Source organism: Pseudomonas siliginis, from assembly GCF_024072275.1.
Lineage (GTDB): Bacteria > Pseudomonadota > Gammaproteobacteria > Pseudomonadales > Pseudomonadaceae > Aquipseudomonas > Aquipseudomonas siliginis.
In genome coordinates this window covers 5,318,969-5,376,639 of the sequence record NZ_CP099598.1, presented here as the reverse complement: position 1 = coordinate 5,376,639, position 57,671 = coordinate 5,318,969, and the positions used below count along the sequence as shown (strand labels likewise).

Sequence of the window (57,671 nt, the reverse complement as noted above, 5' to 3'; positions counted from 1 at the left end):
CGACAGCGCCGGTTGCGAGATCGACAAGCGCTCAGCCGCACGGCCGACATGGCCTTCTTCGTAGACCGCGACGAAATAACGCAGTTGTTTGAAATCCATAAGTAGCGCTTATCGAAATGGCTGGGAAATCGAAATGGCCTGAAGCCGTTTGCGCGCCTAGTCTAATCGCATTCACAAGGCTTGCAGGGCCAGAAAGCGTGACGAATTCCATTTGCTTCGTTCGTGATTACATAGGCAGTTCAAAAAACCTCCAGCGAGGTTTTTCCGCATGAATCTGTTCAGTTTGCGGCGCCAGACGCCGAGTCTGGATGACCTCTGCTTCGAGGCGGGGCCATCCGCTATGACCGACCATCTCAATGCCCAACGCCTGATGCCCAGCGTCGATCGGCCGCAACAAGTGTTCGTTCGCGGCCAGGGTTCATGGCTATGGGACAGCAACGATCGCGCCTACCTCGACTTTTCCCAGGCCGGCGGCGCCAACAGCCTTGGCCACAGCCCCACGGCGCTGGTCAAGGCCATCGCCAATCAGGCCCAGGCGCTGATCAATCCAGGCTTCAATCTGCGTAATCGCGGCATGCTCAGCCTCGCCGAACGTTTGTGTGCCAGCACGTCCAGCGATCAGGCGTACCTGCTCAACAGTAGCAGCGAGGCTTGTGAGGCGGCGATCAAACTGGCGCGCAAATGGGGGCAGCTGCATCGCGGCGGCGCCTCGCGGATCATCATGGCTGAGCAGGGTTGTCATGGCCGCAGTCTGGCGACGATTGATCGAGTGCCATTCAACGACCTGCCGGCGCTGCATGCGGCGGTGGACGCGCAGACCGTGGCGATCATGCTGGAGCCGATCCAGAGCGATGCCGGGGTCATTCCCGCGACCGAGCATTACCTCAAAGGGGTCGAACGACTGTGCCGTGAACTGGGCATTCTGCTGATTCTCGACGAAGTGCAGACTGGCATCGGCCGCTGCGGCAGCTTGCTCGCCGAACAGTCCTACGGCATTCGCGGCGATATCGTCGTGCTCGGCAAAGGCCTTGGCGGCGGCTTGCCATTGGCGGCTTTGCTGGCGCGGGGCACGGCCTGCTGTTTCGGCGTTGGCGAATTGTGCGGCACTCATCACGGTAATGCACTAATGACGGCGGCCGGTCTGGTAGTGCTCGACAGCATCCATGACCGCAGCTTTCTCCAGCAGGTTAACGACAGCGGCCAGCATTTGCGCGAAGGCCTTGCGCGACTGGCGCACCGCTACGGCCACGGCGAGTTGCGCGGCCAAGGCCTGTTTTACGGGTTGACGCTGTCCGAGGAATGCGCCGACGCCGTCGTCCATGCCGCACTTCACGAAGGCCTGATATTGAACGCCGCGCAGCCTGACTGCCTGCGCTTCACCCCGGCCCTCACTGTCAGCAAAGCCAACATCGACGAAATGCTCCTGCGCCTGGGCCGCGCCTTCTCGCGAGTGCGCACCGCCCAAGTGCAATGTCGCAAGGGCATTGCCGTGTGAGCTGAGCAGCCCCAACCGATTACTCGAACCGTCTCGCGGTATAACGCACGCCCCACGCCTGATTCTTTTGGCGTGGGGCGTTTTTTTTGTGGCCGGGTTTTACAGACGTGATTTAGAGCTTGAGGGATCGTACCGTGGATGGTCTTTTAGAGAATGCCAGCAAGGGATGCGGCTACGGCCTGATCGGTATCACCGAAAAAGCCGTTTTGCGATCTGTACCACTAGGTGGTATGTTTTTGGAAGGGATACCTATGCCATTGAGGCTGTTCAAGACCAAACGCTTCGCCCTCCAGGCCAGTAGGGCGTGGATCACAGATGAAGAGTTGCAAGAGGCGTTTCACCAGATGCTTCAGGGACAGGCGGACAATCTTGGCGGAGGCGTGTGGAAGAAGCGCTTGAAGGCGAACCGTCACCGTTCGATTGTTTTGGCAAAAGGTGGACGTCACTGGATCTACCAAGTGCTTTTCGCCAAGCAGGATCAAAGCAATATCACGCCAACAGAATTGAAGGATTTACGTAAATTGGCAAAGGTCTATGCGCAACTGACCGAAGCGCAGATCAGCGACTTGTTGGCGATGAAGGAGTTTGTGGAGATATGTCATGAGTAAGAAATTCAAAAGTGAAGTTTTTGAATCGATACACGAATCAGCCGGGGCGTTGCTTGCTGTCGGCGCAATAAACAAGGCAACGATGCGAGAATTCGATGACTCCTGTCTGGCATCGGTTCCCTTGGCGATCCCGGCTGAGGAGATCAAGGCGCTACGCGAGCGTAACAAGGTCAGCCAACCGGTATTTGCACGCTATCTCAACACAAGTGCATCCACGGTGAAGCAGTGGGAATCGGGTGACAAACATCCCAGCGGTATGGCGCTCAAACTACTGAGCATCGTACAAAAACATGGGTTGAAAATTCTCGCTTGAGCCTGACGCAGCTATTGCACTGAACCCTGACGAACGGCGCGTGTCGATTAGCTTGTATGGCTCAAGTGAGCCAACCCCCATTCAGGAGCTGCCCCATGGATTTCATTCGTATCATCATCGCTATTCTGTTGCCGCCACTGGGCGTGTTTCTGCAGGTCGGGTTTGGCGGGGCGTTCTGGCTGAACATTCTGCTGACGCTGTGCGGCTACATTCCAGGGATCGTGCATGCGGTTTATATCATCGCCAAGCGTTGAGTACAGCGGCGTCTGATCAATAGCTATCGCGGGCAAGCCCGCTCCCACAGTGTTATGAGTGATCACAATTTTTGTGTACACCAAATAACCTGTGGGAGCGGGCTTGCCCGCGATTGGAGCTACGCAGTCTCAAAGTGAGGGCTCAGTCAGTTAGCCCCATCACTCGCCGATAAAACGTCCACTCCTGCTCCAGCGCATGTGCCTGGTTGGCCGCGCGGCGAAAGCCGTGGCGTTCATCGGGGTAGTAATGCGCTTCGACCGGGATGCCGTTGTGCTCCAGCGCCGCGACCATGTCGCGGGTCTGTTGCGGCACGACCACCGCGTCCAGTTCACCCTGAAAGAAAATCACCGGCACGCGAATGTTATCGGCGTGCAGCAATGGCGTGCGGGCGGCATAGCGTTCGGCATCTCGCTCGGGATCGCCGATCAGCCAGTCCAGATAATCGCCCTCGAACTTGTGCGTGGCCCGTGCCAGCGCGACCGGATCGCTGACGCCGTAGAGGCTGGCGCCTGCGCGGAAAACCTGCCTGAACGCCAGTGCACACAGCGTTGTGTAGCCACCCGCACTGCCGCCGCGAATGAACGCGCGGTCGCCATCGATCAAACCTTGGCCAGCGAGATAGCTGACCACCGCGCAGGCATCCTCGACATCCACCTCGCCCCAGCGCAGATGCAGCGCTTGGCGATATTCGCGACCATAGCCACTGCTGCCGCGATAGTTGAGGTCGGCGACAGCAAAGCCGCGCTGCGTCCAGTACTGGATGCGCGGGTCGAGTATCGGATAGCACGCCGACGTCGGGCCGCCGTGGATAAACACCACCAGCGGAGGTTTCGCTTCACCGCTCATGGCCGGGTAAAAGAAACCGTGCGCCTCGCCGGAGCCGCTCGGATAACGCAAGGTCTGCGGACGGCTGATGCGTTCGGCAGGCAATGGAGCCACGCCGCCAGCGAGGATTTTCACGGCATGCGACACACGATCAATGGCGATCACTGCCGACGGGCTGGTCGGCGATGCAGCGATGCAATAGATGAATTGTTGATCCATCGCCAAGTGGCGGAAGCGGCTGTAGTCACTGCTGAAATCTTCATTTCCAAGGGCCAGGCGACCGAAACCATCCTCGCTCCAGCTGGCTAAAAATTGATCACCGACAGACAGCCACGTGCAGCCGCCTAGCTGCCACGGCGCGGGAGCGTGATCGGCCGCGGCACTCGGTAGCGCGTGCAAGCCATCGGACGTTTCGCCCCACGGCTGCCAGTAGCCGCCACGGTCCGTCAGGCAACAGAGCCGCCCATCAGCGTCGAATCGCGGCTGCTGGATCGACTCCTCGATCTGCTCACCGGCAACACAGCGAGGCGCAGAAAAATCGCCTTGCGCGACCATCAAGCGCGTCGAGGTCCACGGCTGATGCGGGCGACTCCACTCGATCCACGCCAGCCGCTGGCCATCGGGGCTGAGCGTTGGTGACGCATAAAAATCCGCACCCTCGGCCAGCACCTGTCGCGTACCGGTCGCCAGATCAATTGCCACCAGGCGATGCCGATCCTGCTGCTCTTCAACCGCCAATACCCGGCCAGCGGCGAATTGCAGATCGCCGTAGCGGCAGTCAGTCGACGTCAGCGCGACCGGCTCGCCACCCAGCGCTTGCCGATACAACTGCTGATCCGCTTCATTGACGAAAACCACCCCGTCAGGCGTCAGACAAAACGCACCACCGCCATATTCGTACACGCGGCTACGCACGCTGAAGCCGTCCGGCGTAAGACGTTTCGCTACGCCATCGCGCCAATGCCAGATCCGGCATGCGGCATCCTCGGGGCGGTATTCATTCCAGAACACGCCATGGGCGCCGAGCTGCAGTTCGGCGAAGTCGGTTCCGGCGGCGACGGCTTGGGCTGCGCTGAAAGGCTCAGCCCTTGGCGATGAGGCGTGAGTTTCGTTCATTGCGAAAGGCCAATTGTTCGATGGTTTGAGTGGCGGTCTCGGCTTCTTCGCGGGCCTTGAGGATCACGCCGTGATGTTCGGACTTGCTGCACACCGGGTCGGCGTTACTGGCGTCGCCGGTGAGCATGAACGCCTGGCAGCGGCAGCCGCCGAAGTCTTTTTCTTTCTCGTCGCAAGAGCGGCACGGCTCGGGCATCCAGTCGTAGCCGCGAAAACGGTTGAAGCCGAACGAGTCATACCAGATGTGTTGCATGCTGTGATCGCGCACGTTGGGAAACTGCACCGGCATCTGGCGGGCACCATGGCAGGGCAGGGCGGTGCCGTCCGGGGTGACGGTCAGGAAGATGCTGCCCCAGCCGTTCATGCAGGCTTTCGGGCGTTCTTCGTAATAGTCCGGAGTGACGAAAATCAGCTTGCACGGATGCCCTTCGGCCTCCAGCCTGGCCCGGTATTCGTTGGTGATGCGTTCGGCGCGCACCAGTTGCTCCTTGGTCGGCAGCAGGCCAACACGGTTGAGCTGCGCCCAGCCGTAGAACTGGCAAGTGGCGAGTTCGACGAAGTCGGCCTCCAGCGCAATGCACAGTTCGATAATGCGGTCGATCTTGTCGATGTTGTGCCGATGGGTGACGAAGTTCAGCACCATCGGATAGCCGTGGGCCTTGACTGCGCGAGCCATTTCCAGCTTTTGCGCAAAGGCCTTTTTCGAACCGGCGAGCAGGTTGTTCACTTGCTCGTCGCTGGCCTGAAAACTGATCTGGATGTGATCGAGCCCGGCCTTTTTGAAGTCGCTGATTTTCTGCTCGGTCAGGCCAATGCCGGAGGTGATCAGGTTGGTGTAGAAACCCAGCTGCCGCGCTTCATGGATCAGTTCGGCCAAGTCCTGACGCACCAACGGTTCGCCCCCGGAAAAGCCCAATTGCGCCGCGCCCATCTCCCGCGCTTCGCGGAACACCTTGATCCATTGCTCGGTGGTCAGCTCTTTGCCCTGCTCGGCGAAATCCAGTGGGTTCGAGCAATACGGGCATTGCAACGGGCAACGGTAGGTCAGCTCGGCGAGCAGCCACAGCGGCAGGCCGACTTCAGGTTTTGGCGGGACTTGCACGGACGAATCAGGCAAGTTCGATCCAGTGCTGCGCACGGGCAACCTCCATGAATTGCTCGATGTCGTCACCAAGCTCGGGCACGCCGGGGAACTGCTCTTCGAGTCTGGCAATGATCGCCGCGACATCGCGCTCACCGTCAATCAAGCCGCCGATCAGCGCGGCTGTTTCGTTGAGCTTGATCATGCCTTCCGGGTACAGCAACACGTGGCCTTTTTGCGCCGGCTCGTATTGGAAGCGATAGCCCGGGCGCCAGCTCGGCACTTTGCTGCGGTCGAAACTCATAAGATGATTCCTTTATGCCAGACCCGTTGTTCGGTCACGCTGTGATACGGCGGACGGTTCAGTTCGTAGGCCATGCTCATGGCATCGAGCATGCTCCAAAGAATGTCCAGTTTGAACTGGAGAATTTCCAGCATGCGCTCCTGGCCTTCGCGGGTCTTGTAATGCTCAAGGGTGATTGCCAGCCCATGCTCGACGTCACGCCGCGCCTGACCGAGGCGGGTGCGGAAATATTCATAACCGGCCGGGTCGATCCATGGGTAATGCTGCGGCCAACTGTCCAGACGCGACTGGTGGATCTGCGGCGCGAACAGTTCGGTCAGCGAGCTGCTGGCGGCCTCCTGCCAACTGGCGCGACGGGCGAAGTTGACGTAGGCATCGACGGCGAAACGCACGCCGGGCAGCACCAGTTCCTGGGAGCGCAATTGGTCCGGATCGAGGCCAACAGCCTGGCCCAGACGCAGCCAGGCTTCGATGCCGCCATCTTCCCCGGGTGCGCCGTCGTGGTCGAGCAAGCGCTGAATCCACTCGCGGCGGATTTCCCGATCCGGGCAATTGGCGAGGATCGCTGCGTCCTTCAGGGGAATGTTCACCTGATAGTAGAAGCGGTTGGCGACCCAGCCCTGAATCTGCTCGCGGGTCGCACGGCCTTCGTACATCGCCACGTGGTAAGGGTGGTAGATGTGGTAGTAGGCGCCCTTGGCGCGCAGGGCCGCTTCGAATTCGGCGGGGGACAGCGGGGTGTCGGTCATTGCGGTTCTCCGGGGAACAACCGTTGGATTCTGTGGTGTCTGTCAGGACGTCATCGCTGGCAAGCCAGCTCCCACAGGTTTTGTGTACGCCACAGAGCCAATGTGGGAGCGAGCTTGCTCGCGAAGTGGCCGGTCGCTACAACACGATACTCATGCCGTCGAACGCCACTTCAACATTACGCCGCGCCAGCTCGGCACGCTCCGGCGAATCCTCGTCGAGGATCGGGTTGGTGTTGTTGATGTGGATAAGCACCTTGCGTTGCTCGGGCAACTGCTCCAGCACTTCGAGCATGCCGCCGGCGCCGTTCTGTGCCAGATGGCCCATCTCGCGACCGGTGCGGGTGCCGACGCCACGGCGCTGCATTTCATCGTCATCCCACAGCGTGCCGTCGACCAGCAGGCAATCGCTGCCCGCCATGATTTCCAGCAACGGCGCATCGACCTTGCCCAGTCCCGGCGCGTAGAACAGCTTGCCGCCAGTGTTGAGGTCTTCAACGATCAAACCGATGTTGTCGCCCGGATGCGGATCGAAACGGTGCGGCGAATACGGCGGCGCGGCGCTGCGCAACGGCAACGGGGTGAAACGCAGATTCGGGCAGGCGGCTACGGTGAAGCTCTGGTCGAGCTCGATACGGTTCCAGTCCAGCCCGCCGTTCCAGTGGGTGAGCATCTTGAACAGGGGAAAACCGGTGCTCAGGTCTTCGTGAACCATGTCCGTGCACCACACCTGATGCGGGCAGCCTTCGCGCAGACTGAGCAGGCCGGTGGTGTGGTCGATCTGGCTGTCCATCAGGATGATCGCGCTGATGCCGGTGTCGCGCAGCGCCCGGCCCGGTTGCATCGGGGCGAAGCTTTGCAGTTGCGCGCGGATGTCCGGCGAGGCATTGCACAGCACCCAGTTCACGCCGTCATCGGAAATGGCGATGGACGATTGGGTGCGGGCCTTGGCATTCAGGCTGCCGTCGCGAAAGCCTGCGCAGTTGACGCAGTTGCAGTTCCACTGCGGAAAACCGCCACCGGCGGCCGAACCCAGAATCTGGACGAACATGAACGCTCCATCATTTCAACGCGGAAAATAAAACGCCTCGGCGAGCCGAGGCGTTGCACTGCGATTCTGCGTAGGCAGAACTCAGCGGCTGGCGAAGTACATGGTGACTTCGAAGCCGATACGCAGGTCGGTGTAAGCAGGTTTGGTCCAGGCCATGAGATGTCTCCTTCTGAGGGTTGGGATAGCGCTATCCATAGTTATAGTCCACGGCAGCGCGGTGATGTTCCAATTAGTTAGGCGGCTATGTTACTCAAAATTTCAACGCCGTGACCCGTGAATCTTTGAGAAAGCTCCTTGCAGCCTCGGTAATGATCAGTTTGCCGCTTGCCACGGTGTGCCCGGCATCGATTCATTGGCCAGGCAATGCCAGCCACCCTCGGCATTGATCAGGCGCTGCGCAGCGGCCAGCAAAGCCTGGCGATCGAGTTGCCGGATCGCCGTGACCAACTGCTCCCGGTAATCCGACGAATGGCCGACAGGCTTGCCTTGCCAGAGGAGTTCGGCGGCATCCTTGGTGGACAGTGTGGTGTCGTCGAATTGATCGGCGAGGCTTTGACGCTGTTGCTCGAGGCTTGCTTCATCGAGCGTTTCGATCAACGCGGGAATGCTGTTGAAGAACTCCTGAATGTATTCGAGCAACTTGCCCGCCGGGTTCGTCGGCGATTGCACGCCAAAGACAATCGCGGTCATGCCGTGCAACTGGCGCAGCGCGCTGAACACGGCGTACCCCAATTGCAGCTCGACGCGCAGGCGCTGATAGAAAGGCGTCTGGCACAACTGAGCCAGAAGGCGCCACGCTGCTTCATCAGCGAAGTTGCGGCTGGCTGTCGGGCAGATCAGCAGCAAGGCGTGTTCGCTGGAGGCCGTGTTGATCTGGCTCCAGTGGTACTGGCCTTGGGTGATCGGTGTCACCGGTAGTTGATTGTCCGGTGTGCCGGGAATGCGGCTCAGCGCCAGGCCCAAGGCTGATTGGGTTTGTTGATTAAGGCCTAGAGCGAGGCCGTCCCAGCGCGAAGTTGTCCACAGCTGATTGGCGTCATCGCTGGTTTCAATCGTGGGCAGGGATTTCTCTGGCAACGCTTCGAGTAGTTGGCGGATCGGCATCGACGGTATCTGCACCTCGTCGCGCGGCGAATCGGCGCCGATCATCGTCAGACATTTCAGCGCATGCTCGAGGACGCTGGGCATCGGTTCCTGTAATCCGCTCATTTTCAGCAGGCATTGGTTACCTGCGGCGCTGAAAGACAAGTCCACCCCGGCTTCGGACGCATCCTGTCGGGTCTGGCGCAGACTGCGCTGCAATCTTGCGCGCAGATCGGCGCTGGCCGCGGTCGCGACCTGCCAGCGCAGGTAAATCGCGCCCTCATCGCTGTTGTCCGGCAGGGCCTGGCTGAACTGCATCGGCGATCGCTCGCGACGACTGCGCGAGCGATCCTGGGCGAAGGTGCGCAGGCCACGGTGGGCGCTGGTCTGGCCGCGAATCAGTCCGGCGTTGGCCAGCGGTTCACTGGCGCGCAGGAAAGGGTTGGCGGCGGGCAGGTGCCAATGATCGCTGAAGTTATCCACAACAGCGATTTCGCGGAGGATGTGCTCAAGTGCGGCAGCGCCGGATTCGGACAGGCCGAATGCTTGCTGCTCAATGTCTAAGCGCGCCAGTTGCAACGCGCCGCTGACGTGCTGCTGGCGCTGAAGCAGGGCGGCGTATTCCTCGCGCAACGGCGTCCAGTCCTGCTGGGCGAAGAAGCTCAGCCAGTCCAGCAGGTGTTCGCGAATGGTATCCAGGCGGTCGCCGCCAGCATTGAATTGAAGATGCAGCAGCGCTTGGCCGGCGAACTGGTAGAGCGGCGTGGCTTTCAGGCTGTCAGCCAGATTCTGTTGATGCAGGTATGCGAGCAATCCACCAGGTTTTGCGCTATTCAACCAATGACAGAGAAAAGCCATCGCCTCGGCGGATGACTCGGGCAACGCGTCGAAAGCGAATAACAGGTTCGCGTGAGCGCCGACCTGTTGATAACTGTTCACTGCCAACGGTGGCGGTGCGGCCTGGGCAACTTTATCCCCAATCGGCAACACCGCTGCGAATTGCTGCGCCAGCTCCCGAAGCTCATCGATACTTTGTGGCCCGACCAGACTCAGGCTCATTTGCCCGGTTCGATAAAAGCGCTGATGGAGATCTTTCAGCGCCGACTGAAACCCAGGCGATTCGACCTGCAAGCTGTCCCGATTACCCGCATGAAACCCACGCAGCGGGTGCTCCGCTGGTAAACCTTCATACAAGGCAAACTGCTGTTGCGCTGTCGGATCCTGCGACCAGGCGACAAACTCCGCCTGCAGCACTTCCCGTTCACGCAGTTGATCGTCCCGATTCATCCGTGGCCGGGCGAGCATGTCTGACAGACGCTCGAGCCCCCCGCTGAAGGACGACACAGGCAACTCGAAGAAAAAATCCGTGGTGCGCTCACGGGTGCTGGCATTCACTTGGCCGCCGTGACGTTGCACGTAGGCCATCAGCCCTTCGTCTGTGGGAAAACGCTCGGTGCCGAGAAACAGCAAATGCTCGAGAAAATGCGCCAGCCCCGGCCATGCCAATGGCACGTCATGGCTGCCGGCCGCCACGCGCAACGCGGCAGCGCTGCGCTTGAGACCGGGCACGTGGCGCAGGGTCACGCGCAGGCCGTTGGCCAGGGTTTCAGAGTGGGGGCGGGGATGAGTCGGCGCGGGCATGGGCACTTCCAGAACAGTGAAGTGCCCATGCTAGCGGATTAGCGGCGGTTGAGCGCGCCGTAAAGCTCCGGGCGGCGATCGCTGAGATAGCGATTGGCCTGGCGTGAATCGTTCATCAGTTGTCGGTCCAGTTCGCCGACGATCAACGCCTCGTCCAGACCTGCCAGAGCGATGCGGCTGCCGTCCGGCGCGGCAATGCTGCTTTGCCCGCAATACTGGATATCGCCTTCATGTCCGCAGTAATTGGCGTAAGCCACGTAGCACTGGTTTTCGAAGGCGCGGGCACGCACGGTGACATCGGCAACGAAATCGAACGGAATCATGTTGGCCGTCGGCACCACGATCAGCTCGGCGCCGGCCAAGGCCAGGCGCCGCGCGTTTTCCGGAAACTCCAGGTCGTAGCAGATCAGGAAGCCGAGCTTCCAGCCGTTCAGCTCAACCACCGGCAACTCCGCTTCGCCGGAGCTGAACATCGACCGATCGAGGTCGCCGAACAGATGCGACTTTCGATAGTTGCACAGGCGCTCGCCGTGGGCGTCGATCAGTTGCACGGCGTTGTAGATCTGCCCGTCGGCGGTGCGCTCCGGGTAGCCGTAGACGATCGCCAGACCCGCAGCCTTGGCAATCCGGCCGATCTGCTGCGCCCATTCACCGTTATAGACCTCGGCCAGCGTGCTGACCGCTTCGGCGCCGATGTTGTAGCCGGTCATGAACATCTCCGGCAGCACCAGCAGATCGGCGCCTTTGGCCTCCATCGCTACTTGATGCAGGCGATGCAGGTTGGCGGCGGGGTCCAGTGGCAGCGGTGGACATTGGTAAACGGCTACGCGCATCGGGGAATCCTCTTACTCGGGCAGGGCGATAGGGCCGATGTCTTTGAACACATCACCCGGGCCGGGGTTCTCTTTATGTGTGGATCCGCCGAAATGTTTCATGATGCCCCACACCGCGTTGAGCGAAGTCTGCACTGCGCCTTCGACCCACGCCGGTGTCCATGACACGTCGTCGCCGGCGATGAAAATCCCGCGCTGCTCGGCCGGCATGTCGTCCTGCATGAAGTGCGCGTACATGCGCTGGTTGTAGCGGTAATGGCCGGGCAGGGCGCCTTTGAAGGCACCGAGGAAATACGGATCGGCTTCCCACGACACGGTGATCGGGTCGCCGATGATCCGCGCGGCAATGTCTACTTTCGGGTAGATCTTTTTCAGCGCGTTCAACGCCAGCTCAACACGTTTTTCCACCGGATGCGGGAGCATTTTCAACGCGTCGCTCATCCACGAGTACGACAGGCAGATCACCCCCGGCTTGTCGTCGCCGTTGTCGAACAGATAGGTGCCACGGGTCAGGCGATCGGTGAGGGTCATGCTCATCACGTCGCGGCCGGTCTCCGGATCCTTGTCTTTCCAGAATGGCCGGTCGACCATCACGAAGGTTTTCGACGACTGCATGTAGCGCGTGCGGTCGAGGGCCATCCACATCTTCTGCGAGAACAGGGTTTCATCGCATTCGATCTGAGTGGTCAGCAGCCAGCTCTGGCAGGTTGTCAGGACGGCGGCGTATTCGCGGGTGTCACCGTTGTTGTCGGTAACGGCGAAACGGCCCTCCGGTGCGTGAGCAATTTTCTTCACGCCGGAACGCGGCGCGCCACGGTGCAGGGATTTCAGGCTGGTGCCGGCCGGCCAGTGCACACAGCGCTCCGGCACATGGCGCCAAATGCCCTGTGGCACCTGCTCGACGCCACCGACCACCAGGTGTTGGTGATCGTCGCAATTGGTCATCACCACGCGGAAGATTTCCAGCATCGAATTGGGGAAGTCCGAATCCCAGCCGCCGGTGCCGAAACCGACCTGCCCGAACACTTCGCGATGCTGGAACGACAATTTGGCAAAGGCTTTCGAGGTGGCGACGAAGTCATAAAAGGTCCGGTCGTCCCACAGCGGCACCAGCTTGTTCCACAGCTCTTTCAGGCGCGGCACATCGCGATCGCGAATGGCTTGCTGGATATCGGAGAACTGCGAACCGGCTTCCAGCGCATCTGCCCAGGCGTCAGCGACTTCCTGGAACAATGCAGGAAGATCCTTCAGGCTTTCGGCGTAATAGGTTTCGCCTTCCAGATCGATCACGGTACTGCCCGAAGCACCGGTCAGCGGGTTGGGGAAAGGCTTGGTTTCGAGGCCGAGCTTGTCCACGTAGTGATAGAACGCCGTGGAGGACACTGGAAAGCGCATGCCGCCAAGCTCGGCGACGATGGCGTCGGTACCGTTGAAGGCTTGCGAGCGCAGACGACCGCCGAGTTTCGACGCCTCGTACACCACTGGCTTCAAACCGAGTTTCATCAGTTCATACGCAGCCACCAGACCGGCAATGCCCGCCCCGACAATCGCCACCTCAGCGCCATGGTGCTGCTCAGGAATGCTCCCCAGCCCGGCGGGATGCTCGATCCAGTCGTCAAACGCGAACGGAAAGTCCGGACCGAAAATGGTGACAGGTTTTTTTCCGTCTGCAGGATGGCGGTTGTTCTTGTTCATGGCTGACCTTGTTGGCGACCCGACGCAGGGTTCGCGTCTGAGTATAGGAAAAGATGTCAGCCATTCTAGGGAGCGTGGAGCGCGTTAATAAGGCGCAATGTGTCGTCGTTTTGCCTGATTGTTGTGCAGACTGACGATTGCAGGCTGCATACCGACCAAAATGTGGGAGCGAGCCTGCTCGCGAAGAGGCTCTGAAATTCACCCGAGAAGCTCGATCAAAATCTTAAACCGGCTGCCCCCGATCAATCTTGCTGCTCAGAATGATCGACGTCGTGGTCTTCTCCACCCCATCGACGCTGCCAATCTGATCCAGCAACTGATCGAGCTGCTCCGGCGAGTCGGTGCGCAACCACGCCACATAATCAAACTCGCCACTCACTGCGCACAACTGCTGCACCTGCGCCATCGCACTCAAGCGCCGCAGCACGTCCTTGCCGGAACGCGGCTGCACCTTGATCCCGACGTACGCCTGCAAGCCACCATCGACCACACGCTGACCAAGACGCACGCCATAACCGGTGATCACTCTGGCCTTTTCCAGCCGGGCCAGGCGCGACGTCACCGTCGTGCGAGCAATGCCTAGCTGACGGGCGAGCATGGCCACGCTTTCGCGGGCGTTGATTTGCAGCGCGGCGATTAGCTGGCGGTCGATTTCGTCGAGCATGGGTTGGCGGGTGTCTGGCAAGGGGGACTCCGGTGGCATGGGACAATCAGGTTAAGGATGGTACAGGGACAATCGCGTTGGGGCTTTCTGCGTTCTCTCAAACGGATTTTCTTGCGCAGTTCCAGAACGTTGCGCCCGCCAAGACGAAACCCAACCACTCGCCCACAAAAAAGCCGCGCATCAAGCGCGGCTTTTCAATTTGGTGGGCCCACACGGACTCGAACCGTGGACCAAAGGATTATGAGTCCTCTGCTCTAACCAACTGAGCTATAGGCCCTCAGTAGGCCGCGGATTATAGCGACGGTTTCGCGGCTGTGCTATCCGAAAAATCCGATACGGTTACATGCAGAAACGTCGCGGCGAATTCGTCCGGGGGCAGCGGCAGGCTGACGATGTAGCCCTGGATCTGTTCACAACCTTCTGCGGCGAGGAATTGTTGTTGCGCCTGGGTTTCCACGCCTTCGGCAATCACGGTGAATTGCATGCTGCGACCGAGCGCGATGATGGCGCGTACGATCGCTGCGTCGTGGGGGTCGTCAGGCAGTCCGCGGACGAAGGACTGGTCGATCTTGAGGATGTCCAGCGGCAGGCGTTTGAGATAGCTGAGCGAGGAGTAGCCGGTGCCGAAGTCATCGATCGCCAGTTGCACGCCGAGGTGTTTGAGCTGGTGCAGCACTGCCAGCGCCTCTTCGGCCTGACTCATGATGAAATTCTCGGTAATTTCCAGTTGCAGTAAATCCGGCCTGAGGCGGTTGTCCTTGAGCAGTTGCTCGATGCGCACCAACAGGTTCGGCTGACGCAGCTGCGCGCCAGCGAGGTTCACCGAGAGCGGCCCCAGCGGTTGGTAGATTCGGCTCCACTCGAACATTTGCCGGCAAGCGGTCTCCAGCACCCAGTCACCGATCTGCAGGATCATGCCGTTCTCTTCGGCCAGCGGAATGAAATGCTCGGGCGGCACGTCGCCGAAGGTTGGGTGGCGCCAGCGAATCAGCGCCTCTGCACCGACCAGACTGTGGTCGACCAGGCTGATTTTCGGTTGGTAACAGAGAAACAGCTCATCGCGCTCGATGGCGCGGCGCAGTTCGTGTTCCAGCGCTACGCGCTCGCTGGCCTGGGCGGTGAGGTCGCGGGTGTAGCTTTCGACGCGGTTACGCCCCTTGGCTTTGGAGCGGTACATCGCCGCGTCGGCGTTTTTCACCAGTGTGGCGACATCGCAGCCGTCGCGGGGATAAAGGCTGGTGCCGATGCTCGCGCTGATAAAAAACTCGTGTTCGCCGGCCTGGAACGGCGCACCGAAGCAGTTGAGCAGTTTCGTCGCGATGTTGTCGGCGTCACTGGCTTGCTGCAAGCCTGGCAACAGGATGATGAATTCGTCACCGCCCAATCGCGCGACCGTGTCGATATCGCGCAATTGTTCTTTCAAGCGCACGGCAATGCCCTTGAGCAACAGGTCGCCGACCGGGTGGCCGAGGCTGTCGTTGATGTGTTTGAAGCGGTCGAGATCGAGAAACAGCACCGCGCCCTGGCCGCCATTTTCCTGCTGGCTGGTCAGGGCCATTTGCAGGCGACTCTCGAACAAGGTGCGGTTGGGCAAACCGGTGAGGGGGTCGTGGTGAGCCTGGTAATCGAGCTTGGCCTGGGCATGCTTGAGGCTGGAAATATCGGCGAACACCGCGACGAAGTGAGTGATGAACTTGTCGCGATTGCGCACGGCGCTGATGGTCAGCCAGCTCGGGTACAGCTCGCCGTTCTTGCGCCGGTTGGAAATCTCGCCTTGCCAGTGGCCTTCGTCAGTCAATTGGTGCCACATCGCCGCGTAGAAAGCGCTGTCATGCAGCCCTGACGCCAGCAAGCGTGGCGTGTGGCCCAGCGCTTCACTTTCGCTGTAACCGGTGATTTCGGTGAATGCGCGATTGACGGCGCTGATGTGTTGTTGAGTATCGGTGATCAACACGCCCTCGGCGGTGCTCTCGAAAACGGTCGCGGCCTGCTGCAGTTTTTCCTGCATGAGATGGCGTTCGGTGATGTCGCGGGCGATGGTCAGCATGCAATCCTCGTCGCCGATCGGCAGCGGTCGACTGGACACTTCGCACAGGCGAATCTGCCCGTCGCTGCGACGGATGTGGCAAGTGAAGTCGCGTACAAGCCCGTCGCGCTTTAGCAGATCGAGCATCTGCTTGCGTTCGTTGAGGTTGACCCAGATACCCAGGTCCAGTGTCGACCGATCCACCGACATGGCGCTGTTGAAACCGGTGATGCGGCTGAAACCTTCGTTAACCTCCAGCAGCAGGCCGTCGCTCTGGCGCGACAGCAACAGGCCGTCGGGCGACGCATGGAAAGCCTTGGCGAATTTTTCTTCAGAGGTTTGCAGTTGCTGTTGGGTTTCCTTGAGCTGGCTGATGTCGCGTACTACAACCACCAGCGCCGGTGTGGTATCGAGGTCGAAGGGCTCGGCGGAAATCAGCCCGGTGAACAGTTGGCCGTTGTTGCGGCGAAAGGGCATTTCCAGATTACGGATGCTGCCGGCCTGCAAACGCTGCAAGAGGCCCGGCCCCACCCCGGGGATGCCCCAGATATTGAGGTTGGTGGCGGTCTGGCCGATCACCTCCTCGGCCCTGAGGCCGATCTGCTCTTCGAAGGCCTCGTTAACCTCCAGCAGGCAGCCGTCGGACAGGCGCGCAATCACCAGAATGTCCGGGCATTGCTCAAACACCGAAGCGAACTTCTGCTCGGACAGCCGCAGCGCTTCTTCGGTGCGTTTGATTTCGCTGATATCGATCATCAACCCGCGCATCACCGGTTCGTGGCCATGCTCGATCAGGCTGACAATGTCGCGCACCCACAGGCAGCGGCCGTCGGCGGTGATCACGCGATAGTCGACGATGTGATCGCGGCCCTGGCGCAGCGCTTCCCTGCAATAGTTTTGCGTGCGGGTCAGGTCGGCGGGGTGAATGATGTTGTGCCAGAAACCCGGAATCAGCCAGTGAGACTGTGGATACCCGAGCAGGTCTTCAGCATGGGGCGAAACATAGCTGTAGGTGAAGTCGCTCATCCGCGCTTCCCAAGCGATCGCCGACAAGCTCTCCACCAGACCGCGGTAGTGATATTCGCTGCTGCGCAATTCCTGTTCGAGGTCGATGCGCCGGGAGATTTCCGAGCTCAGGCGGCGGTTGATGCGAATCACCACGGCCAGCACCGTCATCAACAACAACAGACCGGGCAGGCCATACATCAGCAGATCTGACCAGAATGTGCGGTGGTCGAGCACATTACCGACCCAATGTTCCTGAATGCTGCTGATTTCCGCCGGTGTCATGTCGGCCAGGACTTTATCGAGAATGCCCACCAACATCTTGTTGTCGCGGGGCACGGCCATCGCCAGTTGATAGCGATACGGGGTTTCGCCGCTGACGTAGAGGCCGTCGAGTTTGAGCTGGCGCAGGCTCCACACGCTGGAAGCCAGATCGCCGACCACCGCGTCCACTTCATCGGTCGCCAGGGCTTGCAGCGCCGAACTGACATTGGGCATGGCCACCAGATTCAGATCGGGATGGTGAGTGCGCAGCAGTTCGTGGGGAGCGTAGTTTTCCACTACGGCGATTTTCAGACCGTACAGGTCGTCGAGTTTGCGCGGCTGGGCCCCGCCGACATGGGCCAGAATGACGATCGGGAAGTCGAGATACGGCCGGGTAAATGACAGGTAATTCTGGCGTTCCGGCGTGGACATGATTCCCGGCAGCAAATCGATCTTGCCTTTTTTCACCTGCTCCAGCACCACTGTCCAGCTTGCGGGCTCGATGGGCGTCAGCTTGATTGCCAGACGTTCACGGATCACCTCGATATAGTCGGCAGCCAGGCCCTGATAGCGGTTCTGATCGTCACGGAACTCGAAGGGCGGCCACGATGCATCAACACCCAGGCGCAAGTCAGGGTGAGCCGCCAGCCAGCTGCGTTCTTCATCGGTGAGAGTCAGCGCGTCAGCCGTGGCGGTGCAGATCATCAATGACAGCAGAAAAAGCACGGGCGCCAGTCTGGGCATAACGCTCTCGTCAGGGCTTGGGATGATTGTTTCGAGTGTAGACGGGGTAAGCGACGGGGAGGGCGGAGCGGGGAATTTAATCTGCCATAAAACAAAACCCCCGGCCTGGGCCGGGGGTTCTGGTATCACTCGTCGAGGAAGGAGCGCAGATGCTCGCTTCGCGTCGGGTGGCGCAGCTTGCGCAGCGCCTTGGCTTCGATCTGACGGATCCGCTCACGCGTTACGTCAAACTGTTTGCCCACCTCTTCGAGCGTGTGGTCGGTGTTCATGTCGATACCGAAACGCATGCGTAGTACCTTGGCTTCACGGGCAGTGAGGCCGGACAGCACTTCGCGAGTCGCTTCCTTCAGGCTTTCCACTGTGGCGACATCGATTGGCGACTGCATGGTCGAGTCTTCGATGAAGTCGCCCAGATGGGAGTCTTCGTCATCACCGATCGGGGTTTCCATGGAGATCGGCTCTTTGGCGATCTTCAGTACCTTGCGGATCTTGTCCTCAGGCATTTCCATGCGTTCGCCCAGCTCTTCCGGAGTCGGTTCGCGACCCATTTCCTGCAACATCTGCCGGGAAATACGGTTGAGCTTGTTGATCGTCTCGATCATGTGCACCGGGATACGGATGGTGCGCGCCTGGTCGGCGATCGAGCGAGTGATCGCCTGACGGATCCACCAGGTGGCATAAGTCGAGAACTTGTAACCGCGACGGTATTCGAACTTGTCCACCGCCTTCATCAGGCCGATGTTGCCTTCCTGGATCAGATCGAGGAATTGCAGGCCGCGGTTGGTGTACTTCTTGGCGATCGAGATCACCAGACGCAGGTTGGCTTCAACCATCTCTTTTTTCGCGCGGCGGGCCTTGGCCTCACCGATCGACATGCGACGGTTGATGTCCTTGATTTCTGCGATGGTCAGGCCGGTCTCGGTTTCCAGCGCAATCAGCTTCTGCTGGCAACGGATGATGTCCGGCTGCACGCGACCGATGGCTTCGGCGTACTTGCTCTTGCCTTTGGCCAGGGCGTCGGACCAGCTTTCGTCGACTTCGTTGCCCGGGAACTGACGCAGGAAATCGGCGCGCGGCATACGTGCATCACGTACGCACAGCTGCATGATCGCGCGCTCTTGCTGACGCAGGCGATCCAGGGCACTGCGTACACGCTCGACCAGGGCTTCGAATTGCTTCGGCACCAGTTTGATCGGCATGAACAGCTCGGCCAGGGCCAGCAACTCGGCAACGGCTGCCTTGTTGTGACGACCGTGCTTTTTCAGGGCCTTGCGGGTGATTTCCATCTGGTCGGCGACGGCACCGAAGCGCTGCGCAGCGATGACCGGATCCGGACCGCTTTCGGCTTCTTCTTCATCGTCGGAAGATTCGGCATCATCGTCGTCGGTATCGTCGTCGGCCTTGACGGCTTTCGGGTCAACCGGCGGCGGCACTTCTGCCGCAGGCGGCGCGATGCCGTCGTCCGGGTCGATATAACCGCTCAGGACGTCGGACAGGCGACCACCTTCGGTGGTGACGCGGGTGTACTCGGAGAGAATGTGGTCAACCGTGCCTGGGAAGTGCGCAATCGCGCTCATAACTTCACGAATGCCTTCTTCGATCCGCTTGGCGATTTCGATTTCGCCTTCACGGGTCAGAAGCTCGACCGTACCCATTTCACGCATGTACATGCGCACCGGGTCAGTGGTGCGACCGATATCGGTCTCCACCGCCGCCAACGCAGCGGCTGCTTCTTCCGCAGCGGCCTCGTCGGTATCGGCGTCGGCCAACATAAGGGCGTCCGCATCCGGAGCACTCTCGTGTACGGGGATCCCCATGTCGTTAATCATGCGGATGATGTCTTCCACCTGCTCCGGATCTGAAATATCCTCGGGCAGGTGGTCGTTGACCTCGGCGTAAGTCAGATACTTCTGCTCACGACCCAGTTTGATCAACTCAATAATACGAGACTGCTGTTGCGCTTTTCCGGACATAACACCCTATCCACTGAAGGTCTTGGCGGGCAAAAAACAAGCCGAGGATTATACCTGAGCTATGACCTCACGCGCCAGTTGAGGTCGGGTTTGATGCGGAAACATTGCGACTTAAAAGGTCGCGCAGTTGATTTTTCTCTTCGACGCTCAGTTCGCTTTGCCGCGCTTTCCTGAGTAACTGTTCGAGATTTCGCTCGCGTTGGCGGGCGGACAAGCTAGTAATGGTGTCGAAAAACTGTTGTTCAAGGTTATCTCCGTCAATCAGCCATTCCTTTTCTGCCAGCGCCTTGAGTAAGCGACCCTGTTCAGTACCGTGCCATCGCGCGATCAGCTGAAATGAGTTTAGCTTGGGATTCTTCTGTACGGCTTCGAGCAGCGCCACAAGCAGCTGGGCGTTGGTCTGATTTTCATCGGCAATGTGCCCGGCGTCTTCGACGCGCTTGGCCAGTTGCGGATGATGGAGCAATGTTCGCAGTGCCGTCAGGGTTGGCGATTCAACGCCAATCGGCGTACGCGGGCGCTGCTGTTCGCGATCGCCACCACGCTTGCCGTTCTTGTCCCACGGTTTCTTGTCCCACTTCTTGCCGCCGGCGCCGGGTTTCTTCGGCGTCCATTCCTGCTGCGGCACATACATGTCCTGCGCCTGCGGCTGATGGTAGTCGCTGTAGTCCGGCATGGCGTCATAATCGAAGCCCGGATCGTAGGCGGGCGGTGCTTCCTGCGGCGCACTCTGAACCAATTGGCTGACGGTTTCGCTGCTCAGGCCAGTGATTTCGGTCAGGCGCTGACGCATGAGAATACGCAGGTTTGCGCCCGGCACCTTGTCGATCAATGGTGCGGCGAGGGTGGCCATGTGCGCCTTGCCCTCAAGAGAGCGCGGGTCGGATTCTTCGGTCAGTTGCTGGAAAAAATAATCGGCCAGCGGCTGCGCGTGCTGATTGATGCGCGCCTTGAATGCGTCGGTGCCTTCCGCGCGAACCAGGGTGTCCGGGTCTTCGCCTTCGGGCAAAAACAGGAACCGCGCGCGACGACCGTCCTGCAGGCACGGCAGGGTCGCTTCCAGTGCACGCCAGGCTGCGTTGCGGCCGGCCTGGTCGCCGTCGAAGCAGAACAACACGTTCGGGACGACGCGGAACAAGCGCTTGAGGTGTTCTTCGCTGGTCGCGGTACCCAGCGTGGCGACGGCATTGCGCAAGCCTTGCTGGGCGAGGGCGATGACGTCCATGTAACCCTCGACGACGATGATTTCGTCGAGGTTGCGATTATTTTTGCGTGCTTCATAAAGGCCGTAGAGTTCCTGGCCTTTATGGAATACCGGTGTTTCCGGTGAGTTCAGGTACTTGGGCTTGTCGTCGCCCAGTACGCGGCCGCCGAAGGCGATGATTCGTCCGCGGGTGTCGCGGATCGGGAACATCACGCGATCGCGGAAGCGATCGTAACGCTTGCCGGTTTCGGCGTTCTCGATCAGCAGGCCGGCTTCGATCATGGCTTTCTGTTGCAGGGTGTCGCTGCTCAGATGCTTGAGCAGGTTGTCCCAGCCCGGCGGCGCAAAACCGAGGCCGAAATCCCGAGCGATCTCGCCCGTCAGCCCGCGCCCCTTGAGGTAATCCACCGCAGCCTTGCGCGACGGATGACTCTTGAGTGCCTGCCGGTAAAAATCAGCGGCGGCGGTCAGCAGCGGGTACAGCGGCGAATCGGTCGGCTGGCGCGGCTTGCGCTCGCGACCGCTTTCTTCGCGGGGGATTTCCATGCCGGCGGCTTTTGCCAGATCTTCGACAGCCTGGGGGAAATCCAGATTGTCGTGATCCATGAGAAAGCCGAGGGCGTTGCCGCCGGCGCCGCAACCGAAGCAGTAATAGAACTGTTTGTCGGGGCTGACGCTGAATGACGGGGTTTTCTCTTTATGGAACGGGCAGCAGGCGGTGTAGTTCTTACCGGCCTTCTTCAATTGCACGCGCGAGCTGACCACGTCGACGATGTCGGTGCGGTTCAGCAGGTCGTCAATGAAGCTCTGGGGAATCAGCCCGGCCATGGCGTTCTCGTCGTCTGCGCTGCAATAAATCCGTTGCGACAGGCCGTCGGACGCGGGCCATTGCTGGAAACGCACAAAAAGTGCGGCTCGACCGGTGTCGTCTGCGGAATCGCTGTCGGGAAGTGTATCTGCCGAAAATCCACTGACGTTAGTACCTATCAGTCTTCGACTATGTGAAAGTGTTGCGCTGAATCCGCTGACGGCCGATTATCGACCTCGGATAGCTCAATAAAGCGGGCACGCATGCAGGTGCCTTGGGCTGATCGTCGTAAGAGGAATCAGTGGGTGTGCTCGTCAGTAGCCTTGAAAGGCTCGTCAGAAAAGACGTGCACCGCTGGCAAAAGAGCCAGGCCTGACGCGGTGAAGCAGATTTGTCTCGGTCGCATCGGCGGCGTCGACGGTGAAGCATCAAGCGTTTTACGCAAATGCCATTAGCCCGGCTGAGGGCCGGGCTTAGGCAAGAAGCTTGCTACGAACGTCTGTGGATTAGTACAGACGAACGGCGCGGCGCTGTTCGCGCTGAACTTTCTTGGCGTGACGCTTAACAGCGGCTGCTGCCTTGCGCTTACGCTCAGAAGTTGGCTTCTCGTAAAATTCGCGGCTACGAACTTCAGCCAGTACACCGGCTTTTTCGCAGGAGCGCTTGAAACGACGCAGAGCTACGTCGAAGGGTTCGTTCTCTTTTACTTTGACGGCTGGCATCCAGAGCTACCTTCATTCATTACCGGGGTCAACATCCTCGCGGCAAAAGAGCACTTGAAGACGTCGGTTTTTAAGGGTTGCGGATGTTAACCCCTCATCGCTCGGAATGCAAAGCCTCTGATCGAAAACCGCTGGTCGGGGCATCACGTGGCGACTATTATGCGCGCCTTCGAATTCAGCCTAAACAAGGCGCAAACCCATGCTAGTACTGGGATTAGAAACCTCCTGCGACGAAACCGGCGTCGCATTGTATGACAGTGAACGCGGTCTGCTGGCCGACGCGCTGTTCAGTCAGATCGACCTGCACCGTGTCTATGGCGGTGTGGTGCCGGAGCTGGCCTCGCGTGACCACGTCAAACGCATGCTGCCCTTGATCCGTCAGGTGTTGGCCGAGGCCGACTGTGTGCCGACCGAGATCGATGCAATCGCCTATACCGCAGGTCCTGGCCTGGTCGGCGCGTTGCTGGTCGGTGCTTCCTGCGCGCAGGCGCTGGCGTTTGCCTGGGGCATTCCGGCTCTCGGTGTGCACCACATGGAAGGCCACTTGCTGGCGCCGATGCTGGAACCGAAACCGCCGGAATTTCCGTTCGTCGCTTTGTTGGTTTCCGGTGGTCATACCCAGTTGGTTCAGGTCGACGGCATTGGCCAATACAGCCTGCTCGGCGAGACGCTCGACGATGCGGCCGGCGAAGCTTTCGACAAAACCGCGAAGATGATGGGCCTCAATTACCCCGGCGGGCCGGAAATCGCCAAGCTGGCCGAGAAGGGCGTCGCAGGACGTTTCACCTTTCCGCGTCCGATGTGTGATCGCCCGGGTCTGGACTTCAGTTTCAGCGGCTTGAAAACCTTCGCCCTCAATACCTGGCAGCAATGCGTCAGCGCCGGGGACGACGGCGAGCAAGCCCGTTGCGACATCGCGCTGGCGTTCCAGCAGGCCGTGGTGGAGACTTTGACCATCAAGTGCAAGCGCGCCCTGAAACAGGCAGGCATGAAGCGACTGGTGATTGCCGGCGGCGTCAGCGCCAACAAGGCGTTGCGGGTTTCGCTGGAAAAGATGCTCGGCGATATGAAGGGTGATGTGTTCTATGCGCGCCCGGAGTTCTGCACCGACAATGGCGCGATGATCGCATTTGCCGGTTGCCAGCGCCTGAAGGCCGGTCAGCAGGAAAGTCTGGCAATCACCGTGCAGGCACGCTGGCCAATGGAGCAGTTGTCGGCGCTGTAATGAGCGACGCTCATGGACGGCAGTCAGAAATGCCGTTCGCGCCCGGCAAACAGGTCGCGTAGATTGCCGCGATGGCGCCAGACAATCAGCAAGGTCAGCGCGCTCATTGGCAGCAAGGCTTCCGGCTCCTGCCAGGCCAGCAACGGCAGGGTCAGTGGCGTGGCAATCAGCGCCGCCAGCGAGCTGGTGCGGGTCAGGTAAAACGTCAGTAGCCAGGCACATACTGCCAGCAGCGCGGCGGGTGGATACAGGCCGAGCAGCATGCCGGCGGCAGTGGCAACGCCTTTGCCGCCACGAAAGCGAAAGTACAAAGGGAACAGGTGACCGATCACGGCGCACACACCAATCCAGGCCTGATCCTGCATTGAAAGGCCCGCGCCCGAGGCGATCAGCACCGGCAGCAGGCCTTTGCACAGATCACCGAGCAGGGTCAGGATCGCCAGTTTGCGACCGGCCAGGCGCAGCATGTTGGTGGCGCCGGCATTACCCGAGCCACTCATTCGCGGATCCGGATTTCCGGTCAGGCGGCTGAGCAAAATGGCAAAGGACAGCGAGCCGAGCAGGTAGGCGAGAATCGCCAGTAACCAAAACATGCTAACTATTCCGGGCGAGGACGCCCTGATTCTAACGGCGCATCGCGCCCTTGTCGTGCAGCGGAGAGAAGTGCTTGGACAGAGTGTTTATCGAGGGCCTGGAAGTCGACACCGTGATCGGTGCCTACGACTGGGAGCGCGGCATCCGTCAGTGCCTGCGTCTTGATCTGAGCTTCGCCTGGGACAATCGCCCGGCCGCCGCCGGTGACGACCTGACCCTGGCGCTCGATTACGCCAGTGTTTCCACGCGCATTCAGGCCTTCGCCGAGCAGGCGCAGTTCCAGCTGGTCGAAACCTTCGCCGAGCGTCTGGTTGAAGTGCTCATGGCCGAATTCAAGATCACTTGGGTGCGACTGAAACTGACCAAGCCGGGCGCCGTTCCAGCGGCCAAGGGTGGTGTGGGTGTGGAGATCGAGCGCGGATGTCGCTGACTCAGGTCTACCTCGGGCTCGGTAGCAATATCGAGCGTGAAACCCATTTGCGCGCCGGTCTCGATGCGCTGGCCACGTTCCTGGTGGATATCCGTTGTTCGGCGGTGTTCGAGAGCCAACCGGTGGGCATCAAGAGCGGGCCGTTCTTCAATTTTGTGGTCTCGGCCTACACGGACCTGCCATTGATAGAGCTTGATCGCCGTTTGAAATTCATCGAGGCGGACAACGGTCGTTATGCCCCGGATCGCAAAGGTCTGCCGCTGGATATCGACGTGCTGCTGTATGGCGATCTGGTGGGTAATTTCGATGGATTGATGCTGCCGCGTGCTGAAATCCTGAAAAATGCCTTTGTGCTGTGGCCGCTGTCGTTGATTGCGCCGGATCGGGTGCATCCGGGGGTGGGCAAGAGCTTTGCGACGTTGTGGGCCGAGGCGCAGATTGATCAGGTGTTGGCACCGGTTGCGTTCGAATGGCGGGGGGAGCAGCTCACGCCTTCGGATTTGCGGTGATATCAAATGCGCTTTCGCGAGCAGGCTCGCTCCCACATTGGATCGAGGTCTCATGTGGGAGCGAGCCTGCTCGCGAAGTTTTTTATCAGGCTGTCGCCGCCTCTTTGTAGGCTTTCAACGCCTTCAGTCGTTCCCGCTTCAGCGCTTCGCCCAGTTCCGGCCCCTTGAATCCCTGCTCCAGCAAAGGCTGCACCGCCACCGCTCGCGCAGCTTTCGCCGCTCCGCGCAAATAATCCGCCTGTGGATAACTGCGCTGCTCCAGGCCCTTGCGGCCACGGGCGTCCATCTCGCACGCGGCGATAAATTCCTCGAAGCGCTGTGGCCGGCGATAGATATCGAAACTTTGCAGCAACTCCAACAGCGTCGAGGCTTTCAACTCGAGCGCCCGATGCCCATGGGTGTGATACTGGCCGACCAGCAGCGCCAGTTCCTGACAGTCCTTGGGGACCTTGAAGCGCTCGTTGACCGCTTTGATCAGCTTCAGCCCGGTGTGCTCATGGGCGATATGCCTGGGCCATTCTTCTTCCGGCGTCAGGCCTTTACCAAGGTCATGCAGCAGGCAGGCCCAGCGCACCGTCAGTGGTTGTTTGTGCAGGGCTGATTGCTCCAGCACGCTCAGGGTGTGCAGGCCTGTGTCGATTTCCGGGTGGTGGGTCTCTGGCTGTGGCACGCCGAACAAGGCGTCGACTTCCGGCATTAGCTCTTTGAGTGCGCCACAGTCGCGCAAGACCTGGATGAACACCTGCGGGTGGTCTTCCATCAGTGCCCGGGAAATCTCCTTCCAGCTACGTTCGGCAGTCAGCGCCTGCAATTCGCCGGACTCACTGAGCTGGCGCATCAAGTCCATGGTCTCATCGGCGACCGTAAAGCCCAATCCTGCGTAGCGCGCAGCAAAACGGGCAACACGCAGGACACGGAGCGGATCTTCGGCGAATGCCGGGGATACATGGCGCAGGATTCGTGCTTCGAGATCGCGCTGACCATGGTACGGATCGGTCAGGTTGAGCTGATCGTCCTCGGCCATGGCATTGATCGTCAGGTCGCGGCGAATCAGGTCTTCTTCAAGCGTCACTTCGGGACTTGCGTAGAAGGTGAAGCCGCCGTAACCCCGGCCACTCTTGCGTTCCGTACGGGCGAGGGCATATTCCTCACCGGTTTTGGGGTGCAGAAACACCGGAAAGTCGGCGCCAACCGGGCGGTATCCCTTGGCGAGCATTTCCTCCGTGGTGGCGCCCACCACGACCCTGTCGATGTCAGCGACCGGCAACCCCAACAGGCGATCACGTACTGCGCCGCCAACCTTGTAAACCTGCATAAAAAACCTCCGTCAGTCCGACAGGATAACCCTTGCGTCAGACTTTCGGAGGCCGGAACCGGATCAAAGATGAATCACGGCCAGATCGAGCCGGCCGTAATCGCCTTCGCTGTGTTCACTGCGTGGCGGCACGTGATGGGTTTTCATGATCTGGTCGCCTTGCAGGGTTTCCAGATGAATGTCGAAGCCCCAGAGCCGGTGCAGGTGCTTGAGGACTTCTTCGGTGGAGTCGCCCAAGGGTTTGCGGTCGTGCTGCTGATGGCGCAGGGTCAGCGAGCGATCACCGCGCCGATCGATGCTGTAAATCTGCACGTTCGGCTCACGATTGCCGAGGTTGTATTGCGCTGCCAGGGTTTCACGGATGATGCGGTAGCCGCCCTCATCATGAATGGCCGGCACCAGCAAGTCGTCTTTCTGGTCGTCATCGAGAATGCTGAACAGCTTTAGATCACGGATCACCTTGGGCGACAGGTACTGCAGGATGAAGCTCTCATCCTTGAAACTGCTCATGGCGAACTTGATGGTCGACAGCCAGTCGGAACCGGCGATGTCCGGGAACCAGCGGCGATCCTCTTCGGTAGGCTCTTCGCACATGCGCCGAATGTCGCGGTACATGGCGAAACCCAATGCATAGGGGTTGATGCCGCTGTAGTACGGACTGTCAAAGCCAGGCTGAAACACCACGCTGGTGTGCGAGGTGAGGAACTCCATCATGAAACCGTCGGTCACCAGGCCTTCGTCATACAGGTCATTCATCAGCGTGTAATGCCAGAACGTTGCCCAGCCTTCGTTCATGACTTGGGTCTGGCGCTGCGGATAGAAGTACTGGGCGATCTTGCGCACGATGCGCACGATCTCGCGCTGCCAGGGTTCCAGCAGCGGCGCGTGTTTCTCGATGAAATAGAGGATGTTTTCCTGCGGTTCGGCCGGGAAGCGGGCGTTGTCCTTGTCGCTGTATTTGTCCGCGCCTTTGGGAATGGTGCGCCACAGATCATTGATCTGCTTCTGCATGTGCTCTTCGCGATCCTTCTGCCGCCGGCGCTCTTCTTCGGCGGAAATCGGATACGGGCGCTTGTAGCGGTCGACACCGTAATTCATCAGGGCATGGCAGGAATCGAGCAGGTCTTCCACGGCATCGATGCCGTGGCGCTCTTCGCACTGCATGATGTACTGCTTGGCGAACACCAGGTAATCGATGATTGAACTGGCATCGGTCCAGGTGCGGAACAGGTAGTTGCCCTTGAAAAAACTGTTGTGGCCATAGCAGGCGTGAGCCACCACCAGCGCCTGCATGCAGATGGTGTTTTCTTCCATCAGATAGGCGATGCACGGGTCGGAGTTGATGACGATCTCGTAGGCGAGGCCCATCTGTCCGCGACTGTAGGATTTTTCGGTACTGAGGAAGTGTTTGCCGTAGGACCAGTGGTGGTAACCCAACGGCATGCCCACCGAGGCATAGGCGTCCATCATCTGCTCGGCGGTAATCACTTCGATCTGGTTGGGATAGGTATCCAGCGCGTAACGGGCCGCGATCCGGGCGATTTCGCGGTCGTAGGTCTGGATCAGCTCGAATGTCCATTCGGAGCCGGTGGATATGGGTTGGCGCTTCTGCTCTTTGGCGGTCATGTCACTAACCTGCGCTGGAAGAGTTCACGGAAGACCGGATAGATATCTCCGGCCGAGACCAGTTGCTGCTGGGCAAACGTGTCAGAGAAGGCTTCGGCGATGCGTTCGTACTCGTACCACAGAGCCTGATGTTCGCGCGGGGTGATCTCCACGTAAGTGTAGTACTGCACAAACGGCATGATCTGATTGATCAGGATGTCGCGGCAGATCGGCGAATCGTCGTTCCAGTTGTCGCCGTCGGAGGCCTGAGCGGCGTAGATGTTCCACTCGTTGCTCGGATAGCGCTCGGCCATGATTTCCTGCATCAGCTTCAGGGCGCTGGAAACAATGGTGCCGCCGGTCTCACGAGAATAGAAAAACTCCTCTTCGTCCACTTCCCGGGCGCTGGTGTGGTGACGGATGAACACCACGTCGATCTTGTCGTAGTTACGCTTGAGAAACAGGTACAGCAGGATGAAAAAGCGCTTGGCGATGTCCTTGGTGGCCTGCGTCATAGAACCGGACACGTCCATCAGGCAGAACATCACTGCTTTGGAACTGGGATTGGGTTGCTTGACCAACAGGTTGTATTTCAAGTCGAAGGTGTCGAGGAACGGCACGCGGTGAATGCGCGCGCTGAGTTTCTCGATTTCAGCTTCGAGTTCCTGAATATCGCCGAAGTTGTCCGGTTCTTCGCGCTTGAGCCGCGCCAGTTCTTCTTTGGCTTCGCGAAGCTTTGCGCGGCTGCTGCCGGACAGAGCAATACGACGTGCATGTGCTGAGCGCAGGGTGCGGATGATATTGATGCGTGAAGGGTTACCTTCGTTGCTGATCCCGGCGCGTACGGTTTTGAATGTGTCGGTGCCGGTCAGGTTGCGTTTGACCAGGTTCGGCAGTTCCAGGTCTTCGAACATGAATTCGAGAAATTCTTCCTGAGTGATCTGGAAGACGAACTCGTCCATTCCTTCGCCTGAATTGCCGGCCTTGCCCGGGCCGCGCCCACCGCCGCCGCCCGGTGGACGGGCGATATGTTCACCGGCCGTGAACTCTTTGTTACCGGGATGCACCACGGTCTGTTTGCCGCCGCGTCCGTGATGGAGCACCGGTTCGTCGATGTCGCGACCGGGAATGCTGATCTGTTCACCGTGCTCCATATCGGTGATGGAACGGCGACTGACTGCCTCTTCGACAGCCTTTTTGATGTGGTCACGGTAACGCCGCAGAAAACGCTGGCGGTTCACCGTGCTCTTGTTTTTGCCATTGAGGCGTCGGTCGATCACATAGCTCATAAGGCCCCTCCGGGGAGCTTCAAGTTTTGAGCTGCAAGCTGCAAGTAGAGGCCGATTCACCCGGATGGGGATTCACGCGCGTTCTCCTTGCAGCTTGTGGCTTATAGCTTGCAGCTGCCTCACTGCGACTTGCGGACCCGCAGGTACCATTCGGACAGCAGGCGTACCTGTTTATCGGTGTAGCCACGTTCAACCATTCGCGTAACGAAGTCGTTGTGTTTTTGCTGATCCTCCTTGCTGGCCTTGGCGTTGAAGCTGATGACGGGCAGCAGGTCTTCGGTGTTGGAGAACATTTTCTTCTCGATGACCACCCGCAGTTTTTCGTAGCTGAGCCAGGTCGGGTTCTTGCCGTTGTTGTTGGCCCGGGCGCGCAGGACAAAGTTGACGATCTCGTTGCGGAAATCCTTCGGATTGCTGATTCCGGCCGGTTTTTCGATTTTTTCCAGCTCTTCGTTCAGGGCCACGCGGTTGAGGATCTCGCCGGTTTCCGGGTCGCGATACTCCTGATCCTGAATCCAGAAATCCGCGTACAGCACGTAGCGATCGAAGATGTTCTGGCCGTATTCGCTGTAGGACTCCAGATAAGCGGTCTGGATTTCCTTGCCGATAAACTCGATGTAGCGCGGCGCCAGGTACTCCTTCAGATAGCGCAGGTAACGTTCGCGGGTTTCGGCCTGGAACTGTTCCTGTTCGATCTGTTGTTCCAGCACATAGAGCAGGTGCACCGGGTTGGCGGCGATTTCATGCGGATCGAAGTTGAACACCTTGGAGAGGATCTTGAAGGCGAAGCGGGTCGACAGGCCGTTCATGCCTTCGTCGACACCGGCCGAATCGCGGTACTCCTGAATCGACTTGGCCTTCGGATCGGTGTCTTTCAGGTTTTCGCCGTCGTAGACGCGCATCTTCGAATAGATGTTGGAGTTTTCCGGCTCCTTGAGGCGCGACAGCACAGTGAACTGCGCGAGCATTTTCAGGGTGTCCGGTGCGCAGTGCGCCTTGGACAGGGAACTGTTGAAAAGCAGTTTGTCGTAGATCTTCACTTCGTCGCTGACGCGCAGGCAGTACGGCACTTTGACGATGTAGATCCGGTCGATGAACGCCTCGTTGTTCTTGTTGTTGCGGAAGGTGTGCCACTCCGATTCATTGGAGTGAGCCAGCAGGATGCCGGTAAACGGAATCGCGCCGAGGCCTTCGGTACTGTTGTAGTTGCCCTCCTGGGTAGCAGTCAGCAATGGGTGCAGCACCTTGATCGGCGCCTTGAACATTTCGACGAATTCCATCAAGCCCTGGTTGGCCCGGCACAGCGCACCGGAGTAGCTATAGGCGTCAGCGTCGTTCTGTGGGAATTCTTCGAGTTTGCGGATATCGACCTTGCCGACCAGCGCCGAGATGTCCTGGTTGTTCTCGTCACCGGGTTCGGTCTTGGCCACGGCAATCTGATTGAGGATCGATGGGTACAGCTTGACCACGCGGAACTGGCTGATGTCGCCGCCGAATTCGGCCAGGCGCTTGGTCGCCCAGGGCGACATGATGGTGTTCAGGTAGCGCCGTGGAATGCCGAAATCTTCCTCGAGGATCGCGCCATCTTCGGTGGCGTTGAACAGACCCAGAGGCGACTCGAAGACCGGCGAGCCCTTGATGGCATAAAAGGGCACTTTCTCCATCAGCTGTTTCAGCTTCTCGGCCAGGGACGATTTACCGCCACCGACGGGGCCGAGCAGATAAAGAATCTGTTTCTTCTCTTCCAGGCCTTGGGCGGCGTGGCGGAAATACGAGACGATCTGGTCGATGCATTCTTCCATCCCGTGGAAGTCTTCAAAGGCCGGATAGCGGCGGATCACCTTGTTGGAGAAGATGCGCGACAGCCTCGAATTGGTCGAAGTGTCGAGCAGTTCCGGTTCGCCGATCGCCATCAACAGACGTTCGGCGGCGGAAACGTAGGCGCTGCGATCGTTTTTGCACAGCTCCAGGTACTCCTGCAGAGAGAGTTCTTCCTGGCGTGTGGATTCGAAGCGTTGTTGGAAGTGGCTAAAGATACTCATGACGTCACCTCGCTCGATACGTGGAGCCGACGCCGGATCACTCAGTCGATGCTGGCAGCAGTCGCTGTGGCAGCTGCTGTTTACCCCCCAGAATTCTCCCACGGTCGACAAACCGCGAAAGCTACTCCCGATGACCCGCGCGCCGGTGTACCGGCTCTCCCCTGTTTTGGATGGCCTGCGCTTAAGGATAGTTGGGAATTCGAGAGGTAAAGGCGAGATACGTAATTAGTTGTGGCAGACCGTTCGTCTGCCGCGCGCAGGCCCACGGCAGCCGGGGCCTGCGCTGCGCAAAAAAATTATTCGGCGGTGCCTTGCGCGGTTTCCGACGGATAAGTCGTACGCCACAGCTCAAAGCCGCCGTCCATGCTGTAAACGTCGGAGAAGCCTTGGCTGACCAGATAGGCGGCTGCGCCCTGGCTGGAATTGCCGTGGTAGCAGACCACGACGGTCGGTGCATCGAGGTCGGCGCCTTGAATGAAAGCGTGCAGGGAATGGTTGTCGAGATGTTTGGAGCCGCTGATGTGCAGCGCGGCAAAGGTCGCCGGATCGCGTACGTCGACTACGACTGCGCCCTGTTCACGCAGGGCCTGCGCCTGTTCCGGGGGGATTCGTTTGAATTCGGTCATGACAAAGTACCTGTTGCTCTACTGAAGGCGCAGTCTAACGCGAGGCGTTGACGGGCGAATCGTTAGGGGTGAGTGGGGCGACTGATGGCGCAAGTCCGCCGTGCTCGTCGCATTTGCATGACAGGCGTTCGCCGCTGTCGACGTTCATAAGCGTCAGACTGCCGCCCCATACGCATCCGGTGTCCAGCGCGGAAATGCCCGGCTCGTGGATATTGCCCTCGAGCGCCGCCCAGTGACCGAAGATGATGCGCAGGCCTTTGGTCTTGCGCTCCTTGTGCTGAAACCACGGCTTGTAGCCGGGTGGGGCGCTGTCGAGGCCTTCCTTGCTTTTGAGGTCGAGCTTGCCCTCGGCGGTGCAAAAGCGCATGCGTGTGAAGTAATTGGTGATCACTCGCAGACGATCAATGCCTTTGAGGTCGTTGTCCCATTTTGCCGGCTCGTTGCCGTACATACCGTCAAGGTAGGCGGGGAATACGTTGTCGTCACGCAGGGCGGTCTCGACTTCGGCGGCGCACTTCAACGCACGGCGCAGCGACCACTGCGGCGGGATGCCGGCATGGACCATCGCAACATCGCGTGTTTCATCGTAATGCATCAGCTTCTGCTGGCGCAGCCATTCCATCAGCTGCGGCCCATCGGGGGCCTCGATGATTTCGCGCAGTGTGTCGCTTTTCTTCAAACGCTCGATCTTCTTCGCGGCGGCCAGCAGGTGCAGGTCGTGATTGCCGAGCACGCAGACCAGCGACTCACGCATGCCAAAGAGAAAACGCAGGGTTTCCAGCGACTGCGGGCCACGGTTGACCAGATCGCCGACCAGCCACAGCCGGTCAAGCGCCGGGTCGAAGGCAACTTGTTTGAGCAGGCACTTGAGCGGTTCGAGGCAGCCTTGCAGGTCACCGACGGCATACGTCGTCATCAGTGCAGGGCTCCGGGCACGGCGAGGCGAAACGGTTCAATGATTGCATCGAAATGTTTGCCGTCGTCGGCGAGCATTTGATAAGTGCCCTGCATGGTGCCGACCTTGGTGGTCATCACTGTGCCGCTGGTGTAGACATGGCTCTTGCCTACATCGATCGACGGTTGCTGGCCGACGACGCCTTCACCGCGCACGTGTTCGACATGGCCGTCACCATCGGTGATCACCCAGTGCCGGGACAGAAGCTTGGCCGCAACCTTGCCGTTGTTCTGTACGGTGATGGTGTACGCGAAGGCGAAACGGTCGTGTTCGGGTTGCGATTGGTCTGGCAGATAGCGGGTGACGACGCTGACATCGACCTGATAACGGGAATCGGACATGCAAGAAGGCCTTAACGAAGCGGAACGCGGGGCGTAGCTGATGGGGAATCAGTCTAGGCAAGTATCGGGCAGTAAACCAGAGTGGTGTGCTGCCCGATAGCGTTCATCGCGGGTCAGTCGGCAGCGGGAGCTGCCGGGACCTGTATCGCGAGCTGGTCGGCCAGGCGCACGAATGCAGCCAGATCCAGCTGCTCGGGACGCAGGCTGCCATCGACGCCGGCGGCTTCGATTTCGGCATTGCTGAGCAATTGCTTGAGGGTGTTGCGCAAGGTTTTGCGGCGCTGATTGAAGGCTTCGCGTACCACGCGCTCCAGCAACTTGTGATCCTTGGCCGGGTGCGGCAGTACCGCGTGGGGCACCAGACGAACGATCGCCGAGTCGACTTTCGGCGGCGGGTTGAATGCGCCCGGGCCGACGTTGAACAGATGTTCCACGCGGCAATGGTACTGGACCATGATCGACAGACGACCCCAGTCACCGCCACCCGGGCCTGCGGCCAGGCGCTCGACCACTTCTTTCTGCAGCATGAAGTGCATGTCGCGAATGATGCCGGCGTTGTTCAACAGGTGAAAAATCAACGGCGTGGAGATGTTGTACGGCAGGTTGCCGACCACCCGCAGGCTGTTTGGCGCGGCGTTCAGTGTATTGAAGTCGAACTTCAGCGCATCGCCCTGATGCAGGTTGAAATTACTCATGCCGGCAAACTGCTGATTGAGGATCGGGATCAGATCCTTGTCCAGCTCCACTACGTCGAGTTGCGCGCCGGAGCCCAGCAAACCTTGGGTCAGCGCACCCTGACCGGGGCCGATTTCCAGCAGGCGGTCGTCAGGCTTGGCGTGGATGGAGCGCAGAATGCGGTCGATAACACCGGCATCGTGGAGAAAGTTCTGACCAAAGCGTTTGCGCGCCTTGTGTTGGTATTGCTCGTTCATAAACGGGTCTCGGCCATCTGGTAGGCGGTTTCCAGGGCGACTTGCAGGCTGCCGGTGTCGATCCTGCCGCTGCCGGCCAGATCCAGGGCGGTGCCATGGTCGACCGAGGTGCGGATGATCGGCAGGCCCAGCGTCACGTTGACGGCAGCGCCGAAGCCTTTGTACTTGAGCACGGGCAAGCCCTGGTCGTGGTACATCGCCAGCACTGCGTCGCAGTGCTCCAGATATTTGGGGGTAAACAGAGTGTCGGCAGGCAGCGGGCCACGAAGGTCCATGCCCTCGCCGCGCAGGCGCTCTAATGTCGGTTCGATGATGTCGATTTCTTCATGGCCCAAGTGGCCGCCTTCACCGGCATGCGGGTTGAGACCGCAGACCAGGATGCGGGGCCGGGCGATGCCGAATTTGTCTTGCAGGTCGGCGTGCAGGATTCGCGTGACCCGCTCCAGCCGCTCCGGGGTGATCGCGTCGGCAATCTCGCGCAGGGGCAGGTGGGTGGTGACCAGCGCCACGCGCAAACCGCGAGTGGCCAGCATCATCACTACCTGCGCGGTGTGCGTCAGGTCGGCGAGAAATTCTGTGTGTCCGGAGAACGCGATACCCGATTCGTTGATCACACCTTTGTGCACCGGCGCGGTGATCATCCCGGCGAAGTCGCCATTCAGGCAGCCGTTGCCGGCGCGGGTCAGGGTTTCGAGGACGAATGCCGCGTTGGCCTTGTCCAGTTGCCCGGCGATTACCGGTGCGCTGAGCGGCGTGTCCCAGACGTACAGGCTGTTGGCCGGTGCTGGAGCATCTGGCCACTGCCCCGGCGCGACATCCAGCAGATTGACGGCCAGCCCCAACTGCGCGGCCCGCTCAAGGAGCAGGTCGCGGCTGGTGATGGCAATCAGGGGGTGTGGCTGGGCTTGCGCGGCGAGCAGCAGGCACAGGTCGGGACCGATGCCGGCCGGTTCGCCGGGTGTCAGCGCGAAACGCTTGGGTTTCACTGCGCTGCCTGGTCTGCACCAGGAAGTTTGATCTCTACGTACGCTTCGTCACGTATCTGACGCAGCCAGGTTTGCAGCTCTTCATCGTATTTGCGGTTACGCAGTACGGACATCGCTTGCTGCTCACGGGCCTGTTCGGTGCCGTCAGTGGCGCGACGGCCAAGGACTTCCAGCACGTGCCAGCCGTATTGGGTCTGGAATGGCTTGGACAGCTGACCTTGTGGGGTCGAAGCCATCACTTCGCGGAATTCCGGTACCAGCACGTTCGGGTCGATCCAGTTCAGGTCGCCGCCGTTGAGGGCGGAACCCGGGTCTTCCGAGTAGTTTTTCGCCAGCTCGGCAAAGTCTTCGCCGGCGGTGATGCGGTCATACAACGATTGCACCAGTGCCTTGGTCTTGGCTTCGTCGCGGATCGGGCTCGGCTTGACCAGGATGTGGCGGACATGCACTTCGTCGCGCATCTGCGCTTCGCCGCCACGTTTGCCCAGCAGCTTCAGAATGATGAAGCCGCCCGGCGTGCGCGCAGGCTGAGTGATGTCGCCAACCGCCATGCTGCTCAGCTCACGATCGAACGGAGGTGGCAGTTGTGCGGCTTTACGCCAGCCCATCTCGCCGCCTTCCAGCGCGTTGTCGCTACCGGATTTGGCCACGGCCATCTGACCGAAGTCGGCGCCTTGCTTGAGCTGCTGGTATACATCCATCGCCTGACGATAAGCGCTCTGAATGGCTTCAGAGTTGGCGCTTTCCGGGGTCGGAATCAGGATGTTGGCCAAGTGCAGTTCTTCGGACAGCTGCATCTTACCGAGGTCGGAGGCGAGGAAGTTCTTCACTTCCTGCTCGGACACCTGGATACGCTCCGCCACACGACGCTGACGCACACGGCTGATGATCATTTCGCGCTTGATCTGATCACGGGCGTCGTCATAGTTCAGGCCGTCACGAGCCAGTGCAGCACGAAACTGATCGACACTCATGTTGTTGCGCTGAGCAATGGTGCCGACAGCCTGGTTCAACTCTTCGTCAGTGATGCGGATGCCGGAACGTTCGCCGATCTGCAGTTGCAGGTTTTCGACGATCAGACGCTCGAGCACTTGTTGATCCAGCACGCCTGGAGGCGGCAGACCGCCACCGCGCTTGGCGATGGTCTGCTGAACTTCGTGAACGCGTTGGTCCAGTTGGCTCTGCATGACCACGTCGTTATCGACGATCGCCACCACTTTATCGATGGACTGTACGGCGGCGTTGGCCGCCGTACCCAGGAACAGCGCGCCCAGCAGCACCGGGCGCAGACAATCAGAAAGCTTGGTCTTCACGTTCACGATAACCTTGAATGCCTTTGTCGAGGAAGCTCTCTACCTTGGCGCCAGTCAGGCCGCCGAGTCCCTTCAGAACAATTTGGAGGAAGATGCCATGGTCGCCTTTTTCGTTTTCCGGGGCGTTCTGACTGTTTTCGTCATAGGCGACCCAGTAACGGTTGATCAGGCGCAGTTTCCAGCAGCAGTTGTCGTATTCGAAACCACCGAAGGCTTCCAGCGTGCGATTGCGGTTGTAGTCGTACTGCCAGCGACTGATGGCGTTCCACTGCGGAACGATCGGCCAGATGACCGAGAAGTCATGCTGCTGGATCTTGTAGTAGTCCTTCACGTAGCCAGGTTGACCCGGGGTGCCGTAGTCGCCGCCGCCCACCGACCATTGACCAGTATTCTGATCGTATCGAACCTGGTCGTTGCGATAGCGGTAACCGGCGTTGATGACCTTGTTCGGGTTGTCCGCAGGCTGGTAATGGAACATCGCGCTGCCGGAGCGCGGGCTGCGGCTGTCCGGATCCCAGTTGTAATCGGCAGTGGCGCGCCAGTCACGGTTCCAGCGGTATTCATATTCGAGCGCGTACGGCGAAACACTGGATTTGGAGTCTTCACGAGTTTTCGCATCGATACCAGGCAATTGCACTTCGCGGTTCTTGAAGTAGTACGCCTGGCCCACGCTGATGCGCTGACGTTCAAACCCGTTTTCTTCGATCCAGCGACTGGTAACGCCCAGCGATAGTTTGTTCTCGTCGCCTACACGGTCGGCGCCGGAGAAGCGGTTGTCGCGGAACAGCGAAGAGTAATTGAAGGTATATTCGCTGGTGTCGAATACTGGAATGTCTTCCTGATCTGTCTCGGGAACATAGAGGTAGAACAGGCGTGGTTCCAGAGTCTGGCGGTAATTCTTGCCGAAGTAGGAAGTATCGCGATCGAAATACAGGCCGCTGTCGATGCTGGCAATCGGGACGCCGCGGCTCTGGTTGCTGTCGAACTTGCCGTAAAGCTTCTGGTTTTCCGGCGACAGCGCATCAATCTGGGATTTGCCGGTGTTATCCAGATCAAGCTGATACTGCGTGTACTGATACTTCAACGATGGTTTGAGGAAACCATAGGTCCAGTTCATCGGCAGGCTGACGCCCGGCTTCAGATTCAGGCGATCACCGTTAGCGCGGGCCAGACCGCTGATGTTTGTGTCCAGACGACGCTCGGCAATGCCATCTTCATTGATGAAGTCGCCATCACGTAGATCGCGATCGAAACGAACCAGCTCGGTCTCGTAATCGAAATTCAGACCTTCCGGATGGTACGGCAGCTGACCATTGAAGGTGATCTGCGGCAGACGACCATACGGTGTGATGTTGGAAACGGTAGCCAGCTGATATTGCTGAGCATTCAGGCGTGCGGTGTAGTTGTCGCCACGGTAGCTGACCGCACCCTGCTGATTGACGAAATCATCGCTCTTCACACCAATCTGATCGGTCTGCAGATCCTGGAAGTAATACGGATCGCTGATCTTGGTGTAATCAACTTCTGTGAGCACACGGGAATCGAGCCCGCCCTTGTGCTGCCAGTTGTACATATAGCGAGTGTCTTTGTAGTCGGACTGAAGCTTGCGATCGTCGTTCTCATCATTGAGGTACGCCGCACCGAACTGACCTTCACTCGACTTGGTCAGGTAGCGGAACTCACCCTCCACCAGCATGCCGCGCTTGCTCATGTAACGCGGGTACAACGTGGCGTCATAGTTCGGCGCCAGGTTGAAGTAGTACGGGGTGACCAGCATGAAGCCGGTGTCGCTGCCCGAACCGATGGTCGGCGGCAGGAAGCCTGACTGGCGACGGTCGTCGATCGGGAAGTAGATGTACGGGGTGTACAGAATCGGGATGTCTTTGACGCGCAACGTCACGTTGGTCGCGGTGCCGAAACCGGTCGCCGGGTTCAAGGTGATGTTGTTGCCCTTGAGCTGCCACGCGTTGCTGTTCGGTTCGCACGTGGTGTACGTGCCGTCCTTCAAGCGGATGATCGCGTTTTCGGCACGCTTGGCATACAGCGCGTTACCGCGGATGCGCGATTTGTGCATCACGTATTCGGCGTTGTCGACCTTGGCTTCACCAGTGTCGAGCTGTACATCGGCGTGGTCGCCGACGATCAGCGCGCCGTTGTCGCGGATGCGCACGTTGCCGGCCAGTTCGCCACGGCTCTCGGCCTGATACAGATTGGCCTCGTCGGCTTCGACCTGCATGCTGCCCTGACGCATGATCACGTCACCGGCAAGGCTGGCGACCTGGGTGTCCTGCTCGTAACGCGACGCTTTGGCACCGATGAAGGTCGGCGCGTCACTTTTATTCGTCTTGTCATTCATGCCAGGACGAATCGGTTCGATATAGGAACCAGAGCAGTAAGGACCGGTCTCGGCCAATTGCGCGGCGGTGAGCTTCTCGCGCGGAACCCAGTCGAGGTGACTGTAGTCTTCGCTACGGGATTTCAGGCCACGGCCCTTGGACTCGGTGACCAGTGCGGTTTTCGCGCCAGTGTCGGCGTCGGAACCCTTGTCGGCCGCAGGCTCGCCGGCGGCGCTGACGGCACTGCCGTCATGCACCGGACGCGGCGGCAATGCCGCGGCGGGCGACTTGGGCGCACAGTCCCAGCCACCCGTAGCCGAGACGGAGCAGTCATACTGCTCGGCGGCAACAACGAATTGACTGGCCAGAGGTTGCATAGCCAGCAGACTGCCGGTTACCAACAATGGAAATTTTTTACGAAACGCGGGGGATTTCAATGCCATCTTATTAGTCCGGGCTTCCTGCGTGCCATCTGCCCGCGGTGTGGGCCGCACGCCTCTCGATGGTCTGAAAAAGATGCTGGATAATAAAGCATGACCCGCTTGACGGCTAGCGCCGTCGGAGACCCTTGCAATGCCTGACCAAGATGTACGCTTGCAACACCTGAAAGTTTGGCTCGATGAGCAGTTGGCAAAGTTGTTTGCCGAGCAGGGCTGGGGCACCGTGCCCCCGGCCACGTTGACCGCGGCCAGCAGCGACGCGAGTTTCCGCCGCTACTTCCGCTGGGAGGGCGATGGTCGCAGCTTCGTCGTGATGGACGCGCCGCCACCCCAGGAAAACTGCAAACCGTTCGTGGATATCGCTTTTTTGCTGGCGAAATCCGGAATTAATGTGCCGAAAATTTACGCCGAAGACCTCGAACGCGGTTTTCTTTTGCTCAATGACCTGGGCAACAAGACCTATCTCGACGTCATCGATGGCGAAAATGCCGACGCGTTATTCCACGATGCCCTGCAAGCGCTGTTGGCTTTTCAACAGTTGCCGATGGTTGCGCCGTTGCCCAGTTACGACGTCGCCTTGTTGCGTCGTGAGCTTGAGTTGTTCCCCGAGTGGTACGTCAAGCATGAGCTGGGCGTCGAGTTCGATGCGGCCCAGCAGCAACAGTGGCAGCACATCAGCGAGCTCTTGATCGACAGCGCGCTGGCGCAGCCGAAAGTGCTGGTGCACCGCGACTACATGCCGCGCAACCTGATGCTCAGCGAGCCGAACCCTGGCGTGCTGGACTTCCAGGACGCGGTGTACGGCCCGGTGACCTACGACGTGACTTGCCTGTTCAAGGACGCTTTCCTCAGCTGGCCGGAAGAACGTGTACGCGGCTGGCTGGAAAGTTATTGGCAGCAAGCCTCGGCACTGGACATTCCGGTGCAAGCTGATTTCGAAGACTTCCTGCGCGCCAGCGACTTGATGGGCGTGCAGCGTCACCTGAAAGTCATCGGCATCTTCGCGCGTATCTGCCATCGCGATGGCAAGCCGCGTTATCTGGCCGATGTGCCGCGCTTCTTCACTTATATAGAAGCAGTGATCGCGCGCCGCCCTGAACTGGCGGAACTGCAAGCGCTGTTCAGCAGCTTGCGTGCTGGAGCGACGGCATGAAGGCAATGATTCTGGCAGCGGGCAAAGGCGAGCGCATGCGCCCGCTGACCCTGACTACGCCGAAACCGCTGGTGCGTGCCGCTGGCGTGCCGCTGATCGAGTATCACCTGCACGCCCTCGCGGCCGCAGGTTTCAACGAAGTCGTCATCAACCACGCCTGGCTTGGTCAGCAGATCGAGGATCATCTGGGTGACGGTTCGCGTTTCGGCCTGAGTATCCAGTACTCGCCGGAAGGCGAGCCGCTGGAAACCGGTGGCGGGATTTTCCGTGCGCTGCCGTTACTTGGTGACGATGCGTTTCTGGTGGTCAACGGCGACATCTGGACCGATTACGACTTCAGCGTGCTGCACCAGCCGATCAATGGCCTGGCGCATCTGGTGCTGGCGGACAATCCGGCGCATCACCCGAAAGGCGACTTCACTCTCATCGACGGCAAAGTGCAGGACGGCGAGCCTGATGCGCAGACGCTGACCTACAGCGGCATCGCCGTGCTGCATCCGCAGTTGTTCGATGGTTGCAGCGATGGCGCCTTCAAGCTCGCGCCTCTGCTGCGCAAGGCCATGGACAAAGATGAAGTGACGGGCGAGCGTCTGAAGGGGCATTGGGTGGATGTCGGTACCCACGAGCGTCTGGCCGAAGCCGAAGCCTTGATAAGAGCGAGTCACTGAGATGCTGTGGCCAGGGACTCTGATTGGAGCCGGAGTGGGGTACGCGATTGCCAGCATTCCGGGGGCCATGCTTGGGGCGTTGTTGGGGCAGGCGCTGGATCGGCGCCTGCACTTGCAGAGCTGGGGACACTTACGCGAAAAGCTCGGCGGCCGGCCGATGCTGCGTAACGATGAACTGCTGTTTGTGTTGCTCGGGCGTCTGGCCAAGAGCGACGGGCGCGTCACTGACGGGCATATCCAGCAGGCGCGCAATGAAATGCGCGCGCTGGAAATGAGCGAGCCGGCGACTCGGCGGGCGATTGCCGCGTTCAATCGCGGCAAGTCCGGCAGCGACAATCTGCGCGGCTATCTGCGTCGTTTGAGTGCGCAACCGCACGCGGCCGAAGGTGTGTTGCGCGCCTGTTGGCGAATGGTTTGGGCTGATGGTCGCGCCGGGGTCAGCGAACGCGAGTTGCTGGCGCAGTGGGGCAAGTGGCTCGGCTGGACGTCGCAGCAGGTGCAAGCGCTGGCCAGCGATTACGAGCCGGGCAAGCGGCCGATCGTCAGTGCGGCAGTGAGCTATCAGGAGGCGATGAAGCTGCTTGGGGTGTCGGCGAGCAGCGAGCCGGCACAGATCAAGCGCGCTTACCGGCGATTGCTCAGTCGCCATCACCCGGACAAAATCGCCGGCAGCGGGGCGACCCCGGCGCAGGTGCGTGACGCGACCGAGCGTACGCGGGAATTGCATAACGCCTATACGCTGATTCGCGAGCGGCGGGATTTTCGCTAGAAGTTAGATGGGTGTTGCTTGTGCTTGCCCCTTCGCGAGCAGGCTCGCTCCCACATTGAATTGTGCATAGATCCAATGTGGGAGCGAGCCTGCTCGCGAATTAAGGGCGATTCGGTGTGACAGTCAGTCAACAGCCTGAGGATTCAACCAGCCCCGCACCCGCCGAAACAACTGTTCCTGCTCAGCCTTCTTGTCCGGCAACACCTTCAGCGCCACCTGGCTGAACGCCGAGGTCTTCAGGCGCTTGCTCGCTTGCATGCGCTCCAGCGCTGCGTTGCGATCCAGCGCTCTGTCCATGTAGAAAATATCCACCGTCGGCAGCTTCAGTGTCGGCGTCAGTTCGGCGAGTGGCGGCAGGGCTTTGGCTGGTGCTTGCGCGTCAACCATGACCAGTTTTTCCACCTGCGGCGTTTGTCGCTCGCTGAGAAAACGCGCCGCCCAGTAGGCACCGGTGCCGTGACCGAGCACGACAATGCTGCGCGCGCTTTGCTGTTCGGCGTAGGCAATCGCCGCGTCGATCCGTCCGAAAATGCGCTCGGCGTCGGCTTTGGTTTGTTCTTCGCTGGTCTCGGCCACTACCTGTTCGGCGACTTCCGCTTCACCGCCAGCGGCCTGTTCGATCGGTTGTGCGGTGGTGGCGTCTTTGCTTGTGGTTTCCGGGGCTTTCGGCGCGGCGGCCGGTTCGATTACGCGCGGAGCAATGGCGTCGCTTTGCAGATCCGGCAGGGTGATGCTCAGGCTGCTCCACTCGGCATCCGGCAATTTGCCTCGCAACGGGCCAACTGCCTGCGGCCAGTCAGCGGTTTCGCCGGCACCGGGAACGATGATCACCGCGCCTTTGGGCTCGGCGCTGTTGGCCGGTTTCCACAGGGCGAGGAAAGTGTCGCTGCCAGCCTGCAGTTGTTGCTGCTCTTGCGCCGGCAGTTTACGTTGCAGTGCGGCGGCCTCTTCCTGACTACGCTCAAGCAGTGGCTGGCGCTCGGCCGGTTTTTCCTCGGCGGGTTTATCCGTGGCGGCGGGCGCCGGGTCGGCGGCTTCGACGGAAAACGCACAAGGCAGGATCAGCGACAGGCACAATGCTGGCAGTGCCAGGCGGTAGACAGAGGGCATCGGTTATTCCAGGCCAGAAAAGTATCCCGGCAGCCTAATGGGTTGGTCAGAATTTGTCAGTGTATGAGACTTCAATGAAGCGATTTTGCTGCCTGTGGGTTATCGGCTGTTTGTGGTTTCCCTTGATGGGCTGGGCGGCGCCTGCGCCGCCGGGCCATGCCGCGCAATTGTCGCCAGAGCAGCAGCAATGGCTGGCGCAGCACAACGAATTGCGCGTCGGCCTGGTCTTGCAGGCGCCTTACGCGACCTACGATCGGCGCTTGCAGCGATTGTCCGGGGCAAATGTCGAGTTGATGAAGCTGCTCGCCAGAACCTTGGGCGTGGAGCTGAGCTGGCGCAACTTCCAGGATCTCGGGGCGCTGGAAAACGCTTTGCGCGAGGGCGAGATCGACATCGCTCCGGGCCTCAGCCAGACCCCGAGCGCGCTGCGTCTCTGGCAGTTTTCCGACCCGTACATGCGCGTGCCGCAACTGGTGGTCAGCGATCAGAAAAGCAGCGGCGCGGTCGATCTGGAAAAGCTCGACAGCCAGACCCGCGTCGCCGTGCGTATGCCGAGCAGCACCGCCGATTATCTGCGCAGCAACTATCCGCACTTGAATCTGCAAGGCGTGCCGCTGGAGCGTCAGGCCTTGCAGCTGCTGTTGAGTCAGCAAGCCTCCTACGCGGTGGTCGACGAAGCGCAGTTGGGGCGTCTGTCGGTGGAGCCGGAGTTTGCCGAACTGGTGGTGGTCGGCGATATCGGCCTGCCGCAGTTGCTGCGCGTGGCCTCGCGGCGCGATTGGCCGGAACTGGCCGGCATCGTCCAGAGCGCCTTGCGCGCAATACCGGCCAAGGACCTGGAACAACTGCACAACCAATGGCTGCAGCCGAAATACCCACGGCTGACCGAGTCGCCGGGGTTCTGGCAGAACCTCAGCCTGTTGTTCGCGGTGATGCTGCTCAGTTGCGCGGCCATCGTGGTCTGGCAGCGGCGCCAACAGCACAGCCTCGAACAACGCCTGCTCAGCGCCCGCGAAGACATTGCGTTGCGCGCGGCCAGTGAAGAGGCGCTGCGGCTGACGCAGTTTTCCATCGATCAAAGCACCGTCGGCATCCTCTGGGTCAATTGGGACAGCCATGTGCGCTACGCCAACCGCGCAGCGGAAAACATGCTCGGCTATCCCTCGGGCGGGCTGATCGAACGGCCACTGATCGATTTCGAGCCCGGCCTGCACATGGATCGCTGGCTCAATCTGTGGAAGCGTGCGCGGGCCAGTGAAGAAGGGCCGCTGAGCTTCGAAACCAGCTGCCTGCGCGCCGATGGCAACGTACTGCCGGCCGACGTGTCTTTGAGTTTTCTGCGTTTTCGCGACAGTGAATATCTGGTGGTCTACCTCACCGACGTCACCGACCGCCGCCGCGCGCTCGCCGCTTTGCAGGAAAGCGAGGCGCGCCTGCAAGGCATCGCCGCCAACGTTCCGGGTCTGGTGTTCAGGCTGGAGCGGGCACCGGTCACCGGGCAGATCGACTTTGCCTACATCAGTGAGGGCAGCGAAAGTCTGGTCGGTTATGCACCGGCAGCCATCGCCCATCGCGACATGGGCCTGCGCAGTCTGGTGCACCCCGATGACAGGGCCAGTTATCACCGTACCCAGGATCAGGCGCTGGACACTGACAGCGATTGGTCGTGGCAGGGCCGCATCGTCACGCGCCGGGGCGAGCAGCGCTGGGCCGAGATCAAGGCGATCACCCGCCAGCTGGAGGATGGCGCCTACGTGTGGGACGGCATTGTCTGGGACATCAGCGAAAGCAAACGCATCGAGCTGGAACTGGCGGCCTCGCGCGAGCAACTGCGCGAACTGTCGGCGCACCTGGAAAGCGTGCGTGAAGAAGAGAAGGCGCGCATCGCCCGGGAAGTCCATGATGAGTTGGGACAGATGCTCACCGTGCTGAAACTGGAGACATCGATGTGCGAATTGGCCTACGCGCAACTCGATCCGGGACTCAACGAGCGGCTCAACAGCATGAAGCGCCTGATCGCACAGTTATTTCAGCTGGTGCGCGATGTGGCGACCGCGTTGCGTCCGCCGATTCTGGATGCCGGGATTGCCTCGGCCATCGAGTGGCAGGCGCGGCGTTTCGAGGCGCGCACGCAGATTCCGTGTCTGGTGCAGGTGCCGGACAATCTGCCGGCGCTCAGCGATGCCAAAGCGGTGGGGCTGTTCCGGATTCTGCAGGAAGCGCTGACCAACGTGATGCGCCATGCTCAGGCACATACGGTGGAGTTGACGCTGGCGCTGGATGGCGATGAATTGTGCCTGACGGTCAGCGATGATGGCGTAGGATTTGTCGCGGCCGAGGGTAGGCCGACGTCGTTTGGTCTGGTCGGTATGCGTGAGCGGGTGCTGATCATGGGCGGGCGGCTGGAGCTTGTGAGTGAGCCGGGGGAGGGCACCAGTCTTCAAGTGTGGGTGCCGGTAAGTGAGGTCTGAGGTTTTGTATTGTGAGTGCTGACGCCTTCGCGAGCAGGCTCGCTCCCACAGGGATTGGTGTGTACCTGAAATCTGGAGAAGAACGTGATCCGTGTACTGGTAGCCGAAGACCACACCATCGTCCGCGAGGGCATCAAGCAACTGATCGGCTTGGCCAAGGATCTGCAAGTGGTGGGGGAGGCGAGCAATGGCGAGCAACTGCTCGAAACCCTGCGCAGCGTGCCGTGCGAGGTGGTGCTGCTGGACATCTCCATGCCCGGCGTCAACGGCCTGGAAGCTATCCCGCGCATTCGTGCACTGAACAATCCGCCGGCGATTCTGGTGCTGTCGATGCACGACGAAGCGCAAATGGCCGCGCGCGCATTGAAGGTCGGCGCGGCCGGGTATGCGACCAAGGACAGCGATCCGGCGCTGCTGCTCACGGCGATCCGCAAAGTTGCGGCGGGCGGGCGTTACATTGACCCGGAACTGGCCGACCGCATGGTCTTCGAAGTCGGCCTGACCGATACCCGGCCGCTGCATTCGCTGTTGTCAGAACGCGAATTCTCGGTGTTCGAACGCCTGGCCCAAGGCGCCAACGTCAACGATATCGCCCAGCAACTGGCCTTGAGCAGCAAGACCATCAGCACGCACAAGGCGCGGCTGATGCAGAAGCTCAACATCACCTCGCTGGCGGAGCTGGTGAAATATGCGATGGAGCACAAACTCCTTTGACCGTCACCGCCCTCATGTGGGAGCGAGCCTGCTCGCGAAGGCGGCGTAACAGTCAGCCATTCAGTTTGATGACCCACCGCATTCGCGAGCAGGCTCGCTCCCACAGGTTCGGAGTTGGCATATCCATTAGCGACAGACGCTTTTGCCTTTACTAGCGGCTTGCAGCTTGCCCCTTGCCGCTGCGTTTGCCCAAACGCGCCATCCTTGTAGGGCATTCCCTACCCCCAACCTTCCATTGCGCTTAAGCGATTCTCTCCTGCACCCCGATTTGCGTGGCCGCCGCCAGCCACTAGGCTTGATGAACAAGCAGTCATCAACAACAAAGGTGTGGGTATGAGCCAGGTCGATACAAGCGCAGGGACCAGTGATGTGCTGGTCAGCTTTCGTGGTGTGCAGAAGAGCTACGACGGCGAGAACCTGATCGTCAAAGACCTCAACCTGGACATTCGCAAAGGCGAATTCCTCACCCTGCTCGGGCCGTCCGGTTCCGGCAAGACCACCAGCCTGATGATGCTCGCCGGATTCGAAACGCCGACCGCCGGTGAAATCCTCCTGTCCGGGCGTTCGATCAACAACGTGCCGCCGCACAAGCGCGATATCGGCATGGTGTTCCAGAACTACGCGTTGTTCCCGCACATGACTGTCGCGGAGAACCTTGCTTTCCCGTTGACCGTGCGCGGCTTGAATAAAAGCGATGTCAGCGAGCGGGTGAAGAAAGTTCTCAGCATGGTTCAGCTCGATGCCTTCGCCTCGCGTTATCCGGCGCAGTTGTCCGGCGGTCAGCAGCAGCGTGTGGCACTGGCCCGCGCGTTGGTGTTCGAGCCGCAACTGGTACTGATGGACGAACCGCTGGGCGCCCTCGACAAACAACTGCGTGAACACATGCAGATGGAGATCAAGCACCTGCACCAGCGCCTCGGCGTGACCGTGGTCTACGTGACCCACGACCAGGGCGAAGCACTGACCATGTCCGACCGCGTCGCGGTGTTCCATCAAGGCGAGATCCAGCAGATTGCGCCGCCGCGCACGCTCTACGAAGAGCCGAAAAACACCTTTGTCGCCAACTTCATTGGCGAGAACAACCGCCTCAACGGTCGCCTGCTCAGCCAGAGCGGCGAGCGCTGCGTGGTCGAGTTGGGTCGTGGCGAAAAGGTCGAGGCACTGGCAGTCAACGTTGGCCAGACCGGCGAGCCGGTGACCCTGTCGATCCGTCCGGAGCGCGTCAGCCTCAACGGTTCGAGCGATCAATGCGTCAACCGCTTCTCAGGGAGGGTGGCGGAATTCATCTATCTGGGCGACCACGTCCGGGTGCGCCTGGAAGTCTGCGGCAAGACCGACTTCTTCGTGAAACAACCGATTGCCGAGCTCGATCCTGCGCTCAGCGTCGGCGACGTGGTACCGCTTGGCTGGCAGATCGAGCACGTTCGTGCGCTCGATCCGCTTTTAGAGGCGCACTAAGCGCCCCGGCAATACCAACACCAACCCTGCACGTGGAGAGAACAATAAATGTTGAGATCCCTGAAGTTCACCGCCCTGACTCTGGGCCTGATGGGTGCGACCGGCGCAATGGCCGCCGGCCCGGACTTGACCGTGGTGTCGTTTGGCGGGGCGAACAAGGCGGCGCAAGTCAAAGCCTTCTATGCACCGTGGGAAGCGGCGGGTAACGGCAAGATCGTCGCTGGCGAATACAACGGCGAGATGGCCAAGGTCAAAGCCATGGTCGACACCAAGAGCGTGTCGTGGGATCTGGTCGAAGTTGAATCGCCAGAGCTGTCCCGGGGTTGCGACGAAGATATGTTCGAGCAACTCGACCCGGCCCTGTTCGGCAAGACCGAAGACTACGTCAAAGGCGCCATTCAGCCGTGCGGCGTAGGTTTCTTCGTCTGGTCGACCGTACTGGCTTACAACGCTGACAAGCTGAAAACCGCGCCGACCAGTTGGGCGGATTTCTGGGACACCAAGAAATTCCCGGGCAAGCGCGGCCTGCGCAAAGGCGCCAAGTACACCCTCGAATTCGCTTTGATGGCCGACGGTGTGGCGCCGAAAGACGTCTACAAAGAGCTGGCAAGCAAGGGTGGCCAGGATCGCGCGTTCAAGAAACTCGATGAGCTCAAGCCAAGCATTCAGTGGTGGGAAGCCGGTGCACAACCGCCGCAATACCTCGCTTCCGGTGACGTGGTGATGAGCTCGGCGTACAACGGTCGCATTGCGGCGGTGCAGAAAGAATCCAACCTGAAAGTGGTGTGGAACGGCGGCATCTACGACTTCGACGCCTGGGCCATCCCGAAAGGTCTGGATGCCAAACGCGCGGAAGCGGCGAAGAAATTCATCGCCTTCTCGGTGCAGCCGCAGCAGCAAAAGACCTACTCGGAAAACATCGCCTACGGCCCGGCCAACACCCAAGCCGTGCCGCTGCTGGCCAAGGATGTCCTGAAAGACATGCCGACCACCCCGGAAAACATCGCCAACCAGGTGCAGATCGACGTCAGCTTCTGGGCTGACAACGGCGAGCAACTGGAACAGCGCTTCAATTCCTGGGCGGCGAAATAACCACTTATTTACCTGTATGGAGATGGCAAGGGGGCTTTTGTGGTGAGGGGATTTATCCCCGTCGGGTTGCGAAGCAGCCCCAAAGCCATACCCGCTCGGTGGGTCAGATAAACCGCATTCTCAGGTTTTACGACTGCTGCGCAGCCGAACGGGGATAAATCCCCTCGCCACCAGGCTCGCTCCCACAGGTAGCAGTGTTTCAACGCAACAGAGGTGGTTCGCCACCTCTGTAACGATCAAAGATTTGCGGAGTACGTCATGGCCATCGCCGTTCCCCTGAACGAGGGCAACAGCCCCACCTTGAAGCAGAAGCTCAAGCACGCCGAGCGGGTCAACCGCTGGAAGGCCCAGGCACTGATTGCGCCGCTGGTGCTGTTTCTGCTGCTGGTGTTTCTGGTGCCGATCGTGGCGCTGCTCTATAAAAGCGTCGGCAACCCGGAAGTGGTTGGCGGCATGCCGCGCACTGTCACTGCCATCGCGAGTTGGGACGGCCGTGGTCTGCCGGCCGAGCCGGTGTACAAGGCTGCCAGCGAAGACCTCGCCGAAGCCCGCAAAAACCAGACGCTGGGCGATCTGTCCAAGCGCTTGAACATGGAGTTGGCCGGCTACCGCAGCCTGCTGACCAAAACCGCCCGCGCGCTGCCGTTCGCCAGCGAACCGGCCTCCTACAAGGAAGCGCTGGAAGCGCTCGACGAACGCTGGGGCGACCCGGCCTACTGGCAAGCGGTGAAACGCAACACCAGCAGCATCACTCCGTATTACCTGCTGGCGGCGGTCGATCACCGTATCGATGACCTTGGCGAACTGGCCCCGGCCACCCCGGATCAGGCTATCTACCTCGACATCTTCGCCCGCACCTTCTGGATGGGCCTGGTCATCACCGCGATCTGCCTGCTGCTCGCCTATCCATTGGCCTACCTGCTGGCGAACCTGCCTTCGCGGCAGAGCAACCTGCTGATGATCCTGGTGCTGCTGCCGTTCTGGACCTCGATTCTGGTGCGGGTCGCCGCGTGGATCGTGCTGCTGCAATCCGGCGGCCTGATCAACAGTGCGCTGCTGGCCATGGGCATCATCGATAAACCGCTGGAACTGGTGTTCAACCGCACCGGCGTGTACATCTCGATGGTGCACATTCTGCTGCCGTTCATGATTCTGCCGATCTACAGCGTGATGAAAGGCATCTCGCCGACCTACATGCGCGCGGCGATTTCCCTCGGCTGTCATCCGTTCGCCAGTTTCTGGCGGGTGTACTTCCCGCAGACCTACGCCGGCGTTGGCGCCGGCTGCCTGTTGGTGTTCATCCTCGCCATCGGCTACTACATCACCCCGGCGCTGCTCGGCAGCCCGAACGACCAAATGGTCAGCTACTTCGTCGCTTTCTACACCAACACCAGCATCAACTGGGGCATGGCCACCGCGCTCGGCGGCTTGCTGTTGCTGGCGACCGTGGTGCTTTATCTGATCTACAGCTGGCTGGTCGGCGCCAGTCGCCTGCGCCTGAGCTAAGGGGAATTTGCGATGCTGAGTCCTTACATGTCGCCCATTGAACGGGTGTGGTTCTACAGCCTGCGGATCCTCTGCGGCCTGATTCTGTTGTTTCTGATCCTGCCGGTGCTGGTGATCATTCCGCTGTCGTTCAACTCGGGGAGTTTCCTGGTCTATCCGCTGCAGGGTTTCTCGCTGCAGTGGTACCACGACTTCTTCGCCTCGGCGGAATGGATGCGTGCACTGAAGAACAGCATCATCGTCGCCCCGGCGGCGACGGTGCTGGCGATGATCTTCGGCACCTTGGCGGCGATCGGCCTGACCCGTGGCGACTTCCCCGGCAAGTCGCTGGTGATGGCGCTGGTGATTTCACCGATGGTGGTGCCGGTGGTGATCATCGGCGTGGCGAGTTATCTGTTCTTCGCGCCACTGGGGCTGGGTAACAGCTTCTTCTCGCTGATCGTCGTGCATGCGGTATTGGGTGTGCCGTTTGTGATCATCACCGTGTCGGCGACGTTGCAGGGCTTCAATCACAATCTGGTGCGTGCTGCTGCGAGTCTCGGTGCATCGCCGCTGACTGCATTCCGCCGGGTGACCTTGCCGCTGATTGCGCCGGGAGTGATTTCCGGGGCGCTGTTTGCCTTTGCGACTTCTTTCGATGAGGTGGTGGTGACGCTGTTTCTCGCCGGGCCTGAGCAGGCGACATTGCCTCGGCAGATGTTCAGCGGGATTCGCGAAAACCTCAGCCCGACGATTGCAGCGGCGGCGACGTTACTGATTGCCTTCTCGGTGATTCTGCTGCTGACCCTGGAATGGCTGCGCGGGCGTAGCGAGAAACTGCGTACTGCGCAGGTCTGAGATCAAGGTCAAAAGCCACCCCTCACCCCAGCCCTCTCCCCAAGGGGGCGAGGGGGAAGGGAGCAGATCTTCGAGGCTTTCGCGGCCGGAGTTCGACTCGGTAATTCAGGTCGATGTATTTCGAGAGTACAACCCGGTCAGTCCCCTCTCCCTCCGGGAGAGGGTTAGGGTGAGGGGCTCTTGATCTTCCTATCCGATCAACCATTCACACCCTGAATAGCAGACAACCCCAAATCCCCAGCTAATCTTGTGCCCAGCTCCCACATCTATAAGAGGCTGCGCACCATGAGTCTGTCCCAGTTCAAAATCGCTCATAAACTGATCACCGGCGCCGCAGCCATCGAACAACTGGCCGCCGAACTCACCCGTCTGGACATCGATAACCCGCTGATCGTCACCGACGCCGCGCTGGTCAAGTCCGGTACTGTCGAGCTGGCGCTGGTGCAACTCGGCGGGCGCGAATACGAGATTTTCGACCGTGTGCTGCCCGATCCGGAAATCGCCATCGTCGAAGACTGCATGCGCGCCTATCGCGAGGGCGGCCATGACGGTTTGATCGGCCTCGGGGGCGGCAGCGCCATCGATATTGCCAAAAGTGTCGCCGCCTACGCCGGATATCACGGCGCGCTGGAAGATCTGTTCGGCGTCGATCAGGTGCCGCGCAAAGGCCCGCCGCTGATCGCCATCCCGACCACCGCCGGCACCGGCTCTGAAGTCACCAACGTGGCAATCCTCTCGGACAAGGTCGCGCAGGTGAAGAAAGGCATCGTCAGCGACTATCTGTTGCCGGACGTGGCGCTGGTCAGTCCGCAAATGACCCTGACCTGTCCGCGCAGTGTTACCGCCGCCAGTGGTGTCGATGCACTGGTGCACGCCATCGAATCCTACCTGTCGGTGAATGCCTCGCCGATCACCGACTCCCTCGCCATTGGCGCAATCAAGTTGATCGCCAGCGCCTTGCCCAAGGCCTACGCCAACGGCGCCAACCTGCAAGCCCGCGAAGACATGGCCACCGCCAGCCTCATGGCCGGCATGGCGTTCGGTAACGCCGGGGTCGGTGCGGTGCATGCGTTGGCGTATCCGCTGGGCGGGCGCTTCAACATTGCCCACGGTGTCAGCAACGCCTTGCTGCTGCCCTATGTGATGACCTGGAACAAAATGGCCTGTGTCGAACGCATGCAGGATATTGCCGAAGCCATGGGCGTGAAGACCGCGCATCTGAGCGCCAGCGAAGCCGCGGACAAAGCCGTGCAGGCCATGACCGACCTGTGCGCGGCAGTGGAAATCCCTGCCGGGCTGCGCAGTTTCGGCGTGCCGGAGGAAGCAATTCCGGCGATGGCCGTGGAGGCCGCCGGCATCGAGCGCTTGATGCGCAACAACCCGCGCAAACTCAGCGCCGGCGACATCGAGAAGATCTACCGCGCGGCTTACTGAGGCGCGGGCGCTGAGGGCACATGGCACAACCCAATCATCGCGGTCCCGGTGCGCGCGTGGAAACTTGAGGTATACAATGCGCGCCATCGTGATTTAGCTCAGCACAGGTGCGTCATGCAGCCCTTCGTAATTGCTCCGTCGATCCTCTCCGCCGACTTCGCCCGCCTCGGCGAGGAAGTGGACAACGTTCTCGCCGCCGGCGCCGACTTCGTCCACTTCGATGTCATGGACAACCACTACGTGCCCAACCTGACGATCGGCCCGATGGTCTGCGCGGCGCTGCGCAAGTACGGCGTCACCGCGCCGATCGACGCGCACCTGATGGTCAGCCCGGTGGACCGCATCGTCGGCGACTTCATCGAAGCCGGCGCGACTTACATCACCTTCCACCCGGAAGCCACTTTGCACGTCGATCGCTCGCTGCAACTGATCCGCGAAGGTGGTTGCAAATCCGGTCTGGTGTTCAACCCGGCGACCCCGCTGGACGTGCTCAAGTACGTGATCGACAAGGTCGACATGGTCCTGCTGATGAGCGTCAACCCGGGCTTCGGTGGGCAGAAGTTCATTCCCGGCACCCTCGACAAATTGCGTGAAGCGCGGGCGATCATCGACGCTTCCGGTCGCGACATCCGTCTGGAAATCGACGGCGGCGTCAACGTCAACAACATCCGCGAAATTGCCGCTGCTGGCGCCGATACCTTCGTCGCCGGCTCGGCCATTTTCAACGCGCCAAACTATCAGGAAGTCATCGACAAGATGCGTTCCGAACTGGCACTGGCGCGCCCATGAGCGGTTTTGAGCAGTTGTTCCCGGGGCAGTTGCCACGGTTGGTGATGTTCGATCTGGATGGCACGCTGATCGATTCGGTTCCCGACCTGGCAGCGGCGGTGGACACCATGCTGCTCTCCCTCGGCCGTCCGCCGGCAGGTATCGAAGCGGTGCGCGAATGGGTCGGCAATGGCGCGCCGGTGCTGGTGCGTCGGGCCTTGGCGGGTGGTATCGATCACTCGGCAGTGGACGACGCTGAAGCCGAGCGCGCACTGGAGATTTTCATGGAGGCGTACGGCGCCAGCCATGAACTGACCGTGGTCTATCCCGGTGTGCGCGACACGCTCAAGTGGCTGCACAAACAAGGCGTGGCCATGGCGTTGATCACCAACAAGCCGGAGCGCTTCGTCGCGCCGCTGCTCGATCAGATGAAAATCGGCCGCTACTTCAAGTGGATCATCGGCGGCGATACCCTGCCGCAGAAGAAGCCTGACCCGGCGGCGCTGTTTTTCGTGATGAAAATGGCCAACATTCCGGCCTCGCAATCGTTGTTCGTCGGCGACTCTCGCAGTGATGTGCAGGCCGCGAAAGCAGCGGGGGTCAAGTGTGTGGCGCTGAGTTACGGCTACAACCATGGCCGGCCGATTGCCGAGGAATCGCCGGCACTGGTGATCGACGATTTGCGCAAACTAATTCCCGGTTGCCTGGATCTGGCTGGTGGGATAACGTTGCCCGACGCTGTTCAACCCCCTTCTGGAAACGCCATCGTGGTGGTCACCCGCAAACTCTGGATGAAAGTCATCAAGGCCCTGGCCCGCTGGCGTTGGCGCGCCTGACTGATTCTGGCCGGCCCTGCCGGCGCGTTTGCATACCTGACTGATTGCACCTCACCCCACGAGGCACTTTATGAATCGCGAAGAATTCCTGCGTCTGGCCGCTGACGGCTATAACCGCATCCCGTTGGCCTGCGAAACCCTGGCCGACTTCGACACGCCGCTGTCGATCTACCTGAAACTGGCCGACCAGCCCAACTCCTACCTGCTCGAATCGGTGCAGGGCGGCGAGAAATGGGGCCGTTACTCGATCATCGGCCTGCCGTGCCGCACCGTGCTGCGCGTACATGACCATCACGTCAGCATCACCGTTGATGGCGTCGAGACCGAAAGCCATGACGTCGAAGACCCGCTGGCCTTCGTTGAAACCTTCAAAGCGCGCTACAACGTGCCGACCATCGCCGGCCTGCCGCGCTTCAACGGTGGACTGGTCGGTTACTTCGGTTACGACTGTGTGCGCTATGTCGAGAAGCGTCTGGGCAAATGCCCGAACCCGGATCCGCTGGGCGTGCCGGACATTCTGCTGATGGTTTCCGACGCCGTTGTAGTGTTCGACAACCTGGCCGGCAAGATGCATGCGATCGTCCTCGCCGACCCGGCCCAGGCCGATGCCTTCGAGCAAGGTCAGGCGCGTTTGCAGGAACTGCTCGAGCAACTGCGTCAGCCGATCACCCCGCGTCTTGGCCTGGATTTCAGCAAACAGCGATCCGCCGATCCGGTGTTTCGTTCCAGCTTCACTCAGGACGATTACGAAAAAGCCGTCGACACCATCAAGGAATACATCCTTGCTGGCGACTGCATGCAGGTGGTGCCGTCGCAGCGCATGTCGATCGACTTCAAGGCTGCGCCGATCGATCTGTATCGCGCGCTGCGTTGCTTCAACCCGACGCCGTACATGTACTTCTTCAACTTCGGCGATTTCCACGTCGTCGGCAGTTCGCCGGAAGTGCTGGTGCGCGTCGAAGACAATCTGATCACCGTGCGCCCGATCGCCGGCACGCGCCCACGCGGCGCCACCGAAGAAGCCGATGTGGCGCTGGAGCAGGACCTGCTCTCGGATGACAAGGAAATCGCCGAGCACTTGATGCTGATCGATCTGGGCCGCAACGATACCGGCCGCGTTTCGGAAATCGGCTCGGTGAAGCTCACCGAGAAAATGGTCATCGAGCGTTATTCCAATGTGATGCACATCGTCTCCAACGTCACCGGCCAGTTGAAGTCGGGCCTGACCGCGATGGACGCACTGCGGGCGATTCTGCCGGCGGGTACGTTGTCGGGCGCGCCGAAGATTCGCGCGATGGAAATCATCGACGAACTGGAACCGGTCAAGCGCGGTGTGTACGGCGGTGCGGTCGGTTACTTCGCCTGGAACGGCAACATGGACACCGCCATTGCCATTCGCACGGCGGTGATCAAGAACGGTGAATTGCACGTGCAGGCCGGCGGCGGCATCGTCGCCGACTCGGTGCCGGCGCTGGAATGGGAAGAAACCCTGAACAAACGCCGCGCGATGTTCCGCGCCGTGGCCCTGGCCGAGCAAACCCCGGACGCCTGATCCACGCAATTTCCCATGTGGGAGCGAGCCTGCTCGCGAAGAGGGTGTGTCAGTCACCGTTGATGCTGACTGACCCAGCGCTTTCGCGAGCAGGCTCGCTCCCACATTGGGTTTTGTGTTGAGGCATAAAAAAAGCGGCGCCCTGACAGGCGCCGCTTTTTTGCATCTACGACTCAGAAATCCAGCACAACCCCGACATTCAGGCCCTGCTGCTTGAAGTCATCATCCTTGCGAAACGTATAACCCCCACGCAGCGCCAGATCTGCCGTCAGCTTGTGACTGACACCCAGGCTCAAGCGGTTCAGGTGACTTGCCGGTGTGTAGCCTTCAAGGGTGAAGTCATTGGCCGGCAGGGTGTTGAGGGCGATGTTGACCTTCTGCACGTCATCTTCGTACTCACGCTCGTGAGCGTATTCGCCATACACCTGGGTTTGCGCGGTGAAGTTGTACTTGCCTTGAATCCCCAGGCCCAAGCGTTTCGAATCGCGGCTCTGGTCATCGAAGGTCAGCGCGGTGGCGCGGTTGCTCTTTTCCGAGTAACCGTCGACATCGACACTGGCGTAATCGGCGCTGACAAACGGCGACAGATGCCATTGGCTGCCCGGTTGCGCAATGTCATAGCCCAGGCGGGTGCTGAACGCCCACAGACTGCCGTCGGTATCGCCTTTCTCCGCGCCCTCGCTGGCGCCGAGGTCGAACTTGCGCTTGAGGTTGTCGTAGTCGAGTTTGCCGCCGGTCAGCGCCGCGTCGGCCCACCAGCGGTTCTGCTGGAACTGGGCGAACGCGGTGGCCATGTAGCTGTTGAGTTTGTAGTCGGAATCGTTGTGCCCGGCCTCGAGATTCTGCCGGTACAAACCGGCCGCCACGCCCACGCGCCAGGCCTCATTGAGGCGATAGCTGCCGCCGACGTTGAGGTTGTAACCGCTGCCATCGGCGCTGGCGCCGCTGCTTTGGCTGTCGACATCCAGACGCTGTCCGCCGGCGGAGACAATCGCACGCCATTGGCCGACCGCTTGCCAGTTCTCCCAGTCCGCCTGCCATTGATTGCGCAATTCATCCTGATGCGCGCGCACGGTGCCGTGGGCCATTTCCGGTAGCAGGCTCAATTCCCATGGCGCAGCCAACAGCGAATAGGCGTAATCGGCGATCAGTTTTTGCCCGGATTCGGTCGGGTGTACGCCATCGTTGTAGATCAGTTTGGTCGGATCCGGCGTGGCGCTGTTGATCCCGTAACGGGCGTTTTCCGTGCAGCTATTGCCACTGAAGCAGGTCGCGGTGAGGTTCTGGTCGGTAGCCAGACCAAAGCGTCCGGGATCGGCGAAGACTTCCGAGAGCAGCACCGGAATGTTCAGCGGAATGACTTCGGCGTTGATGCCTTGCAGGCGCGTCACCAACTGACTGTTGAACTGGTTGGCGAGGGTGCTGCTGAACGCTTGCAGCGGCGTGCCGTTCAGAGCAGGTGTCAGGCCCACGTCGGGCAGCAGCCAGACCATCACGTATTTGGCGCCGGCGGTCTGCAGGGTTTGCACGCTATCGGCCAGTCGATCGGCTGCGGCGTTGGCCTGGGGCAGGCTGAGAATGCGGCCCTGGAGGAAATCGTTGCCGCCACCGGAAATGTAATACAGCGCGTTCGGGTCGGCGCGAAAGCCGTTCGACGGCAGGTAACCCGCGCGGGTGCGTTCGCCGGTGGCCGATTGTGTAGTGATCGAATCGAGAATCTGGTCGGTGCGATAGCCACCGACTGCCCAGTTGTTGCCGTCGGGCTGGCCGTTTTCCGCGCGCACCGCGGAGCTGGAAGAGGCTGTCTGGTCGGGCGAAAAGCCCAGGCGGCCGCCGAGCAACTGGGTGGAATTCAATGAAAAAACTTCGCCGCTGCCATCCTGATACACCGGCCCGGTACGGTTGGTGT

49 protein-coding genes and 1 tRNA gene (2 of these 50 running past the window's edge) are annotated in these 57,671 nt (G+C 60.3%); 20 read left to right on the top strand and 30 right to left on the bottom strand.

Features of this window, described 5'->3' with window-relative positions; translation table 11 throughout:
* On the bottom strand, positions 1-99 hold the 5' end (the start) of the coding sequence (locus NF676_RS24760) for a LysR family transcriptional regulator (protein WP_056786630.1). Its footprint begins 816 nt before the window's first position; 99 of the gene's 915 nt are visible here — the first part of the coding sequence; it begins with the start codon at positions 97-99; its stop codon lies beyond the left edge, outside the window.
* 169 nt (positions 100-268) lie between these two features.
* Here NF676_RS24760 and NF676_RS24755 point away from each other — a divergent pair, with 169 nt between their 5' ends.
* The 4 genes from NF676_RS24755 (at position 269) to NF676_RS24740 (ending at position 2,670) form a co-directional block, all read left to right on the top strand.
* Positions 269-1,495 carry an aspartate aminotransferase family protein gene (locus NF676_RS24755; RefSeq protein WP_252886894.1) on the top strand — a complete coding sequence of 409 codons (1,227 nt, stop codon included), beginning with the start codon at positions 269-271 and terminating at the stop codon, positions 1,493-1,495.
* 251 nt (positions 1,496-1,746) lie between these two features.
* The gene (locus tag NF676_RS24750) at positions 1,747-2,103 is read left to right on the top strand and encodes a type II toxin-antitoxin system RelE/ParE family toxin (RefSeq protein ID WP_056786636.1); all 357 of its coding nucleotides are present in this window, start codon (positions 1,747-1,749) and stop codon (positions 2,101-2,103) included.
* Positions 2,096-2,416, top strand: coding sequence for a helix-turn-helix domain-containing protein (locus tag NF676_RS24745; protein WP_039757682.1), 321 nt, complete (start codon positions 2,096-2,098; stop codon positions 2,414-2,416). The genes NF676_RS24750 and NF676_RS24745 overlap by 8 nt, the downstream gene beginning before the upstream one ends.
* A 95-nt stretch (positions 2,417-2,511) precedes the next feature.
* Positions 2,512-2,670: a YqaE/Pmp3 family membrane protein gene (locus tag NF676_RS24740; RefSeq protein WP_003228885.1), complete on the top strand. Its 159-nt coding sequence runs from the start codon at positions 2,512-2,514 to the stop codon at positions 2,668-2,670.
* A 142-nt stretch (positions 2,671-2,812) separates the two neighbouring features.
* Here the strand turns inward: NF676_RS24740 and NF676_RS24735 are convergent, their stop codons facing one another.
* The 15 genes from NF676_RS24735 to rpsU all read right to left on the bottom strand — a co-directional run bounded on the left by NF676_RS24735 (position 2,813) and on the right by rpsU (position 22,456).
* Entirely contained in the window at positions 2,813-4,612 is a 1,800-nt protein-coding gene (locus NF676_RS24735) for a S9 family peptidase (RefSeq protein WP_252886893.1), read from the bottom strand.
* Complete coding sequence (gene pqqE / locus NF676_RS24730; RefSeq protein ID WP_095181401.1) at positions 4,578-5,750, bottom strand: pyrroloquinoline quinone biosynthesis protein PqqE; 1,173 nt, start codon at positions 5,748-5,750, stop codon at positions 4,578-4,580. Before pqqE ends, NF676_RS24735 begins: the two co-directional genes overlap by 35 nt.
* A complete protein-coding gene (gene pqqD / locus NF676_RS24725; protein WP_252884920.1) occupies positions 5,722-5,997 on the bottom strand; it encodes a pyrroloquinoline quinone biosynthesis peptide chaperone PqqD in 276 nt (91 codons plus the stop codon). The genes pqqE and pqqD overlap by 29 nt, the downstream gene beginning before the upstream one ends.
* Positions 5,994-6,746: a pyrroloquinoline-quinone synthase PqqC gene (gene pqqC, locus NF676_RS24720; RefSeq protein WP_039757691.1), complete on the bottom strand. Its 753-nt coding sequence runs from the start codon at positions 6,744-6,746 to the stop codon at positions 5,994-5,996. The genes pqqD and pqqC overlap by 4 nt, the downstream gene beginning before the upstream one ends.
* A 136-nt stretch (positions 6,747-6,882) precedes the next feature.
* Entirely contained in the window at positions 6,883-7,794 is a 912-nt protein-coding gene (pqqB, locus tag NF676_RS24715) for a pyrroloquinoline quinone biosynthesis protein PqqB (RefSeq protein WP_150743541.1), read from the bottom strand.
* Positions 7,795-7,875: 81 nt separating this feature from the next.
* A complete protein-coding gene (gene pqqA, locus NF676_RS24710; RefSeq protein ID WP_003444522.1) occupies positions 7,876-7,950 on the bottom strand; it encodes a pyrroloquinoline quinone precursor peptide PqqA in 75 nt (24 codons plus the stop codon).
* 156 nt (positions 7,951-8,106) lie between these two features.
* Positions 8,107-10,518: a pyrroloquinoline quinone biosynthesis protein PqqF gene (gene pqqF, locus NF676_RS24705; RefSeq protein ID WP_252886892.1), complete on the bottom strand. Its 2,412-nt coding sequence runs from the start codon at positions 10,516-10,518 to the stop codon at positions 8,107-8,109.
* 38 nt (positions 10,519-10,556) lie between these two features.
* A complete protein-coding gene (locus NF676_RS24700; protein ID WP_095181404.1) occupies positions 10,557-11,351 on the bottom strand; it encodes a carbon-nitrogen hydrolase family protein in 795 nt (264 codons plus the stop codon).
* A 12-nt stretch (positions 11,352-11,363) separates the two neighbouring features.
* The gene (locus tag NF676_RS24695) at positions 11,364-13,046 is read right to left on the bottom strand and encodes a flavin monoamine oxidase family protein (RefSeq protein WP_024014552.1); all 1,683 of its coding nucleotides are present in this window, start codon (positions 13,044-13,046) and stop codon (positions 11,364-11,366) included.
* A gap of 223 nt (positions 13,047-13,269) precedes the next feature.
* Positions 13,270-13,731 carry an Lrp/AsnC family transcriptional regulator gene (locus NF676_RS24690; protein ID WP_095181405.1) on the bottom strand — a complete coding sequence of 154 codons (462 nt, stop codon included), beginning with the start codon at positions 13,729-13,731 and terminating at the stop codon, positions 13,270-13,272.
* Between the two features lie 179 nt (positions 13,732-13,910).
* A tRNA-Ile gene (locus NF676_RS24685) sits at positions 13,911-13,987 on the bottom strand.
* A gap of 15 nt (positions 13,988-14,002) precedes the next feature.
* Positions 14,003-17,749 carry a bifunctional diguanylate cyclase/phosphodiesterase gene (locus NF676_RS24680; protein WP_252886891.1) on the bottom strand — a complete coding sequence of 1,249 codons (3,747 nt, stop codon included), beginning with the start codon at positions 17,747-17,749 and terminating at the stop codon, positions 14,003-14,005.
* Between the two features lie 125 nt (positions 17,750-17,874).
* On the bottom strand, positions 17,875-19,722 hold the full coding sequence (gene rpoD / locus NF676_RS24675) for an RNA polymerase sigma factor RpoD (RefSeq protein WP_024014550.1): 1,848 nt from the start codon (positions 19,720-19,722) through the stop codon (positions 17,875-17,877).
* A 67-nt stretch (positions 19,723-19,789) separates the two neighbouring features.
* Complete coding sequence (gene dnaG, locus NF676_RS24670; protein ID WP_252887988.1) at positions 19,790-21,754, bottom strand: DNA primase; 1,965 nt, start codon at positions 21,752-21,754, stop codon at positions 19,790-19,792.
* 486 nt (positions 21,755-22,240) lie between these two features.
* Positions 22,241-22,456, bottom strand: coding sequence for a 30S ribosomal protein S21 (gene rpsU, locus NF676_RS24665; protein WP_002551877.1), 216 nt, complete (start codon positions 22,454-22,456; stop codon positions 22,241-22,243).
* Between the two features lie 199 nt (positions 22,457-22,655).
* Between rpsU and tsaD the strand changes: the two genes are divergently transcribed.
* Positions 22,656-23,681, top strand: a complete 1,026-nt coding sequence (gene tsaD, locus NF676_RS24660; protein ID WP_039757706.1) for a tRNA (adenosine(37)-N6)-threonylcarbamoyltransferase complex transferase subunit TsaD — start codon at positions 22,656-22,658, stop codon at positions 23,679-23,681.
* Positions 23,682-23,704: 23 nt separating this feature from the next.
* Here tsaD and plsY read toward each other — a convergent pair whose 3' ends face one another.
* Complete coding sequence (gene plsY / locus NF676_RS24655) at positions 23,705-24,274, bottom strand: glycerol-3-phosphate 1-O-acyltransferase PlsY (protein WP_252886890.1); 570 nt, start codon at positions 24,272-24,274, stop codon at positions 23,705-23,707.
* A 74-nt stretch (positions 24,275-24,348) separates the two neighbouring features.
* On the opposite strand from plsY, the gene folB reads away from it, so the two are divergent.
* Positions 24,349-24,705 carry a dihydroneopterin aldolase gene (folB, locus tag NF676_RS24650; RefSeq protein ID WP_016772885.1) on the top strand — a complete coding sequence of 119 codons (357 nt, stop codon included), beginning with the start codon at positions 24,349-24,351 and terminating at the stop codon, positions 24,703-24,705.
* The gene (gene folK / locus NF676_RS24645; RefSeq protein WP_252886889.1) at positions 24,696-25,214 is read left to right on the top strand and encodes a 2-amino-4-hydroxy-6-hydroxymethyldihydropteridine diphosphokinase; all 519 of its coding nucleotides are present in this window, start codon (positions 24,696-24,698) and stop codon (positions 25,212-25,214) included. Before folB ends, folK begins: the two co-directional genes overlap by 10 nt.
* A gap of 85 nt (positions 25,215-25,299) precedes the next feature.
* Here the strand turns inward: folK and NF676_RS24640 are convergent, their stop codons facing one another.
* The 11 genes from NF676_RS24640 to NF676_RS24590 all read right to left on the bottom strand — a co-directional run bounded on the left by NF676_RS24640 (position 25,300) and on the right by NF676_RS24590 (position 39,397).
* Positions 25,300-26,529, bottom strand: a complete 1,230-nt coding sequence (locus NF676_RS24640) for a multifunctional CCA addition/repair protein (protein WP_252886888.1) — start codon at positions 26,527-26,529, stop codon at positions 25,300-25,302.
* A 63-nt stretch (positions 26,530-26,592) separates the two neighbouring features.
* Entirely contained in the window at positions 26,593-28,155 is a 1,563-nt protein-coding gene (locus tag NF676_RS24635; RefSeq protein ID WP_024014545.1) for a SpoVR family protein, read from the bottom strand.
* The gene (locus NF676_RS24630; protein ID WP_039757709.1) at positions 28,152-29,423 is read right to left on the bottom strand and encodes a YeaH/YhbH family protein; all 1,272 of its coding nucleotides are present in this window, start codon (positions 29,421-29,423) and stop codon (positions 28,152-28,154) included. The genes NF676_RS24635 and NF676_RS24630 overlap by 4 nt, the downstream gene beginning before the upstream one ends.
* Before the next feature lie 119 nt (positions 29,424-29,542).
* On the bottom strand, positions 29,543-31,465 hold the full coding sequence (locus NF676_RS24625) for a PrkA family serine protein kinase (RefSeq protein ID WP_016772892.1): 1,923 nt from the start codon (positions 31,463-31,465) through the stop codon (positions 29,543-29,545).
* 296 nt (positions 31,466-31,761) lie between these two features.
* Complete coding sequence (gene glpE, locus NF676_RS24620) at positions 31,762-32,091, bottom strand: thiosulfate sulfurtransferase GlpE (protein ID WP_095181409.1); 330 nt, start codon at positions 32,089-32,091, stop codon at positions 31,762-31,764.
* Between the two features lie 34 nt (positions 32,092-32,125).
* Positions 32,126-33,007 (bottom strand): symmetrical bis(5'-nucleosyl)-tetraphosphatase, encoded by an 882-nt coding sequence (locus NF676_RS24615; protein WP_056786666.1) that lies wholly within the window; start codon positions 33,005-33,007, stop codon positions 32,126-32,128.
* Positions 33,007-33,387 carry a Co2+/Mg2+ efflux facilitator ApaG/CorD gene (gene apaG, locus NF676_RS24610; protein ID WP_095181410.1) on the bottom strand — a complete coding sequence of 127 codons (381 nt, stop codon included), beginning with the start codon at positions 33,385-33,387 and terminating at the stop codon, positions 33,007-33,009. The genes NF676_RS24615 and apaG overlap by 1 nt, the downstream gene beginning before the upstream one ends.
* Positions 33,388-33,500: 113 nt before the next feature.
* Positions 33,501-34,319 (bottom strand): 16S rRNA (adenine(1518)-N(6)/adenine(1519)-N(6))-dimethyltransferase RsmA, encoded by an 819-nt coding sequence (gene rsmA, locus NF676_RS24605; RefSeq protein WP_041476699.1) that lies wholly within the window; start codon positions 34,317-34,319, stop codon positions 33,501-33,503.
* Positions 34,316-35,305: a 4-hydroxythreonine-4-phosphate dehydrogenase PdxA gene (gene pdxA, locus NF676_RS24600; protein ID WP_056786671.1), complete on the bottom strand. Its 990-nt coding sequence runs from the start codon at positions 35,303-35,305 to the stop codon at positions 34,316-34,318. Before pdxA ends, rsmA begins: the two co-directional genes overlap by 4 nt.
* Positions 35,302-36,624, bottom strand: a complete 1,323-nt coding sequence (gene surA, locus NF676_RS24595) for a peptidylprolyl isomerase SurA (protein WP_252886887.1) — start codon at positions 36,622-36,624, stop codon at positions 35,302-35,304. Before surA ends, pdxA begins: the two co-directional genes overlap by 4 nt.
* Positions 36,599-39,397: an LPS-assembly protein LptD gene (locus NF676_RS24590; RefSeq protein ID WP_095181412.1), complete on the bottom strand. Its 2,799-nt coding sequence runs from the start codon at positions 39,395-39,397 to the stop codon at positions 36,599-36,601. The genes surA and NF676_RS24590 overlap by 26 nt, the downstream gene beginning before the upstream one ends.
* A gap of 130 nt (positions 39,398-39,527) precedes the next feature.
* Between NF676_RS24590 and NF676_RS24585 the strand changes: the two genes are divergently transcribed.
* The 3 genes from NF676_RS24585 to NF676_RS24575 are packed head-to-tail and all read left to right on the top strand — an operon-like array spanning position 39,528 to position 41,984.
* The gene (locus NF676_RS24585) at positions 39,528-40,547 is read left to right on the top strand and encodes an aminoglycoside phosphotransferase family protein (RefSeq protein ID WP_252886886.1); all 1,020 of its coding nucleotides are present in this window, start codon (positions 39,528-39,530) and stop codon (positions 40,545-40,547) included.
* Positions 40,544-41,215 (top strand): N-acetylmuramate alpha-1-phosphate uridylyltransferase MurU, encoded by a 672-nt coding sequence (murU, locus tag NF676_RS24580; protein WP_150743532.1) that lies wholly within the window; start codon positions 40,544-40,546, stop codon positions 41,213-41,215. Before NF676_RS24585 ends, murU begins: the two co-directional genes overlap by 4 nt.
* Position 41,216: 1 nt before the next feature.
* Complete coding sequence (locus NF676_RS24575; RefSeq protein ID WP_252876997.1) at positions 41,217-41,984, top strand: TerB family tellurite resistance protein; 768 nt, start codon at positions 41,217-41,219, stop codon at positions 41,982-41,984.
* Between the two features lie 123 nt (positions 41,985-42,107).
* Here NF676_RS24575 and NF676_RS24570 read toward each other — a convergent pair whose 3' ends face one another.
* Positions 42,108-43,094 carry an alpha/beta hydrolase family protein gene (locus tag NF676_RS24570; protein ID WP_236167646.1) on the bottom strand — a complete coding sequence of 329 codons (987 nt, stop codon included), beginning with the start codon at positions 43,092-43,094 and terminating at the stop codon, positions 42,108-42,110.
* Positions 43,095-43,168: 74 nt separating this feature from the next.
* On the opposite strand from NF676_RS24570, the gene NF676_RS24565 reads away from it, so the two are divergent.
* From NF676_RS24565 to trpE, 10 genes are all read left to right on the top strand, one after another.
* Positions 43,169-45,565, top strand: coding sequence for a PAS domain-containing sensor histidine kinase (locus tag NF676_RS24565; RefSeq protein WP_252886885.1), 2,397 nt, complete (start codon positions 43,169-43,171; stop codon positions 45,563-45,565).
* A gap of 84 nt (positions 45,566-45,649) precedes the next feature.
* A complete protein-coding gene (locus NF676_RS24560; RefSeq protein WP_003228820.1) occupies positions 45,650-46,279 on the top strand; it encodes a response regulator in 630 nt (209 codons plus the stop codon).
* A 333-nt stretch (positions 46,280-46,612) separates the two neighbouring features.
* The gene (locus NF676_RS24555; RefSeq protein ID WP_252868383.1) at positions 46,613-47,737 is read left to right on the top strand and encodes an ABC transporter ATP-binding protein; all 1,125 of its coding nucleotides are present in this window, start codon (positions 46,613-46,615) and stop codon (positions 47,735-47,737) included.
* Between the two features lie 48 nt (positions 47,738-47,785).
* Positions 47,786-48,829 carry an ABC transporter substrate-binding protein gene (locus NF676_RS24550; RefSeq protein ID WP_016772907.1) on the top strand — a complete coding sequence of 348 codons (1,044 nt, stop codon included), beginning with the start codon at positions 47,786-47,788 and terminating at the stop codon, positions 48,827-48,829.
* Positions 48,830-49,087: 258 nt separating this feature from the next.
* Positions 49,088-50,335, top strand: coding sequence for an ABC transporter permease (locus tag NF676_RS24545; protein WP_252886884.1), 1,248 nt, complete (start codon positions 49,088-49,090; stop codon positions 50,333-50,335).
* Between the two features lie 12 nt (positions 50,336-50,347).
* Complete coding sequence (locus NF676_RS24540; RefSeq protein ID WP_016772909.1) at positions 50,348-51,172, top strand: ABC transporter permease; 825 nt, start codon at positions 50,348-50,350, stop codon at positions 51,170-51,172.
* 285 nt (positions 51,173-51,457) lie between these two features.
* Positions 51,458-52,606 (top strand): iron-containing alcohol dehydrogenase, encoded by a 1,149-nt coding sequence (locus tag NF676_RS24535; RefSeq protein WP_252868381.1) that lies wholly within the window; start codon positions 51,458-51,460, stop codon positions 52,604-52,606.
* A 114-nt stretch (positions 52,607-52,720) separates the two neighbouring features.
* Positions 52,721-53,395, top strand: coding sequence for a ribulose-phosphate 3-epimerase (rpe, locus tag NF676_RS24530; protein ID WP_007918813.1), 675 nt, complete (start codon positions 52,721-52,723; stop codon positions 53,393-53,395).
* Positions 53,392-54,210 carry a phosphoglycolate phosphatase gene (locus NF676_RS24525; protein ID WP_041476686.1) on the top strand — a complete coding sequence of 273 codons (819 nt, stop codon included), beginning with the start codon at positions 53,392-53,394 and terminating at the stop codon, positions 54,208-54,210. Before rpe ends, NF676_RS24525 begins: the two co-directional genes overlap by 4 nt.
* Before the next feature lie 70 nt (positions 54,211-54,280).
* Entirely contained in the window at positions 54,281-55,762 is a 1,482-nt protein-coding gene (gene trpE / locus NF676_RS24520) for an anthranilate synthase component I (protein ID WP_252886883.1), read from the top strand.
* 173 nt (positions 55,763-55,935) lie between these two features.
* Here trpE and estP read toward each other — a convergent pair whose 3' ends face one another.
* Positions 55,936-57,671 carry the 3' portion of an esterase EstP gene (estP, locus tag NF676_RS24515; protein ID WP_130887888.1) on the bottom strand. It continues 172 nt past the right edge of the window, so 1,736 of the gene's 1,908 nt are visible here — the last part of the coding sequence; the start codon falls outside the window, past its right edge; the stop codon is at positions 55,936-55,938.

Coding starts and splice junctions, on each gene's coding strand:
- NF676_RS24635 (WP_024014545.1), bottom strand. CDS start 28,155: ATGACCGCCAAAGAGCAGAAGCGCCAACCCATATCCACCGGCTCCGAA.
- pqqF (WP_252886892.1), bottom strand. CDS start 10,518: ATGCCCGCGCCGACTCATCCCCGCCCCCACTCTGAAACCCTGGCCAAC.
- NF676_RS24680 (WP_252886891.1), bottom strand. CDS start 17,749: ATGCCCAGACTGGCGCCCGTGCTTTTTCTGCTGTCATTGATGATCTGC.
- trpE (WP_252886883.1), top strand. CDS start 54,281: ATGAATCGCGAAGAATTCCTGCGTCTGGCCGCTGACGGCTATAACCGC.
- folK (WP_252886889.1), top strand. CDS start 24,696: ATGTCGCTGACTCAGGTCTACCTCGGGCTCGGTAGCAATATCGAGCGT.
- murU (WP_150743532.1), top strand. CDS start 40,544: ATGAAGGCAATGATTCTGGCAGCGGGCAAAGGCGAGCGCATGCGCCCG.
- NF676_RS24540 (WP_016772909.1), top strand. CDS start 50,348: ATGCTGAGTCCTTACATGTCGCCCATTGAACGGGTGTGGTTCTACAGC.
- NF676_RS24755 (WP_252886894.1), top strand. CDS start 269: ATGAATCTGTTCAGTTTGCGGCGCCAGACGCCGAGTCTGGATGACCTC.
- pqqD (WP_252884920.1), bottom strand. CDS start 5,997: ATGAGTTTCGACCGCAGCAAAGTGCCGAGCTGGCGCCCGGGCTATCGC.
- rpe (WP_007918813.1), top strand. CDS start 52,721: ATGCAGCCCTTCGTAATTGCTCCGTCGATCCTCTCCGCCGACTTCGCC.
- NF676_RS24740 (WP_003228885.1), top strand. CDS start 2,512: ATGGATTTCATTCGTATCATCATCGCTATTCTGTTGCCGCCACTGGGC.
- NF676_RS24750 (WP_056786636.1), top strand. CDS start 1,747: ATGCCATTGAGGCTGTTCAAGACCAAACGCTTCGCCCTCCAGGCCAGT.
- rpsU (WP_002551877.1), bottom strand. CDS start 22,456: ATGCCAGCCGTCAAAGTAAAAGAGAACGAACCCTTCGACGTAGCTCTG.
- NF676_RS24630 (WP_039757709.1), bottom strand. CDS start 29,423: ATGAGCTATGTGATCGACCGACGCCTCAATGGCAAAAACAAGAGCACG.
- NF676_RS24695 (WP_024014552.1), bottom strand. CDS start 13,046: ATGAACAAGAACAACCGCCATCCTGCAGACGGAAAAAAACCTGTCACC.
- rpoD (WP_024014550.1), bottom strand. CDS start 19,722: ATGTCCGGAAAAGCGCAACAGCAGTCTCGTATTATTGAGTTGATCAAA.
- NF676_RS24700 (WP_095181404.1), bottom strand. CDS start 11,351: ATGCGCGTAGCCGTTTACCAATGTCCACCGCTGCCACTGGACCCCGCC.
- NF676_RS24535 (WP_252868381.1), top strand. CDS start 51,458: ATGAGTCTGTCCCAGTTCAAAATCGCTCATAAACTGATCACCGGCGCC.
- NF676_RS24615 (WP_056786666.1), bottom strand. CDS start 33,007: ATGACGACGTATGCCGTCGGTGACCTGCAAGGCTGCCTCGAACCGCTC.
- NF676_RS24575 (WP_252876997.1), top strand. CDS start 41,217: ATGCTGTGGCCAGGGACTCTGATTGGAGCCGGAGTGGGGTACGCGATT.
- dnaG (WP_252887988.1), bottom strand. CDS start 21,754: ATGGCCGGGCTGATTCCCCAGAGCTTCATTGACGACCTGCTGAACCGC.
- NF676_RS24585 (WP_252886886.1), top strand. CDS start 39,528: ATGCCTGACCAAGATGTACGCTTGCAACACCTGAAAGTTTGGCTCGAT.
- NF676_RS24550 (WP_016772907.1), top strand. CDS start 47,786: ATGTTGAGATCCCTGAAGTTCACCGCCCTGACTCTGGGCCTGATGGGT.
- NF676_RS24525 (WP_041476686.1), top strand. CDS start 53,392: ATGAGCGGTTTTGAGCAGTTGTTCCCGGGGCAGTTGCCACGGTTGGTG.
- NF676_RS24555 (WP_252868383.1), top strand. CDS start 46,613: ATGAGCCAGGTCGATACAAGCGCAGGGACCAGTGATGTGCTGGTCAGC.
- pqqC (WP_039757691.1), bottom strand. CDS start 6,746: ATGACCGACACCCCGCTGTCCCCCGCCGAATTCGAAGCGGCCCTGCGC.
- NF676_RS24745 (WP_039757682.1), top strand. CDS start 2,096: ATGAGTAAGAAATTCAAAAGTGAAGTTTTTGAATCGATACACGAATCA.
- plsY (WP_252886890.1), bottom strand. CDS start 24,274: ATGTTTTGGTTACTGGCGATTCTCGCCTACCTGCTCGGCTCGCTGTCC.
- NF676_RS24640 (WP_252886888.1), bottom strand. CDS start 26,529: ATGCAGGTTTACAAGGTTGGCGGCGCAGTACGTGATCGCCTGTTGGGG.
- NF676_RS24545 (WP_252886884.1), top strand. CDS start 49,088: ATGGCCATCGCCGTTCCCCTGAACGAGGGCAACAGCCCCACCTTGAAG.
- apaG (WP_095181410.1), bottom strand. CDS start 33,387: ATGTCCGATTCCCGTTATCAGGTCGATGTCAGCGTCGTCACCCGCTAT.
- NF676_RS24735 (WP_252886893.1), bottom strand. CDS start 4,612: ATGAACGAAACTCACGCCTCATCGCCAAGGGCTGAGCCTTTCAGCGCA.
- NF676_RS24570 (WP_236167646.1), bottom strand. CDS start 43,094: ATGCCCTCTGTCTACCGCCTGGCACTGCCAGCATTGTGCCTGTCGCTG.
- rsmA (WP_041476699.1), bottom strand. CDS start 34,319: ATGAACGAGCAATACCAACACAAGGCGCGCAAACGCTTTGGTCAGAAC.
- NF676_RS24565 (WP_252886885.1), top strand. CDS start 43,169: ATGAAGCGATTTTGCTGCCTGTGGGTTATCGGCTGTTTGTGGTTTCCC.
- glpE (WP_095181409.1), bottom strand. CDS start 32,091: ATGACCGAATTCAAACGAATCCCCCCGGAACAGGCGCAGGCCCTGCGT.
- NF676_RS24590 (WP_095181412.1), bottom strand. CDS start 39,397: ATGGCATTGAAATCCCCCGCGTTTCGTAAAAAATTTCCATTGTTGGTA.
- NF676_RS24625 (WP_016772892.1), bottom strand. CDS start 31,465: ATGAGTATCTTTAGCCACTTCCAACAACGCTTCGAATCCACACGCCAG.
- pqqB (WP_150743541.1), bottom strand. CDS start 7,794: ATGTTCGTCCAGATTCTGGGTTCGGCCGCCGGTGGCGGTTTTCCGCAG.
- tsaD (WP_039757706.1), top strand. CDS start 22,656: ATGCTAGTACTGGGATTAGAAACCTCCTGCGACGAAACCGGCGTCGCA.